We start from the raw sequence: 57,671 nt of genomic DNA, 5'->3' as shown, positions 1-57,671 counted from the left end.
TAATTTGATTGTGTAAACTAGCTTTAGACATCTTTGGAAAGGCTGTAGCAACAAAGCTGCGTAAAGGTATTTGTTGTAATTCAGTTAGTTTTAAAGGGATACTATAAAGAGCCACTGTAGCACTTCCTAATGGACTTAGACTAATAATTAAAGTATCTACGCTTCGCAATAAATTAGTTCCTATAAGTGTAAATGTCGTGTATTTACCAAAATTTAATAAGGTCTTGTTGGTTTCTACACTTGCTTTATTAATGAGGATAATTCCATCCCAGCCCAGAATAAAACTGATAATTGATGTGATTGCATTTACTATAATTAGGCCTATAACTAATTGGTTTAGACTTAAATTTAATATTAAAAAATGTATTAGGATTATTAAAAAAAAACAACCGCTGTTTATGGCTTTAAGTGCCAAAATTTGCTTGTATTTTCTATCAGCCTGCAATACTACTAAAGCGATATTCCAGGGAAGATTTAAAAATGCCAGCAACGGATACCAGCTAAAAAATATAGTATATCCAGAATTTTGAATTGCCTCCGGAAATAATAATTTAAAAACAACTAAAATTAATGTAACTAAAATTGTAGCACCTAAGCTTATTAGTGCGTTAGAACCAATTAGTTTAACTCTCAATGAATCATCGGCTCCGGAAAGATAACGTATCAAACCGGTATTCGTTATACCAAATCTAAACATTTCTACAAATGAACCAGCTGCCATAAACAAAACCCATTCACCAAATACTTCTAAAGATAAACTTCTGGCAAGCAAAGCGAAACCACCAATGCCTAAAATAGCAATGACAATATTTCCTGATAAGGACAGGAAATTATCTTCGTTTACTATTTTTTTGAGTGTTTTCATCTGTTCTGTAGTTAATTAAATTTGGCTTTTAGAAAAAAATTGAAATTTGAACATTGCTTTTATTTTTTTTCTGAAAACACTTCTTGTTTTTGGCAGATCTCCTAAAACCGATTCGATTTCATTTAGATCAACACCATTCACGATTACATTAATTTTTGAAGCAGATGTGGCTAATAAATTACTTACAGCCAATTGATCTGCATCAGACCATACTCTGTTTGATCTGCATACAAGAATGCCTAAATCTGCATACGTTATCAATTCAGCCGGATAATTGTAATTAATAAGAGAAGGTAATTCTATAATTACAAAGTCCGGAGTATAATTTAATGTAATATTATTTTGCTCTAAAATGTCGGTATACTTTTTAGCATTATAGAACGAACTATTCATAGCGTATGAATGATATTCTGAATCATCAAGGTAATCAGAAACATCAGCCAAAAAAGGATTATTAAGATCTATGCGTGGATCTGGATAACCTAAAATTTTAGTAATAAATGAAAATTTTCTTTGTTGTTTAATAGGTTTTTGTTTTGTATCATAGTTTAGAAATACTATTTTCTTCCCTTCTTGCTTCAATGTTCTGGCAATATTACCTGCTAAAACGGTTTTCCCTTCCATCTTATGAGTACTGAACACGACTATCGTTTTTACTTTTTTCTCAGAGGTATGATAACCAAAGTATTGCAATATATTTTGAGTAATTATCTCAATTAGTCTTTTTTGGATGAAATCTAGATTTACACTTCCAGGATCTAATATTATTTTAGGCATCATACCTAACGATTTTAGTCCTAATTGCTTGCTTGCTCTTCCAGCATTCTTTATAGTATCATCAAAATACTCCATCAGCAAAATAATTCCCAGAGTTAAAATACCGCCTAAAAAAGCTGCACCAACAATGAGCAGTCCTCTTTTAGTTGGATTGGCCGATAAGGGATAAAAAGGAGGGTCAATAGATTTTATGTTAGAAGACATCTCATTGTCTTGTAGTTTTAGTTTAGCCAAATTTAATCCGTGTAGTAATTCTAAATACCCTTGTTCTGAAACTGAAATTTCCCGTTCTAATCTCTTTATAGTAGCACCTGCTGGTGCATAAGTAGCATATTGTTCTTGAAAATCCTTATTTTGTTTATCCATTACCTTTATTTTGGCCTTAAGGTTTTCAGACTCAACAACTGTATTCATCCAGTCTGGAAGTGTTTTTGTTAATGGGACACCATCAATAGTATTATTATGGCTGTATATTTCATCGACACTCTTTTTGATTTCATTATTTAAAGATTCTTTTTCTTTTTTTAAAGTATTGATATTAGATAAAATATTTTCACTTGCATTTGATTCTAAATTTGCTTCGTTGAGTGCAATTTGATAGTTAAGGTATCCTAGTAATTTCTTTTTTTCAAGAATCTTATTAGTTTCATTTTGAATGTAGTCTTGTACATTTAACTTTTCTTCAATTTTTTTAGTTGATGCCTCTGTGCCGGCTAGTTGAGCTTTTTTATTGTTATAATCAACCTCCATATCTTCTTTGACAACTGCTACAGCCTTACTTTGTTCATAATAGTTTATAATTTTGTTAGCCTTATTAAATTCAAGAAGTTTATCTTCAGCTAGTTTTAAATCATTATTTGCCATAGCAAGTTGCTGTTGAAAGTATTTAACTACAGCATCTGATCTGTTTTCTTTTATATTTTTATAATTTTTTATGCAAACTGCATTATAAATTTCAAGTGTTTGCTGACAAATACCGGGATCATCGACTGTATAAGTCATCTTTATCAAATCGCTGCTATTGATGCGAATAGCCTGGATACTTGATAAAGCTTTAATAGAGTAATGTTTGTCATTTTCATAATTAAGCAGCTCATAAATATAGTTATCGTTACTGCTTTTCATTAATTTCATTAATCGATTGACTGTCTTTTCGTAATTGTATCTATTAATTTCGGGTGGAATCGGACTATTAACGGCTAAACTATCCGTTTTAAAATTTTTATTATTGGCACCCTTTTCAATGTAATTATAAATCTCTTTTGGCACTTTTAATTTTAACTCATCAAACATTTTTTTTGAGATATACTTTGGATTAGCCTTAGGTAACATAAGATGTGTAGCTAATAATCGTACAGCTACTTCTTCTTGAGTCTCTCTTGAATTAATAATATTGATTAAATTGTCAAAAGCGGTATTAGTAGCGAAATAATTGAATGCTTTATCCATTTCAATTGAAGAACCTGTCGCGAGTCCCGTATAAAGAACCGTTTGAGATGTGTATTCAAAATTAGGTTTATTAGTAAGAATAAGGACTAATAAAGCAAGAGATAAAGGTACTATAATCAAAAGTACCAAGTGTCTTAATATTAGTCTTATGAAATCAATTATTTTCATCTATTTATCTTGAACTTTTTAAATTAAATACAAATCCTGCCATATCTTCAAGTAATTGTTTGGCAATGATAAATTCAGATTTTGCCATTTCATAATCAGCCTCTAAATTTGAAGTCATACCCGTTATCCTTACATATTCTGAAACCGGAACAACACCATTTCGAAATTCCTTCTCAACCATCTGCATATTAATTTTACCATCACTCAGGCTCTTGGACCTTATTAGAAGTAATTTTTGTTTTAGAATTAAATCCTGATATAGTTTTATAACCGTTTGTCTTATTTCATCTTCCTGAAATTCAGCCATATTTTTTGCTTCATCAACCTCAAATTTGGCCAATCTAATCTGGTTTTTTCTGTTTAGCATATCAAACACCGGAAACTTTACATAAAAACCTACGCTATAATTATATTGTCTTGAAAGTGTAGAAAAAGCAGTGTTAGAAATACCATCCTCACTATTTGAAAAATTATTTAAGGTACCATACCTGCCATCAGCCTGAAGTCCCATATTTCTTGTCCAATAGATACGCTCTGATTCTAATGTAGATTCTTTTACACCTATATGATTCTTTCTGAATTTAAGCATAGAGTTTCGTTTTAATACCGAATCGATAACCGTTTTCAGAGGAGGAAATTCAGATTCACTTTCATTCATTGAAAGATTATTAAATTCTATTGTTTGTGCTTTTGTAAAATTGAATGAAAATACTAATAAAGCAAAAGGGATAATTATTTTGAATTTCTTTTTCATATATACTATTTGGGAGCTAACCTTTTTTAAACTGAACCTTTTTGTAGCAAAGCAGGTATTGTTCTTAAAATGAGTTTTATATCATACCAAAAGGAATAATTATCTCCTTTAAAATGATCAGCATATTCATTATCAAGACGTATTCTTTCCTCTTCAGACATTTGTCCGCCTTTACCTCTTAATTCTACCTGCCATAAACCTGTAATCCCTGGAGGAGCCAGAAATCTTTTTGAAATTTCGTCTGCTGTTAATAACTCTGCTTCATAAACAGGCAGTGGTCTGTTACCTACAATAGACATATCACCTTTCAATACATTAATTAACTGTGGCAATTCGTCTATACTTGTATTTCTAATAAACTTGCCGACTTTAGTAACACGTGGATCATTGACAATTTTTACAAAAGTTGAATTATTTTTTGCGGCTTCCCGCTTTTGAACATTAAACCAGTAGTCACAAATGACGTGATTTTCTATATACATCAAAGGTGAACATGATTCTCCTGCAGGCAATTCGCTACATTTAGGACAAGGAATATTAAGAGGATTACTGGTAGCTATTGCTGATTCTTTTTTGTATTGATTTTTTTCCTGAGCTAATTTTTTCAAAAGCTCGTCTGAACCCGTACGCATTGATCTAAGCTTATAAAAGTCAAATGTCTTACGCCCTACTCTTTTTGATATGTAATATACTTTCCCTTTTGATTCTAATCGTATAGCAAGTATAATAAGTAGTAAAAATGGCGAAGCTAATAAAAGAACACTGGATGCTACAACAACATCAAAAATACGTTTAGACAAAGGCATTATGTAACTTTGCTCAGGGATTTTTTGTGCTATTTTTGCTTTCGAATGATTTTTATGGAGACAAAGAAATTCAACTCTGCTTAAAATATCGTCTGGTTCTGTCACAGAAGTCACATAAAAGTCATCAATTTGTTTTCCAAATGCTAATTTATAAATATCAACATTAAATTCCTTCGATAAAAGTATAAACGGGATATTGTCAAATTCTTTTTTTTTTCTGATCCAATCGAAAAGATATACGCCATTATTCCCTGGCAAATTATAATCACAAATAATGATATCGGGGTGATTTTGAGTGTTCAGGTAATTGGTAGCCTTAACACTATTTTCTAAAGTAATTATTGACCATTTATCTTTTTCCTCTATAATATCAAAATAGGAAGGAAAATTTCCAATGTATAAAATATTAAAGCTTAGCTTCATACGATGAGGTCTTTAAAATTAAATTTTCAGGCTTTGAAATCTTTACCACTCTATGGCATAATGAATTGGATACAGGTTTTTTTTGACTAATTCGTCAAGCTCTTCAGGGTTAAAAGGCTTTGTTAAATAATCCTGAGCACCTAATTTATAGCATTTTATACGTTCCTTACTTTCCGATTTTCCTGAGAGCATAATGCAGGGAGTGTGCTTCGTAAATCCACGCTGGCGAAGTTTTGTTAAAAATTCATAGCCATCCATATTTGGCATTTGAATATCGCTAATAATTAAATCCGGAATACTGCTGTCTAACCATATCAGGGCATCCAGACCATTATTAATTGTAACTACCTCATAATTCCTAGAAAGGAAGTTCTCTAATAAAAGACAAATACTTACTTCATCATCTACTACTAAAATTTTCTTTTTCATAATTTTTGCTTTTAAGTATTTTTAAACTATTTTATTAGTATTGTAAGATTTAAACAACTGTTTTAAAATAATCGATTGTTTTTATCAGTCCCTCATCCAAATTTATCCTGGGTGACCAGTCTAGTTCATTTTTTGCCAACGAAATATCTGGTTGACGCTGCATGGGATCATCAGATGGCAATGGCTTATAAATAATTTCCGATCTGGAACCTGTTAGTTCTATTATTTTTTTAGCTAGTTCAAGAATGGTAAATTCATTTGGGTTCCCAACATTTACAGGCCCTATGAAACTATCTTTTGAATTCATTAGCCTTATCATACCTTCTACTAAGTCATCAATAAATTGAAAACTTCGGGTTTGATTACCCTGCCCATATACTGTTATATCTTGATTTTGCAAAGCCTGAACAATAAAATTAGAAACTACACGTCCGTCATTTGGATGCATTCGCGGACCATATGTATTGAAAATCCTAATGATTTTAATTTTGACATTATTCTGTTTGTGATAGTTTAAAAACAAGGTTTCTGCTGAACGTTTTCCTTCATCATAGCAGGCACGCTCCCCTATAGGATTAACATGTCCCCAATAAGACTCAGGTTGTGGATGAACTAAGGGATCACCATACACTTCACTGGTAGATGCCTGCAATATTTTAGCGTTTACACGTTTAGCAAGCCCTAGCATATTAATAGCTCCCATTACTGATGTCTTCATTGTTTTGATCGCATTGTACTGATAATGAATCGGGGAAGCCGGACATGCTAAATTATAAATTTCATCTGTTTCTATAAAGAAGGGAGACGTAACGTCATGACGGATTAATTCAAAATAAGGATTATCTATCAAGTGTATAATGTTTTGTTTTTGCCCGGTAAAAAAATTATCTAAACAATACACTTCATTTCCTTCATTTAATAAACGATCACAAAGATGAGATCCTACAAAACCAGCACCGCCAGTTATAAGAATTTTTTTTCGAGACATAGTTTAGGAATTTAATTTTACAGCATTTTTTACAGTATCTATGCCTATACAGAAATAATCAAAACCATTCTCTCTAATTTCATCTCTGTCATATATATTACGACCGTCAAAAATGACAGGTGTATTGAGCAATTTGTGAACAATTTTAAGATTCGGGAATTTAAACTCCGGCCATTCAGTAAGTATGGCTAAACAATCTGCGTCAATTAACGTTTCGTATTGATCCCCACAATAAGAAATAGTGTCTCCAAAATGATGTTTAGCTTCATTAATCGCAATTGGATCATAAGCTTTTACTGTTGCTCCAGCTTTTAAAAGTTTTTTTACTATACTCAATGATGGTGCCTCACGCATATCATCAGTTTGAGGTTTAAAGGATAGTCCCCACAATGCAATGGTTTTACCTTTAACATCCCCTTTAAAATAATTCATTATTTTATTAAAAAGTACTAGCTTTTGGTCTTTGTTGACCTCTTCAACAGCTTTCAGTACCCGTAGATCATAATTGTATTCACTGGCTGTTTTTATTAAAGCCTGCACATCTTTTGGAAAGCAGGAACCACCATATCCAATTCCTGCGTATAAAAATTTTTGTCCTATACGAGAATCTGCCCCGATACCTTTTCTAACTTTATTTATATCTGCACCCACAATTTCACAAAGATTTGCAATATCATTAATAAAACTAATTTTCGTAGCAAGCATTGAATTTGCTGCATATTTTGTCATTTCTGCAGAAACAATGTCCATAAAAATTACGGGATGACCATTAAGTGTAAATGGCTTGTATAAACTCTTCAATAAATCTTCGGCTCTTTCACTTTCTATTCCAACAACAATCCGATCTGGTTTTAAAAAATCGTCAATTGCTGCTCCTTCTTTCAAAAACTCCGGATTTGATGCTACATCAAACTTTATATCAACATTTCTTTTATCTAACTCCTCTTGTAATGCTTGTTTTACTTTTGCAGAAGTACCTACGGGCACAGTACTTTTTGTAACCACTAATAAATAACCGTTAATGTGCTTGCCACATTCTCTAGCAACGGCAAGAACATATTTTAAATCTGCACTACCATCCTCATCAGGAGGTGTACCCACAGAAATAAATAAAACTTCTGCATGTTGTAAGGCTTCTGCTAAATCAGTTGTAAAACTTAATCGGCCCTTTTTCATGTTCCTTGCAATCATATCTTCCAGACCTGGTTCATAAATAGGTATAATACCTTTATTAAGGTTGTCTATTTTATTTTGGTCAATGTCAACACACGAAACATCAATACCTACCTCAGAAAAACACGCTCCAGTTACAAGTCCAACATAGCCGCTTCCCACAATTACGATTTTCATAATATTCAAAGTTTATAGTTTATTAGATTTTCAAAACCAATTATTGTATGTGAATTGCATTAAGGAAATGAAACTTTCACTTTTTATTGGAATAAACACGTTGTAATAAAATCTCAATCCTTCTTTTCTCAAATATAATAAAAAAAATATTACATTATTACATATAAGTCCTAAAAAATCAATGATATATAGTTCGTGTTTTTACAATAATGATGTTTTAAAAAAGATCTTTTTGTATTAAAAAAGTTACGTAATATCTATTAATGCAATTTTATTAGCATGCGCATTGCAAATCTTAATTTATAACTTAACTATTGCTATTGTAAATAACTCTTAGTCGATATCGAAGTATTTGTAAAATCCTGTAAAAAAATCCAGATTAATGAATACCTCGTACTAGATTTAGAACATAAAGCTTTTTTACACCATTTGTTATAAGAAATTAAAGTAATTTTATTATAAAATATTAAATGAATAAAAGAAGTAAAGATAAGTGAGATGAGATTTTAAATATCTTACTAGGCCGGACTAATGACTGTCTCAGATTTTATCAAAGAATACTGTCATGGTGGTTAATATCTCATTGAAACTATGATGTAGAGCAGCATTTCCCTCACCTAAGTTTATCTCATGCTCTGATGCCAATTCATAACTTTTCTCAAGACCCAGCAAACTAATTTTATGTTTAATTTTATGAACATTATTTGCCGCTAAATTGAAGTTTGCATTAGAAATATTATTAAGATATGACTCCCTCTCATCTGGAAACTCCATTTTTAAAACTCTAAATATTCTTTCTTCAAAAACTTTATCACCTCCCGAAAGCTGTGAAATATAACTGAAATTTGGCTTCTCCATAATTTATACTTTCGTTGGAAATAAATATTCAAAATTATTTTCGCATAATTTCAGACTTATAAGAATTTTGTATGACATAAATCATCCTTTTATATGCGTTTTTATCTTACTGTTTATTATAAATATTGGAACTATTTCTAAAGCCAGGTTCGTTTTTATACCAGTTTTTATAATCCCCACCATTACTTAAAACCCAATTTATAAATTTTAAGTAAGAGGCATCTATTTTTGATTTTTCAATTGGATATTCAAAACGATTTGAAAAATTAAGAGCCCATGGTAAATTATCTTTTGTTTTGTAATATTTCCCTATTGCTGACTGAGTGTTATCTGAATAAGTACCAAAATAGGATTTTTCGACCAAATCTGTTGGGTCATAATTTGGCAAATGAACCTCTTTACCTCTTTCTTTATTCACAATAATAAATGGGTTGAAGGGTGCCATTCCAAATAAACTCGCATCAATAGGATTCACCAAATCAACAGTAATTTCTATAGGTTGAGAAGCAACAAATGGCTCGCTGGGATTAGTGTTGCCAGAACCTTGTTTCCATGCATTGTCAAAAACTATAATAGTAGCATTTTTTTGGCCAGATTCAGTTCCGTTACTGTTTGTTTTAATGTATCCTTCTGTATATTTTGTTCCAGTAACTGATGCAATTTGGGGAGGAGTTACTCCTGGAATGGAAAAACCAAAGCCATTTTGAAGACTCGCACCGATGGCTCTGACTGTAAATGTTGCTTTTAAACGAACTACCTTATTTTGAGCATTTGTAATTCTATTAAAATTATAATCAATCACTAAATCATTAAAATCATAATCTCCTTTTGATGGCCATAAATCTTCAAAAGCAAGTGTCCCGTTCGTACTACTGTTGGGATAATAATTATTAAAAGCTAGTTTTGAATCATTTGGATAGTCATCTGAACTATCTATTATGCCATCTTTATCAGTATCAATTCGTTCAGCATTTATTTTTTGAACATCCATTTTTTCAACATTTTGTATTGGATTTGCAGTAGCATAGAAAACAGCATCATTAAAGTCATTATCTCCACCCGGACGAATTAAATCTTCAAAACCAATTACGAACAAACTTCTTTTATCATCATAAAGCATGACCGTATGCTGTCGGTTTTTGATATCTGACTCTGGATTTAACTCTAAATTAGAATACAATAAGCCTAATCCTTCTGTTGATTGTCTGGTTTTATCATCCCATCCATTTCGCATCAGCATCCAGCCTATTACGGTATTTTTTTCAAAAGTCCCAAGAGAAACTTTATCACCTGAATACAGCCCGCCTCCTGAACCGGCGAAAGAGGCATTAGGAAAAATCACAAAACATTCTTTGATATCTGCAGGTTTTTGAGGCGGAAAATCCCTGTCATAGGTATAATATGCCAATACATTTTTATACCCAGCTCCTTCAGAAACGAAAGTGATCCATACTTCAGCCTTATCTAAAATCACCAGGTTATGTTGATTATTTCCTAAAAGATACTCTGGATGATAGGTAGGTACAGGCATATTTTCAGGTAATGCATTGTTGACATCTGTTAGGAAATCTTTGTTTATTATATCAGGTTTAGCCAACAAATTACCTGGAACCCCATTATTATTATAAGTGCCTATATAATTAATTTTGACATTAGCATTCAGTTTACTGTGAAGTTTTTTTTCTAGTTCTGAATAAAACGGGGAGGCACTATATTTTTGACTTTTTTGTGTATCTCTTGTTCCTCCAAATGTAAAATTTACCGTTCCATTTTCTATTGGTACTTTTGTTTCAGGGACAAAACCAATAAAATCGGTTTTTAGAACAACTTCTGTCATATCTGCCTCGAATGTATAATCTACTACAAATTCTCCTTGTTGATTAGTTATTCCATTGATAATTTCTTTACCGTTTTCTTCTTCAAAATTGGTCCAAACGCTTACTTTAACGTCAGGGACAGCATTTCCTTGATTATCTTTGGTTCGAATGGTTATTTTGGCATCTTTTGTATTCTTCCAGTTAAATGCTGAGGAAGCTTTTAAATTGTCAATCGTAATATTGTCAGGATCCGTAGGAATTTCGGCAGGATCTTTACTGCAAGAATTTAGAAAAAGAATTCCTGCAATTATTATTAATGAGTAGCTTATCTTAGAAGCATCTTTAATGGAGAAACAGATATTTTTCATAAATTTTACTTTTTAAGAAACATTATTAATCAGAATAAAGTATTGAAAGCATAACTATATTAAAATGCAAAAAATGTATTCAGGCAAATATGAAATTATTTAAATAATCACTCCTAAATTTAAGTTTAAAAAAATAAAATAAAAACACGTATAAATACCTGATTTATAAAAATGACTAGTCCTAAAATAGGTTGACTATTTTAGGACTAGTCATTTAACTTTTTCCCATTTTTTATGGAATTTTTTATGTTTACCTAAGTTTTGGCAGAGTCGTTAATATTGAGCGTAAAGAAAAATGTACTTCCATGACCCAAATCACTTTCTACCCATATCTCACCGTTATAATACTGGATGATTTTTTTTACAATAGAAAGCCCTATTCCTGATGAATTCCCAGAACTATCCAGTTTTGTAAAAACATTAAAGATCTTATCGAAATAGGCTTTGTCTATTCCCATCCCATTATCTCTTACATAAAACTCGTGTAAATTGTCTTTGTTTATTTTATATCCAATTTCAATAAATCCTTTCTCTTTATCGTTATATTTGATACTATTATTAATTAAGTTTTCAAAAAGCTGTTCAAATCTATAATAATTACCGTATAGTTTAGGAAGGTCATTCTGCAGTTTTATTTCATAATGATCAGGAACTAAAGTTGTTCTGATAATTTCATCCAAAAGTACGTTAAAGTCAACAATTCTATTTTCAGATTGCAGTTTATCAATCGATGAGTAGTCTAAAATCCCTTTTATTAGCAGATCCATTTTTTCTACATTAAGTAAAATAAGATTTAATGAATTTAAATTATCACTAGTAAGTCTGTCTTTATTATCAGTAATAAACCATTCTATGAGTGTATTTATACTTCTTAAAGGAGCTTTTAGATCATGAGATACTGCATGTGCATAATCATTTAACTCCTGATTTTGTAATTCAAGGTTTTTGAGGAGTTTTTCACGCTGCTTGTTAATTTTAATTATTTCTTCAGATTGTAGTTTAATATACTCAGTAGCACTGATTTTTTTAGATTCAGACGAATCATTATTTACATCAAGATTCATTGAGCTTAAAATGAACTCAAGATTATTATTGACTTCTTTCAGATTACGCGCTTCTTCCCTCAATTTTTCATTGGCTTCGAACAACTCCTCTGAACTAAATTTCATTGCTCTTTGAAGCAACGTAATTTGCTCATCAAAATTTATATATGAATTGTTCACTGCATTTAAGAAACTCTCAAATCCATCAGGAACAGCACCTCCCAGGTGTTTTGTTATTTGTCTTTTTAATAAAGAATTCAGGTTCATTATTCGCTAAGAAGTGTTAAAGTCATTGTTTGATTATGTAATTGACATTTGGTACTTGCAAAAAAAGGTGCTATTTCTCCATAAGAATAAAAACCGGTTAAAACCGTTTGAGTATCTAAAACTGATTTTACCTCTTCAATTTCTTCTTCAACACGTTGATCCATTATAAGTTTGCGCCCAACACAACTGATAAGAATTGCCAAGCTTGGTTTTGTAACCCTGTTTTTCATAGCATACTGCGCTGCTAAACTTGCACCTTCAACGATACCATCTACTGATGCCATCATGAGCTGTACCTTTGAGTTAAGCGGTACATCTCCAGCCAGGATCATGGATTGATTGTCATTGTCAATATTAAGTATTGTCCTTACCAACGCATCTTCTTTTCCTGGAGGTGTAACATTTAGTGGATATAAAAGGGAGGATTGCGGTAGTTCACTGGCCTTTTCTCCTAAATATTTTTTATATAGTTCTAATGCGGGCTGCCCATCTATCTCGTACAAAATATTTCCCTCAGAACGTGTAATTATTCTTTCCGGACCAAATGGCTGCCATCCTCCATAACTGGCAAAACTAATTTCTAATGTTTCTCCATAAAAACCAATTAATACAACTTCTCCCTCTCTTGGATTTTCATTATAAGACGCAAGGGTTTTTTCAAATTTTGCATCATCACCGCACATACCTCCTGTTATTGATAAGTTTGAATCGATAGCGTCTTCCAGTCCATTTATTAATGAACTCCCATTAATGAAGCTTCCCTCAGATAGTACAAAAAGATGTTTTAAGTTTTCTTTTGGCATACTTGAGTACAAACTTTTCCCCAGAGCAGCACCATCTTTATTATAGTCTAGAATATTACCGGTTTTAATTACGAAACTACTTCTTTCAAATTCTATAGCTGTTACTGTCGCAGCATCATTGTGCACATTAATATCGGCAATTTCACCAGCTGTAGAGCCGTAAACTATATGTTCATAAGGGAATTCTCTTTTAATATCCTTTAAAAACTGTTCGTCTTCAAGCAGCAATCTGTTTGCAAATACCAATACTAGTGGATCCTTCAGGGTAATTTTATCTGTAAGATAATTCCATCCAATATCATCTCTTTTAAAAGCTTGCACTATTTTCATAATTTTATTTCTTTAGCTGTATATAAAATGTGGTACCATAACCTAACTTACTTTCTATCCAAATTTTACCTTTGTAATAATTAACTATTTTTTTTACTATGGATAATCCCAGACCTGTAGATCTTTCGCTATTTGTGAGTGATTGAAATGTTTTAAAAATCTTTTCAAAATGTTCTTCAGCAATACCAGGACCATTATCTTTTACCGAAAAAATATAATGTAATTCATGTTCTTCTACATTTACCTGAATTATGCCTTCAGGTTTATCGTTGTAAATGATTGCATTTCCTATTAAATTTTGAAAAAGTTGATGTATTCTGAACTTATCTGCATTAATGACTGGCATATGATCAGACACTTGTATCATTATGTTTTGAGGGATATCAATTGTATCTACAATATTTTCTATCACTTCTAAAATATTAACAGGTTCAAAAATTTGAGTATTTTCGTTATTTATTTTAGAATATGTTAGTATTCCCTGTATGAGCCGGTCCATTTTTTCGATTTTACCTTCTATCAGTTTCAGGTACTGCATCGATTGTTCTCCTAACTTAGCTTCATTGTCTTCTTTTATCCAGTAAATTAAAGAGTTAATACTTCTTAAAGGTGATTTAAGATCGTGCGATACAATTTGAGCGTATTCTTCAAGATCATTATTACTTTTCTCTAAACTTGCTAAAAGCTGTTCCTTTTGTTCTTCAAGTATTTTACGTTCTGTAATATCCTCTTCAATGGCAAAAAAACGAGAAATTTCTCCCCATTTATTATACAATGCCTGTCCCTGGATTTTTACCCAGTATTTTTTTCCTGTTTTTGAATAATTAATAATTTCAGAGCTAAATGGTTCTCCTTTTTTTATTTGTTGACTTAAATATGCAACTGTTTCAGAATTACTTTCTGGACCTTGAAGTAATTTACCCGGTTTCAAACCTTTAATTTCTTCTGCATTATATCCTGAAATAGCAGTAAAGCTAGAATTAACCCATTCTATTTTTCCTTCTTTATCGCAAATTATAACGGCATTGATATTTTTTTCTGCAATTAATGACAACAGAATTAATTGCTCGTCTTTCTTTTTGTCTTCTGTAATATCCTCAATTATAGCAAAATAATGTAGTATTTTGCCGTTTTCATTATAAACAGGCTGTCCTTTTGTGCGAGTCCAAAAATAAGATCCGTCTTTACGTCCATGGGTAATTTCTACATCAAATGATTCGCCAGTCATAAAAAGATTGACCATTTTTTTTATAGCCTCTTTATCTGTATTAAAAGTTTTACCAACTTGAATAGGAGATTTCCCTAAAATATCCTCCTTTGTAAATCCTGTGATTTTATGATATGCTTCATTACACCAAAATATTTTTGCATCAGAATCGGTAAAAACTATAGCATTTTTGTTAGCGCTTGCGACTAATGAAAGTCGGTTTAGTTCCTCCCTGTCCCTATTAATCTCTTCTCTTTGCCGGTCATTAATTTGAAGTAATTCATTAAGTTCACGATTCTTTACTTCCTGATTTTTTAGTATTTGCAATAAGTCAAGCTGCGGGTCATAATTAGCGAAGTCAGAAAGGGTCAGATTGTTCTTTTTTATCTCTTCAACCGATGTTAACCAGGGTGAACCGATAAATAAAAAATGATTATCTACAATAATAAACTGTCCTCTAATGAGGGATTTATTATCTCCTATACATTCTAAAATTACTAGTTGATTTAGGTTTTCAGATATTGTTTGTGTATCTATCTTTTCCAAAAAAGGTCTTTTGGATGCGAAATAATCCGAAACTTTTGTTTGTTGTTTTATGGAAGGTAAAACTTTTTTCAAACTTTTTCCATAAGAAGAAATACGCATTTGCTGATCAAACAAAATGTAAAAAGGGAAAATTTCATTAAACCTTTCATGAGTAAAATTAATTGAATCCATACACCTTACCAGCTTATTTTAAAGACATCCTCAAATTTGTTTGACTGTCTGGATACAACATGTTCAACTACTACACTGCTTTCAAATGCTTTCACTAGTCCATTAAGATACCCTTGAATATACTCTTTCATTCCGGTTGTACTGGTGTAATAGTGCAACATTAAAATAGTATCGTTTACTACAGTTATTTTAAATTCAGGAGGAGTTAGTTTTGGGTATATTAACAACATCCGGTTATGAAAGTTAGGTAAATTTAGTAAATAATCTTTTAAGTTTTTATCTCTTGACTCCAATATTAACAGATATTTCTCACGATTTTTCTTTACAACGTATTCTCCCAACTGCAAAAGAATTTTATCTACAGGTACATTGGTGTTTCTTGATAATATTTGTGCTAATTGAAGCGTTTTTGCATCATTATAAGGCTGATCGATTGTTTTATTATCCATAGCAAATGAACTTTGAGACAGAATAAAGTTCCATGTCTCTAGCGCAAAATTATCTTTTACATATTGTTCAAAAGCCTTATAAATTATTCCGTACATTATGCTTTTATTGAGATATCAACTCGTTTATAGTCCAGTATTCAATCATTTTTTTTATTTTATCTGCATACTCCTCATATTTTAATGGCTTGAGCAGGTAGCCGGCTATACCTATTCTGTAAAATTCTAAAACGTCTTTATGGTTGTTAGAAGTAGTTAACACTATGGCAGGGATGTATCTTAAAACATCATCAGCTTTAAGAATACCTAAAAATTCTAGTCCATTTATTTTTGGCATATTAAGATCTAATACAATTATATCCGGGATGATGACCTTGTTTTTGAGTATTTCAAGTGCTTCTTCACCGTTGTTGGCTTCTATTATCTTGTGGACTTGATGCAGGTTGGCTAAAACTCTATTAAATTTCATAACCTCAATAGCATCGTCTTCTATTAGTAATATATTTAATGGCTTTGACATGTCGTTTTTTATTAAATTAGTAATCAAATTTAGTTATAGCTTTATTTTACTTTGCATATATATCGGTAAATTGCTCAAAACTGTAGTCGAATGGTATTAATTTATCGTTAAAAGGTAATAAAAAAGAGTTTTTTACTTATTAATGAAAGATTATACTTTCAAAAAGGATAATGCAGATAATCTAAAAAGTGACATTTCTACATTATTGCCAAAATACACTAGTATTCCTAAAACATTTTATCTGGCTTATCAGGTCTGCCACCTTCACTTCATTTTTAATAAAATATAGTTAACGAGCAAAACAAGCACTATATTATACTTATCAACGATTTAAAAAGGTTGTTTATCTACAGTAAGTCGCTAGTCGTCTAATAGTTAAAGTGAAAAACAAAAAAGTAACCGACATTTGTGATGTAATAATTGTATTACTCCAACAATAAAATTATCATCCAAAACAATTTTAATCTAATTTAAAAGCTCCTCGCCACAAGGAGCTTTGTTTATTGTTTTTTGCAAATGAAATCCTGTTCTTGATTTTAACAGACACCAGATCACTTACAAACACTCAATTATGCCTGTCAACGATTTTCAAATACCATTGGTCTACACTAAAAATCTAATCATCTAAATAGTTAAAGAAAAGTCTGAAAACTAATCGACATTTGTAATGAAATAATTACATCATCCCCCAAAGATAAAATTATCCAAAACAATTTTAGTTCATTTAAAAGCTCCTCGCCCCAGGGAGCTTTTTTTATTGTTTTTTGCAAATGAAATCCTGTTCTTGATTTTAACAGAAACCAGATCACTTACAAACACTCAATTATGCTTGTCAACGATTTTCAAATACCATTGGTCTACACTAAAAAGCTAATCATCTAATAGTTAAAGAAAAGTCTGAAAACTAATCGAAATTTGTAACGTAATAATTACATCGTCCCCCAAAGATAAAATTATTATCCAAAACAATTTTAGTTCATTTAAAAGCTCCTCGCCCCAGGGAGCTTTTTTTATTGTTTTTTGCAAATGAAATCCTGTTCTTGATTTTAACAGAAACCAGATCACTTACAAACACTCAATTATGCTTGTCAACGATTTTCAAATACCATTGGTCTACACTAAAAAGCTAATCATCTAATAGTTAAAGAAAAGTCTGAAAACTAATCGAAATTTGTAACGTAATAATTACATCGTTCCCCAAAGATAAAATTATTATCCAAAACAATTTTAGTTCATTTAAAAGCTCCTCGCCCCAGGGAGCTTTTTTTATTGTTTTTTGCAAATGAAATCCTGTTCTTGATTTTAACAGAAACCAGATCACTTACAAACACTCAATTATGCTTGTCAACGATTTTCAAATACCATTGGTCTACACTAAAAAGCTAATCATCTAATAGTTAAAGAAAAGTCTGAAAACTAATCGAAATTTGTAACGTAATAATTACATCGTTCCCCAAAGATAAAATTATTATCCAAAACAATTTTAGTTCATTTAAAAGCTCCTCGCCCCAGGGAGCTTTTTTTATTGTTTTTTGCAAATGAAATCCTGTTCTTGATTTTAACAGAAACCAGATCACTTACAAACACTCAATTATGCTTGTCAACGATTTTCAAATACCATTGGTCTACACTAAAAAGCTAATCATCTAATAGTTAAAGAAAAGTCTGAAAACTAATCGAAATTTGTAACGTAATAATTACATCGTTCCCCAAAGATAAAATTATTATCCAAAACAATTTTAGTTCATTTAAAAGCTCCTCGCCCCAGGGAGCTTTTTTATTGTTTTTTGCAAATGAAATCCTGTTCTTGATTTTAACAAAAACCAGATCACTTACAAACACTCAATTATGCTTGTCAACGATTTTCAAATACCATTGGTCTACACTAAAAAGCTAATCATCTAATAGTTAAAGAAAAGTCTGAAAACTAATCGAAATTTGTAACGTAATAATTACATCGTTCCCCAAAGATAAAATTATTATCCAAAATAATTTTAGTTCATTTAAAAGCTCCTCGCCCCAGGGAGCTTTTTTTATTGTTTTTTGCAAATGAAATCCTGTTCTTGATTTTAACAGAAACCAGATCACTTACAAACACTCAATTATGCTTGTCAACGATTTTCAAATACCATTGGTCTACACTAAAAAGCTAATCATCTAATAGTTAAAGAAAAGTCTGAAAACTAATCGACATTTGTAACGTAATAATTACATCGTTCCCCAAAGATAAAATTATTATCCAAAACAATTTTAGTTCATTTAAAAGCTCCTCGCCCCAGGGAGCTTTTTTATTGTTTTTTGCAAATGAAATCCTGTTCTTGATTTTAACAGAAACCAGATCACTTACAAACACTCAATTATGCTTGTCAACGATTTTCAAATACCATTGGTCTACACTAAAAAGCTAATCATCTAATAGTTAAAGAAAAGTCTGAAAACTAATCGAAATTTGTAACGTAATAATTACATCGTTCCCCAAAGATAAAATTATTATCCAAAACAATTTTAGTTCATTTAAAAGCTCCTCGCCCCAGGGAGCTTTAAATATTTCTTATTACGAAATCATTAAATGTAATTAAATTCTGTTAAAAAAAAGCTGTTGAAAATTCTTTATTTGACCTTGATTATTAATAATCCAACTAGCAAGTATTAATAAACCTATTAGAAAAGATTTATAAAAAAGTTCTATAAATATTTATAAAAACAGATTTAAACGAAGATCAACTAATAATAAGTTATTCGAAAAATTACTTAATCGTATAATTCAAAAAAAAACTACTATCTAAATCAATTAAAAATGAAAAATTCGAACTTAAAAATATTAATAGCAGAGGACGACGTATTAACAACAAAAATTTTGGAGTACATCTTAGAAAAAGATGGATACGAGGTAACATCATGTCCAAATGGTATAATTGCAATAGAAAAAATTGCGGAATTTTTACCTAATCTGATTATTACAGATATAATTCTGCCTTTGCGTTCAGGATTAGAAATTATTGACTACTCAAAAGAAAATTTTGAACACATTCCAATAATCGTACTTTCTTGTTTAGGTGAAGAAGAAGGAGTCTTATTAGAAGCCTTCAATTTAGGAGCCGATGATTTTGTATATAAACCATTTAATCCAAATGAGTTATTACTTAGAATAAAACGTTTAATTACAGGCCCAAAAAACCAGTAACTAACTCATGCTTTAAATACTCTGATCCTTAATATAATACCAATTAAGGCTCTTATTTTTGCATCTTAATTTCAAACCTAACAGAAATTAAACGTAAAAAACGCTCAAATTATGTTCCCTGTCGATTTTATCCTACTTTAAAGACAAATTTAACTTTACAGGATGTGAAAATTAGTAATAAAATTTAGTATTTTTGATAATAAAAATATTGTATTCCACGAATATCCAAATATTTATATTAATCGATTATATAAAAATTTTTTTTGTATGCACAAACCTGAAATTCCTGATAATGAAAACCTTCGTTTAAAGTCCTTAAAAGATTATAATATATTAGATACAATATCCGAAGAAGAATACGATGCCCTGACGAAAATAGCAGCTGAAATTTGTGGTACTCCCATCGCATTAGTGAGTTTAATAGATGACAACCGACAATGGTTTAAATCACACCATGGCTTAGATGCAACTCAAACACCAAGGGATTTTTCTTTTTGTGCACATGCCATCAATGCACCAAATGAATTATTTATTATTCCGGATGCGACTAAAGACGAAAGGTTTTTTGATAACCCGTTAACAACTAATGAGCCCAATGTAGTATTTTATGCCGGAGCTCCTTTAAACACCAAGGACGGTTATACTTTAGGAACTCTTTGTGTGATTGACACAAAACCGAGAGAAGACCTTTCAGAGGGACAAAAAGAATCTTTAAAAGCTCTGGGAAATCAAGTTATAGCGCAACTTGAACTTCGAAAAAAGAATAGATTTTTGGAAGAATTAAACAGTGAAATAAGTAGAAAAAATGTACAGTTAAGTCAATTTGCCCATCGTCTTACGCATGATTTAAAAGTTCCGATTAGTGGTATAAATTCACTAATAACTTTCATAAAAGAAGATTACAAAACACTCATTGCTAATACTGAACTCGAAAAGTGGATTGATTTAATCTATTCCCGAAATGAATATATGGACTTTCTAATTAATGGAATTTTAGAATATACTAAAGTTACTAATGATGAAATTCATTTTGAAGATTTCAATGTAAAAAATGTAGTTAAATATATACTTGGCAACGGTATTTTACACACTCCAATTCATATAAATTACATTAATTGTGATGTCACTATAAGACATTCTAAAATAGGTTTTGTACAAATTATTCAAAATCTTTTATCGAATACAATAAAACATACAGATAAAAAAGAATGCAGTGTTTGGTTGACATTTACAGAAAACGAAACCAGCTATTCTTTTATATATGAGGACGATGGTCCAGGTATACCACAAGAATATTGGGAAAAAGTTTTTGAATTGTTTGAAACTGTAAATTCAAAATCTACTAAGAATTCCGGTATTGGTTTAGCCACAATTAGAGCAATATTAGACCGAACAAAGGGGAGTGTTTTTCTTAAAAGCAGAGAAAATAATGAAGAAGGCGCTTGTTTTTGTTTTGTTTTACCAAAAGAACATCTGATTTAATTTTAGTATTTGTTTCAATCTCACTTACCTTATTTTCGATCATAAAATTTGCTGGAACAACTTAATCATAGCTGAAATTAAGATTTTTTACTTAGTTCGACAACTTGATCCGTTTGGCATGTTGAGAGTTTATAAAATTTTAATTTTAAAAATTATATTTTTGTACTAAATTCATCTTTAAAATAGCTGAAAATTTAAATCTTAAATGCAATTTTTACATTATAAAAAAACTTCTTTTTAAAGCCAGCTAATTGAAAAGCGATGATTACTTACTAATTTTTACAAAGATAATTTACTAAGTATTTTTCTATAAAACGCAGTAAGATTAAATGTAGAGAATATCAAATCTTGAAAAAAAATTACTACTTTTACTAAGAGTCTAATAACAATGCTTATCTATGCAATGATTTTAAATTTGTATTATATAAGAAACTGTTTTTTTAAGATCACAATAGGAAGTAATTAAAGAATAATCACATTTTCTTAATCCTTAAAGCTAATGGAACAGCCAAATCTTAATTATATAAATAATCTTTCGGGAAATGATATGGCTTTTAAGCAACTAATTATTAGCACCCTAAAAAAGGAACTCCCACTGGAAATAGATGAATATTATAATAAAATTGAAAATGATTGTTTTATAGCTACTGCAGAAATTATACATAAGATAAAACATAAAATCATCATCATGGGAATGGAAAAAAGTTATTATCTTGCTGAAGAGTTTGAAATTAGCTTAAAAAAAGAATCGGTAGATTTTAAAGAAGCATTAAAAGTAGAGTTTGATAAAATACTTTCTACAATGCAAGATTTTGTTGATTCATTATAACTTTAACTCAATGAATTGTATTTTAATAGATGATGAAGCATTGGCAAGGACAATTATACGCCAGATGATTACAAACCATCGTGCTCTAAATTTTATAGATGAATTTCAAAATGCAATGGAAGCTTTAAAGTTTCTTAATCAAACTACTATTCCAATTGACATTATTTTTTTAGACATTCATATGCCAGGATTTACAGGTTTTGACTTTATTCAGACCATTAAAAATCCTCCTTTAGTTATTTTAATAACATCTGACAGAAATTTTGCTATCGAAGCTTTTGAATATAAATGTATTGTCGATTATTTAGTAAAGCCAATTACTGAAGAACGCTTTTTAAAAGCTATTAATAAATTAGAAGTCAAAAAACTGGCACTGCCTTCTTCTGAAATCTCAGATACTAATTTAGTTCAGCCTATTAATAATACTACTGATTTTTATGTAAATATTGAGCGAAGGCTTATAAAAATAAATATTGCATCTATAAATTTGATTGAAGCTAAAGGAGATTATATTCTCATAAAAACCGAGGATAAAAATTATACTGTACATTCTACTTTAAAAAAAATAGAAGATAAGCTTCCAGTATCTTCTTTTTTAAAAGTACATCGGACTTATATAATTAATATAAAAAAAATAATTGATATTGAAGATAACAGTGTTTTAATTGCAAAAGATGTAATCCCGGTCAGTAGATCAAATAGGCCAGAACTTATGAAGCGTCTTAATATGCTTTAAAACTTATTGATTTTAAATAGTTTAAGAGATGACCGCAGTAATGTAAATGCATTGTCGCTTCAAAAAAATGTAATTCCTACATATAGAAATTCTCAATTCGACTATCTTATAGTTCGCTGAATTCATACAAAAGCTTAAAATATCAGAAACATCAGTTCGCAATTATCCTTTTTCGAATAAAAGACATTGTTATTTGTTTTTGTTTTCTTTACTAGTAACTTTTGTGTTTTACAGGAAAAAATAACGTTACAAAAAACAACCCTGTATTTTTTCATAAGAGATTTTTTTGACTAGAAAATCGATAATAAAAGCTTTAAAAAACCCGGATAAGAATTCTTTAACTGCTGCTTAACAGTTATTATTTTATGGATAATCTGTGCAAATCTTCCCTCGACATAGCTTCCTTTAATTACATAATCAAAAGCACCGTATTTTAAGGCATTGATAGCTGTATTAATGTCTTCCTGACTGGAAATCATAATCACATATATATTTGGATTGAATCGTTTGATTTTTCTCAGTATTTCAAATCCACTACTGTCTTCCATACTATAGTCCATAAAAATAATATCCGGATTTTGATGTAAATTATTTATACAATCATTACTGTTCGAATAATGAGTGATATCACTGTAGTTCATGTTGATGAGATATTGATTGTATAAATTGGCACAAAAAAAATCATCATCGACAAGAAAAAATTTAAATTGAGTTTTATCTTCCATGTTATCTTAATTTTATAGATAACATTATAGCTAAAGTTAAGCCAAATTTAAAAATCGACTATAAATCAACAACTTATAAAATAGCGGCGTAATTATATTTTCCTTTTTATGGAAAATTTTCCATAAAAAGGAAAATATAATTTTAAATTTCTTCCTGCAATTGTTCGACAACAATCATCAAGGTATTTTTTATCTGATAAAACAAATCGCTTATCATTTTTTGATCACTTGCTTCTTTACTAATCTTTTCTAAAATTTTAATTTCTTCAACAATACTTAAAATTCCCATTGCTTCAACACTCGGTCTAATTTTGTGAATCATCTGGCTCAAAACTAAAAAATCACCAGACGATAGTGCTGATTGGGCATTTGGGATGAACTCTTCTATCTGACCTATAAAAATGCTAATCATTTTCAAAGTAAACTCAGAATTTCCTCTGCTAATGGATTCTAAAGTTTTTAAATCATAAAGTTTTTCATCTATCTGCGCAGCAGCATCATTTTGGATATCGTCCTGCCTGCGGGTATATTTTGCTATGATCTCAATAAGATTAAACTCTTCAAAAGGCTTGGTAATGTAATCATTCATACCTGCATTTTTACACTTTTCAACTTCACTTTTAAAGGCATTAGCAGTAAGCGCAATTATTGGAGTCTGCAGTTTAAGTTCCTGTCTGATTTTAACCGTAGCTTCTATGCCATCCATTTCAGGCATCTGCATATCCATCAATATAATATCGAAATTCTTATCCTTTAAAATTTCAACAGCCTCAATGCCATTTACAGCTTCAGTAATCGTACAGTTAAAGTAATTTAGTGAATTGATAACGACCATTCTGTTAAGTATATTATCTTCCACTAATAAAACATTAATTCCTGAAATATCTATATCAATTTCCTGTTGAACTTTTTTAATATTACTAAAGTTTCCTTTTTCCAAATCAATTACAAAACTTACCGTTGTTCCTTTATCTTTTTCACTCATTACATTAATCTTACCGTTCATTAACTCAATCAGTTCTTTGGTTATAGCCATACCTAATCCGGTACCACCAAATTTTCGTGTTATGGCTTTGTCTTCCTGCGAAAACTTGTTAAATATTTTTTCCGCAAAACTTTGTTCCATTCCAATTCCGGTATCTATTACAGAAATTTCCAGTCTTTGAAAAATTTTACTATCATTTAGCACTTCGCATTTCAGTAATATCTTGCCTTTACTCGTAAATTTTAAAGCATTTCCTATCAGATTGAATAATATTTGCTCCAGCCTTAAAATATCACCTTTAAATACCTCATTAACGTCTTTAGAAATTTGTTTAATTAACTTTAAACCTTTTTTCTTTGCTATTGGTTCGAGTACTGTAATTACATTCGTGATAACTTTCTCAAAAACAAAATCTTCAATCTCCAGTGACATTTCACCAGCTTCTATTTTTGATATATCTAATATGTTATTTATAATAGATAATAAATGTTTAGAAGCTACTGCACTGTTTTCTACATATTTTTTCTGTAAATCGGTTAATGGCTGCCTTTCTAACTCTCTTAAAAAACCAATTATTCCGTTTAATGGAGTTCTGATTTCATGGCTCATGTTGGCTAAAAAAGCTTCTTTAGCCTTTGAGGCCTGCTCTGCTTTTATCTTTTCATTTTCAAGCTCAATTTCCATTTTTTTTTGTTCAGTAATATCCAAATGAATTCCAATTGACCCTACAAGTTTCCCTTTATCATCATAATTAGGAGCTCCTCCTATTGCCCACCATCGAAGCTCACCTCTTTTATTTTTAACCGGCATTTGATAAACATCAGATATTCCTATCTCTCTTAATTTATTTTTTGAGTTTAATTTCTCTATGTTCTCGCCAAAAACAAATGTTTTAGAAGGATTCAAACCGATTAGCTCATCGATTTCAAATCCGGATATATTAGCAAAGCTTTGATTGGCATATTGAATGATATCATTATTATCAACTTCTATAAGCCCCAGATTCATATTGGCGATAATATTTCTGTACTTCTCTTCCTGCGCTTTTAATTTAATTTCTGTTTTTTTTCTTTCAGAGATATCCTGCATGAAAGAACAAAAGAAAACTTCCCCATTTTGTTCTAATGGTATTATAGAGATTTCTATAGGAAATTCACGTCCGAGGTTATTTACTGCCGGAAGTTCTATCTGCTTATTCAAAACAGGTCCCCTTCCTGTTTCTACATAATACTTTAAGCCGTTAGTATGCCCTTCGCTGTGACGTTTTGGAATTATAGTATCGTTTAACAATTTTCCTAAAACCTCTTCTTTTTTCCATCCGAAAATATTCTCGGCCTGATTGTTCCAAAAAGTTATTTTTCCTGTAATATCAATAGTAACAATAGCATTGAGCGAGGAATTCATTATAATACGGTTACGCTCTTCACTTTGTTTTAATAAATTTTTACTTTTTATTTTTTGTGTTACGTCTGTAGATTTCCAAAGATGTCCAATACATTCATTTTCGACTATTATTGGTATATAATCTCTTTCAAAAAAGCGGTTATCTATAGTTTCAAGTATCTCTCCGGTTACAATTTCTTTACGAAATAAGATTTGATCAATTCTCTTTTTATAAGCATTCCCATCTTTAAATACTAACTGGGCATCACTTATATAATCTCCGGGTCTTTTGCCAATCATTTCTTCTGGTACGGCATTTATATTACGCATATCACATAAATGCTGATTTACAAACAAAATCGTATCGTTGTTATCTACAACTAAAATCCCAGATTGTATGTTCTCTAATAATGTCTTTAAAAATTGTACGGTTTCAAATAATTTTTTTTCAGTTTCTTTTCTTTTAGCAATTTGGTCACTCAAATATTTTGAAATAAAAAGAAAATCATTTTTTTCACTTTCCTTTATCGATCCATACCCAAGATCCAGATCATTGAGGTTTTCATATAAGTTTAAAATAGACTGTTGTTTTAACTCATATTCTTTTTTTAAATTCTGATGTACTTCGTAATATTCTTTTTCACTTTCTTTAAAAGAATGATCCATTAAATCCTTGTCTCTTTCAAAAGACAGATAAGAATCATTAACCATCTTGATAAAAGACTGAAAAGATGGATCAGCCTGCAGATCAGGAGGTATATTTTTATTAATTTGTCTTTGCAAAAGCTTATGAAGATCCATAACTAGTTCATTTCATTAATACAGGTAATTGTCATTGTCTGATTATGGAGAATACACTCTCCAAATGGTTTTAATGGAGAAATTTCTCCATAAGAGTAAAACCCGGAAATTGTTGTATTATTGCCAAAAATTTCAGAAACAGCCTCGACTTCTTCGTCAATTCTTGATCCAAGAATTAACTTTCGGCCAACACAACTAATTAAAATAGCTAATTTAGGATTAAAACTTTTGACCTCTAAACAGGATAATGCTGCCTCACTTGCAGCATCTACTAACCTGTCAAAATTAGCTTTCATAAAACGAACCTTACTTCCCTTAGGTATATCTCCGGCAAAGGTCATTGTCTGATGTGTTTCGTCTATTGATAAAATAGTTCTTACAATAGGTTCATCAATACCATCTGTTTTAATTGAAAGTGGAAAAAGCAATGCTGAGCCCGGTAATTCTTCAGCATACTTGCCTAAATAATTTTTGTACAAGTCCAAAACATTTTTTCCATCGATTTCATACAAAACATTGCTTTCTGATTTTGTTACTAATCTCTCGAGTCCAAAACTTTCCCAACCTCCTAATGAACCATGTGAGACCAATAATTTTTCTCCATAAAAACCAATTGCTGCAATTTTTCCCTGTTCAGGAGTTTTGTTCAGTCCTACTAACGTTTTTTCAAATTTTGCTGCATCTCCCGCAAGTCCCCCAACGATCAAAACTTCTTCATCCTTAACAGAGTTCATTCCGTTTACTAACTCGCTCCCATTCACTTTTCCTCCATCAGATAATATAAGAACCAATTTTAAATGATCCTGATTAAATTTCTTTATCAAAGAAGAACCTGCCTGAAAACTATTCTCAAAATCAGCTATATCTACTTCGCAAGTTTTAATTTTAGTCGAAGAAAATTTAATTGCAGTTAAACTTATGGTATTATCCAGAACCTCATTTTCATATATTTCACCAGCTGAAGAGCATAAAACCAATTGTGAAGAAGGAAATTTATCTTTTAACTGATTGAAAATTTTCTCATCAGCTAATAATTTTCTCGAACCAAAACCTAAAACCAGCTCAGCATCAGCAAAATTTAAGTTGTCATTATTCAATTCTCTTACAAAAGAATTATTTTCAAATAAAATGGTCGCTGTTTTCATTTTTATCCCTTTTTAGTTTGACTATTCTGAATTAATTTATAGATTGTAGATTTCCCAATGTCTAATTGTCGGGCAGTTTTTAATACATCGTCATTGTTCTTTTTTAAGTAATGAAGTATAATTTCCGAAGTAAACTCTTTCAGTGTTTTATTTTCTGACAGGAAAAAATCAGTTTCATTTATACTGTTAAGGATTAGATCTTCCGCAGTAATTTCGTTATTCTCACACATTACGCAGGCTAAATCAATAACGGATTTAAGTTCTCTGATATTTCCCGGGAATTTATGTTTAAGTAATTTATCTTTTGCGTCTTTTGAAATACTAATAGTTTTCAGTTTATTCTCTTTTACAAAAAGATCAACAAAGTGTTTTGATAAAAGTAGAACATCGTGACCCCGTTCTCTGAGAGGAGGCAATTCAATAGGAAGACCAATAATTCTGTAATAAAGATCCTCTCTGAAATTTCCTTTTTTTACTTCTTCTTTTAAATCTTTATGAGTCGCTATTATTAACCTCGCATTGAATTTAATAACCGATTTACCGCCAAGTCTTGTAACCTCCCTCTCCTGAAGTACTCTAAGAAGTTTACTCTGAAGATTTAAATCAAGTTCGGCTATTTCATCCAGAAAAATTGTCCCTCCGTCTGCCTGCTCAAATTTACCTGTTACCCGTTGGTCAGCTCCGGTAAAGGCTCCTTTTTCATGTCCGAAAAACTCACTTTCAATTAGCTCTTTTGGAATAGCAGCCATATTTAAGGCTACAAATGGCTTGTTTTTTCGTTCAGAATTATAATGAATTGCTTTTGCTACAACTTCTTTACCTGTACCAGTTTCTCCAGTAATTGAAACATTAATATTAGTATTTAAAGATTTATTTATTTTATTAAAAACGGCCTTTATAACATTGCTTTGGCCCACTATGGTATTCTCAAAACTAAATTTTCGTTCCAGTTTTTCTTTTAAGTCTTCCACTTCTTCGATAAGACTTAAATTCTCTCGTATTTTTATAATCGAATTCCAGAGTAATTCTTTTGTATGGGCATTTTTTACGATGTAATCTTTTGCACCAGATTTTAAAAAATCAACTGCTACTTCAATCTCTTCCTGACCACTAATTATAATTGTTGGGATTTTATTATTTACCTGCTGTATTTTCTTAAGTAATACATCACCTGACGTATCTGGTAATCCAAAGTCTAAACAAATTATATTAGGGTATAGATACAAATTATCCATACACTCTTTACCTGTTTTAAACAAAAATACTTCGAAATCAGGATTTAATTTAAGATGATATCTTAACGTTTCTCCAAAAAATGGATCATCTTCAACTAAAAAAATTTTAAAAGATTTCATTGATAAATTCTTAAACCATAACTTAAACTAAGCTACAAAAAAAATCCTACATAAGAGATATAGGCTGAAAGTAAAAATATTCGATAGCCCTTCAATATGTAGATTTTACAAACCATGATGATCTAACATTTTAGGGTTCAATTTTTCACAAGAAATCTTTAGCCTGTTTGAAATAAACAGTGTAAAGTGGCTTTATTAAATATTAAATCGAAGATGGACGATGGTTCGAAGTGCGGTTAAGAATTTAGATAATGCTTTTCTATTGTTTAGGTGTAACTCTTAATATCCAATATTAACAACTCAAAAATAATTTTAAACCATTGCGGAGCTACCCATACATATTTTTTATTTCCGACATAACAAAGGTACTTTGGGTACTCCCAATGCTTTCAACTGATCCCAATTTATTAAAAACAAAATCCTGATAATGCTTCATATCTTTGGCATAAACTTTCATTAAAAAATCGTAATCTCCTGATATATTGTAACATTCTACAATTTCTTCTATTTTCATAATATCACTAACAAACTGATTACCAATATTTCGATCGTGCTGTTTAAGTTTGATATTACAGAAAACGATGAATCCCCTATTTAGTTTTTCTGCATCCAGCAGGGCTATATATTTCTTAATATAACCGTTGTTTTCCAATCTTTTAATTCGCTCAAAAACTGGTGATGCCGAAAGATTTACCATCTTTGCCAATTCTTTTACCGTGTATTTAGAATTATCGTGAAGTATATTTAGTAACTTAAGATCAATATCGTCTATCTGCTCCATAGAATATTTTACTTAAAAAAGGTTAAATTAATTTATAAAAAAGAATAATAATCTTCAAATATAGTAAAAAGGAATACAAATACCTTATTTTAAATTAATAGAAGATTTAATGATCTTCAAAAATTACTTTTGCAGTATAAAAATCTAAAAAATTAAAGGTAAATTGAAGAAGTTATTAGAAGTATTAAGTAAAGCAGGTTTCGATGGTTTCCTGCTAATGATAGGTACCATGATTCTGCTGGCCTATTTTCTGCCGAAGCCTGGCATGATCAAAGAGCCTGTTTCGCTGGAGGAGATTGCCAATGCAGGTGTGTCGCTGATTTTCTTGTTTTATGGTTTGCGACTGAGTGTTGAGAAACTAAAAGCCGGCCTTGCCAACTGGAAAATGCATATTATTGTACAGTTGACAACTTTTTTGCTTTTTCCACTCATTGTTTTGGCATTTCGTCCCTTATTCGTAAGCGCCGGTTTCGAACTGCTTTGGCTGGGTGTATTTTTTCTGGCAGCTTTACCATCCACAGTTTCCTCTTCCGTGGTCATGGTCTCTATTGCAAAAGGAAACATTCCCGCAGCCATTTTCAATGCGAGCATTTCCAGTTTGATCGGAGTAGTTGTTACGCCACTCTGGGTTGGGCTGTTCATAGCTTCTGCAACAGGCAATTTTGATGTGACTGATATTGTCATAAAATTGCTTCTTCAAGTTTTGTTGCCTGTGATTATTGGAATCAGCCTCAACTCTCGTTTTGGAGCCATTGCTGAAAAATATAAGAAACAGCTGAAATATTTCGATCAGGCAGTCATCCTTACTATCATCTACACGTCTTTTTGTAAGTCATTCTCCGAACATCTTTTCGAAGACTTCACTGCTCTTGAACTTGTGGGACTCGCAACAGGGATGATGGTTTTGTTTTTTGCCGTATTTCTTTGTGTGGGATTACTCAGTCGCTTGCTTAGTTTTTCAGATGAAGATCGTATTACTGTCTTGTTTTGTGGATCTAAAAAGTCATTGGTACATGGTACCGTTATGTCAAAAGTACTCTTTCAGCACAGTACCATCACCGGCATCGTATTGTTGCCCCTCATGATTTACCATGCCTTGCAATTGATTGCTGCCAGCATCATCGCTCAGAGTATGGCTCGAAGAAAAGAAGTATAATTATTATTTTTGCCTGTGTATTTGAAACTTAATCAGAAATGTGTTTAAGAAAAAAGCTGGGGCGGAGTCTCTTAATTTATTTGTTGATCCGTAGAGTTTAGATAGCAACTCTACGGATAAAGCAAGACCCAAATTTCAAATTATATTGGGCTAAATAGCAAATTCTTTGCGGATAATTTCTGCTCCTGCACTTAAAGCGCTTAACTTACCTCTAGCTACTTTTCGAGCTAACGGAGCCATACCACAATTTGTAGAAGGGTAAAGATTTTCAATATTTACAAACTCCAGCGCTTTGCGTAGTGTAGCAGCTACTTCTTCTGGGGTTTCTATAGTATTGGTTGCTACATCAATTGCACCGACCATTACTTTTTTACCGCGAACAAGCTCCATTAAATCAAAAGGGACACGTGAGTTATGACATTCTAATGACACAATATCAATAGTAGACTTTTGAATTTTAGGAAAAATCTCTTCGTATTGGCGCCACTCTGAACCTAATGTTTTTTTCCAATCTGTATTGGCTTGTATTCCATAACCGTAACAAATATGTACTGCCGTTTCGCAATTTAAGCCTTCAATGGCCTTTTCTAAAACTGCCATTCCCCAATCGTTTACTTCATTAAAGAATACATTAAATGCAGGTTCATCAAACTGGATAATATCTACCCCTGCATCTTGAAGTTCTCTCGCTTCTTCATTGAGCACTTTTGCAAATTCCCATGCCAATTTTTCCCGGCTTTTATAATGGTCATCATATAAGGTATCTACCATTGTCATCGGGCCAGGCAATGCCCATTTTATAGGTTTGTTAGTCTGTTTGCGTAAAAATTTAGCATCCTCAACAAAAACTGCTTTTTGACGTGCAACTTCATCTACAACAACAGGAACACTCGCATCATAACGGTCACGAATTTTTACAATTTTACGATTTTCAAAATCTACACCACTTAAATGCTCGATAAAAGTAGTTACAAAATGCTGGCGAGTTTGCTCACCATCACAAATTATATCAAGCCCAGCCAATTGTTGTTCATGTAAAGAAATGCGCAAAGCATCTTGTTTCCCTTCAAGCAACTGATCTCCTTCTAATTTCCAGGGTGACCAAAGTTTTTCAGGTGGTGCAAGCCAGGCAGGTTTGGGTAAACTTCCAACAATTGAAGTGGGCAATAATAATTTCTTCATAATAGAATAATTTTAATGTGTTGTTGTATTAATTTAAAGAACAAAATTGGCTGACCACTGTTCTAATATATTTTTATGAGGTTTAATGAAATACTCTTCTGCAAATTTACCTTGCTCAATAGCCAACTCTGTACGCTCTTCTCTGTTGTACACAATTTTTGTTAAAGAATGGTCTTGGTTTTTCAAACTAGGCTTATAGCACTGTCCTGCAACAGCATTAGCATTATATATTTCAGGTCTGTAAATTTTTTGAAACGTTTCCATTGTACTAATGGTACTGATTAATTCAAGGTTTGTATAATCAGTTAATAAGTCGCCAAAGAAATAAAACGTCAAAGGGGCAACGCTGTTAGGAGGCATAAAATAACGAGCCTGCAAGCCCATTTTTTTGAAATATTCTTCTGTTAAGGAAGAATCGTTTGGTTGGTATTCAAAACCTAATATCGGATGATGGTTTCCTGTGCGATGATACGTTTTACTATCTGATACACTCAAACATATAACGGGTGGTTTGATAAAGTTTTTTTTGTAAGCTTCTGAATTTACAAAATGCTTAAATATATTGCCGTGTAATTCACCAAAATTATCAGGAATACTAAAGTTGTTTTTATTCTTGTTATGCTCTAAAAGCAATACACTAAAATCATAATCACGTACGTATGAAGAAAAATTATTTCCCACAATACCTTCAATGCGTTTACCTGTTTTGTGATCGATAATATACGTTTTTAAAACCTCAATCGTTGGGAATGTTTTACCACTATCATCAATGTCTATATAAACAGAAACAATTTCTAATTCAACCGAATAACGATCGTTATTAGGATTATCCCAGTTCGCCAAGGTATTAAAACGATTGTTAATCATATTAATAGTGTTACGTAAGTTTTCCTCTCGACTTGCTCCTCTTGCCAAATTTGCAAAATTGGTTGTTGTACGTGTACTCTCGGATGGAATATAGTTTTCGTTAAAATAAATACTCTCTAATGTGAATCTAAAATCACTGCTGATTGTATTATACTTATTTTCAGCATGTTGCTTTTTATTTATTCTTAAATCTTCTACTGTATTCGTTTTCATTTGATGATAATATTTAGTTTTTTTGCCTTGCAAATCTCAAAATAAAAGATGAATTATTTTTACAAATGCTTTAAATCAGTTAAATATTCTTTTTTATATCATATTAATAGATAATTAATCCTTTTTAGGATGTATTGATAAAAAAAACAGATAATTATTCTTTAGAGAGATGAGATACGATTCATTTTTAGTTGCCTAGAGTACTAAAAAAGGTGTTGCTTCTAAATTGCTACAGAAACCTAAAACGAATCATTATCTCAATAATTAGCTTTTCTACTCATGCTTTTTATGCTGCAAATATTCCAGCGCAAAAGATGCCAACATACGGAGTATATTTTTCGTAAAATCGATTTAAAATTTCAATGTAAAAATTGTGGTAGCCGGATTAGTCTTCGATCAGGAACGGTAAGGGAAAACTCTAATTTACCATTCCAATATTGGATGCTTTGCATTGAATTAATGACGCTATCCAAAAAATAGTTTTTCAGCATTAGAAATGCAGCGCATACCGTACTATAAACGTTATCAATCAATTGGGTTAATGATGCAGAATAAATAGCAAACTTGATGATAAATATAATAAAGAAGTTCAGAAATTCAGTAGAAAAAACAGCTTCAGTGATCTCCGATATTTACATCTGTACAATTTCTTTCTGGTTTATTTTAAATGAAGCATAAATAAACAAGTTGCCAAAAGATGGCGACAAAATTAAAATAGAAAGTACATATGATGAATAACCTTTTCAAGTGCTTGCTCAAATATTTTGCTGAGAAAAGTACGCGCTTATACTCGTTAAAAAAACTAATAAGTTATATTTTAAAGAAATATCATTTTATCAGCCAATTTCTGCCCTAAAAGATTTTATTATAAGACATATGATTTGTTTTTGAAGCATATTGGTGCTAAATTTGCGACTATGACAAAATTAATCAACCTCAATATATTCAAGCGTTTTTTTAGTTCCTCTTCCTCTGGAGGAATACTCCTACTCCTTTGTGTTGCAGCATCACTTACCATTGCTAATACAGAATGGTCGGAGCCTTTCAAAGAACTGCTCGGGATGAAACTCGGGAAGAATTTTGGCCCCATCGATTTACGCTATCCGCTATCAATCTGGATTAATGATGGACTTATGGCTATTTTTTTTCTGCTTGTCGGATTGGAGATTAAAAGAGAAATAGTAGAGGGAGAACTATCTTCCTTCCGTCATGCATCGCTTCCTGTCCTGGCTGCACTTGGCGGTGTGGCTGTTCCAGCACTTCTATATGCGGGTTTTAATGGAAATAATCCGCAGACCGCTATAGGATGGGGCATACCGATGGCAACAGACATCGCATTTGCTCTGGGTATTATTTCTATTTTGGGAGACAGGGTGCCTGCGGGATTAAAAATATTTCTTGCTGCACTTGCCATCGTAGATGATTTGATCGCCATATTGGTAATTGCTATTTTCTATTCCAATGAAATTCATCTCATTTATCTGGGATATGCAAGTTGCATTATGGCTTTTCTGATTGTAATGAACAGGATAGGAGTCAAAAACATATGGTTTTATATCATTCCCGGAACAGTCATGTGGTACCTGATTCACCACTCAGGCATTCACGCCACCATTGCGGGGGTGTTAACAGCTCTAACGCTGCCAACCAACGAAGATGATACCGAATCACCTCTTGAAAAACTCGAACATGTCCTGACGATACCGGTAAACTTCATCATAATGCCAATATTTGCCATTGCTAATACTAACATCACTTTTGAAAGTGGCATGGTTGGTGGGCTGTTGGGAAGTCTTGGACTTGGTATAGTAATAGGACTCTTTCTAGGCAAGCCTGCCGGAATATTGATCATGTCCTGGCTGGCGGTAAAACTTAAAATTTCTGAACTTCCGCCAGAAACCCGATGGCCTCATGTACTTGGACTCGGCATATTGGGCGGTATTGGCTTTACAATGTCTATTTTCATTGCCTTGCTTTCCTTTAAAGATCCCCTGCTTCAGACTGAAGCTAAATTCGCAGTGCTTACCGCATCTGTCCTAGCTGGAATTACGGGGTATATCTTACTATATATTTATAGCATAAAACAAACCAAAAAGCATTAATTCGCTTCTCCTGTATAAGATGGTAAATTATTTTTTTTCTTAAATTCATAAACAGATTTTATTGACTAATAAAGTCTCTTTTTTTTGCATACCGGCAATTCTTGGAAACACAATTTATAACTGGCTTACCGCATTAACCATTATATTGCTGCTCTTTACACTGATCAGGATTTTCCGGATCTTTATCTTCAGGCGGCTGAAGACATGGGCATCGCTTACTTCTACTTTCTGGGATGAATTCGCTCTTGCCGTGATTGAGAAGAACATCCTGCCGCTGCTGTATATCAGTACGGTATATTTTTCCCTGCGGTACCTCCAACTCAGTGAGAGATTGTGAGGCACTATCCAAAAAAATATTGAAATTTGTCCTGTTCCTGTTACTAATCGGTACAAAAGAGAAATACCATCTTTTGTTCCTTTTTTTGTTTTTTTGTTCCGTAAATTAGTAATAGTTAGCTATATTTTTCCAGCTTATTGATAACCGCTTTCTCTGCAGGATTAAAGCAGAATTGTATTAGTACTTTTGTCAATCCCAAAATAATAAAAATATTTAAGGGTAAATTTTTATAACATTCTTATCTAATCAGATTGCTAAAAATAAAACGGCACCAACTTTTTCAATTGACGCCATTTTATTTGAATTTTTAAAGAATCATTTTGCTCTTTGGATATGCAAGATTCAGAGTTTATCATTGTTATTCATCGTTATTCATAGCAGACATCAATAAAGTGTAAGCATTTTTTACAACGATTTTTGAAGAATTATTCAACTCATTTGAAGTAACCTGACAGAAACCTTCATTTTTGACTCCTGACTTTACTTTCATCATCTTAAACTGATTATTTCCAAGATCTGTAAAAATATAAAACTTACCTTCCCAGCGTACTACAGCATCCTCTGGAACGGTTAAAGTTTTTTTGTTTTCCACTTCAACTTCGGCATTGATAAACAAACCAGGTAAAAGTGCCGGATTATAAGCGTTTACTTTGCAGATAATTTCTGCAGCACGGTCACCATTTAAACTTTGATTTATAAAAGCAATCTTAGCAGGATATTTCTTTGTATCGGAATTATTAGTAAATGCCATTACCCTCTGACCAACTGACAAAGAAGTAACATCTTTTTCGAATGCATTTAAAGTCAGGATAATATCTTTTTTATCGATCAATTCAAAAAGCATATCTGTTGGATTTACATATTTTCCAATATTTACATTTACTTTTGAAACCAATCCGTTTATAGGTGAAATTACTTTTATGGTTTTGCTAATATTTTTTACGTTTAATGTTTTAGCATTAATTCCTAGCAAATTCAATTTTTGTTCCAGAGAAGACATTTTAATGTGTTGTGTTCTCATTTCGGTTGTAATCTGTTCCAAAATTTTATCACTGCCGGCTTTACTTGCATTAAGCTCTTTTTGTCTTTTGTATTCATTTTGAGCCAATTCAAACTTTTCTTTAGCCATCAGATAATCCTGCTGCAATTCAATAAACTGCATATCTTCTAAGACTGCTAGAATTTGCCCTTTTTGTACATTCATACCGGCAATTAAATTGGTGCTTTTTACATAGCCGCCTAATGGAATGCTGATACTAATCACACTCTTAGGTGGAAGTGTTACCGTACCTTGAAGCTTTAAAACCTCTTTGATGTTCTGAAGTGTCGGATTTCCAGATTGTAAACCAGCATTTTTAACCTGTGTGCTGGTTAGTTTTATGATGTTAATGCTTTTAACTTCAGCATTTTTGTTTTCTTCGTTTTGCTTCTTTCCGCAAGAAAACAGTACTAATGCGCCTGCAAACGCTGCTATATATTTTTTCATTTTAAATATTATTAAGATTCTGCAATGTAATTACTGCTTTATTATAGGCATTCAATGCGTCCAGATACTCACTTTTGATTGTAATCGCCTGATTCAAGACTATAACCCATTGCAGATAATCAATCTCTCCATTGTAGAACTGACTGCTGGAAGCTTCGATAATCGTCTGAGCGTTTTTCAATCCCTCTTTTTCATAATACTCTAAACTTTCCTGATATTTTTTCACTTCTCGGTCAGCATTTTCAATTGTGGTTTTTACCTCAATTTTTGCAGCTTCTGAAAGCACTTCATAACTTTCATATTCGGCTTTAGCGGCGCGTTTGCGTTCAGACTGACTTGTAAAAAAAATCGGAATTGAAAGACCAGCGCTTACATAATTAAATCTCTGTTGACTATCATAGTAAATCTCCTGACCTGAAGTAGTAGTTTGAGTTCCGATAATACTCAAATTATTATACCCTAAAGTAATTTCAGGAAGCAGTTTGGCACTTTCTGTTTTCCATCTCCATTTAGCAGATTCAGATTCGTATTGCGAACGCTGTATAATAGGAAGGTTTTCTGTTTTTAAATTTTCAACCAAAGACTGATTTAAAACCGCTTTTAGTTTTTCTTTCTTCGGAGCATGATTGACTTTATCCTGCAACACCGAATTAAACAGATTTAAGGCGATTTCTACATCTCGATTTATTATTGCCAATTGATTGCTATAAAATTGTCGAGCAGACTGCGATGCACTTTTTTCTAAAACATTGGCCTCACCTGCTGTAAATCTCAAATCTGATTTCTTTTCCATAATTCGGTAAATCGAGTCGGCATAAACTAAAAGTTCTCTTTTACTCTGAAGCCATAAATAGTCGTAATAAATATTTCTGACTTTGGTTTTGATCTCCTGCAAAGTTAGTTGAACCTCTGTTTTAGCCTTATTAAAATCTGCCTGAAGTGCTTTTTTCTGATTACTGTAAACCGTAGGAAAAGCAAAAGTCTGACTAATTCCAAATCGGGTATCTTTCTGAGCGCTGTTAAACTGACCATAATCAACATCTATTTGGGTCTGAGGCAGATTGTAACCTGTTTTTTGCAAATGGCTCTTAGACTGTTCGTTTAATTTAGCCGATTTAATAGTTCTGTTATTCTGAATGGCAATTGAAATTGATTCGTTAAGCGAAATTGGTAATTCCTGTGCATTTGCCTTATTACTAATAAAAAGAATAGTCAGTAAAAGAGTTAGGTTATTCATTTGTTTTTTTTTAGAAAATACTTTAGTGTGATACGTCATCAAAAAAATAGCAGGTAGTACAAAAAGCGTTAAAAGCGTAGCCGTCACCAACCCGCCGATTACTACAGTTGCCAGCGGACGCTGTACTTCTGCTCCTGCCCCGTTACTCAATGCCATTGGAAGAAATCCTAATGAGGCAACTGCTGCAGTCATTACAACTGGACGCAATCTATTTTTGGTTCCTAAAATGATCAAATCCAAAGGATTAGTAATTTCACCAAGTTTTTGAATTCTATTAAATTCGGATATCAATACGATTCCGTTTAATACAGCTACACCAAAAAGTGCAATAAACCCAACTCCTGCTGAAATACTAAAAGACATGTCTCGCAAGAATAAGGCAAATACACCACCGATTGCGGATAACGGAATGGCTGTAAAAATAATAATACCTTCTTTAAATGATCTAAAAGCAAAATAAAGCAGGGCGAAAATCATCAATAAAGCGGCAGGAAGGGCAACACCAAGTCTCGCTTTTGCCTGTTGTAAATTCTCAAAAGCACCGCCATACGTAATATAATAGCCCGGATCAAATTTAATCTGCTGCTTTACTTTCTGCTGTAATTCTTCCACAATGGACTGCACGTCTCTACCGCGGACATTAAACCCAACAATGATTCTGCGTTTTGCATTTTCTCTTTGAATTTGGTTTGGACCTTCTACTTCCTCCACTTTTGCCACTTGATAAAGCGGAATCTGCATTCCTGAAGGTGTCGCAATCAGTAGGTTTCGAACATCTTCGATGCCCTTTCTTCCATTGTCTTCTACACGAACGACCATATCAAATCGTTTTTCTCCTTCATAAATACTTCCTGCGATGGCTCCTGCAAAAGCAGCGTTAATAGTTGCATTTACATCGGCAACTCGCAAACCATATTTAGCCATTTCTGTCCAATTGTAATCAATTACGATTTGAGGCATTCCGGTTACTTTTTCTACATATAAATCGGCTGCTCCTTCAACGGTTTTACTGATATCTCCTAGTTTTTCTGCATATTGAGAAAGTTTCTGAAGATCTTCTCCGTAAATTTTACAAACCAAATCTTGTTTGGCTCCTGTCATTAATTCGTTAAAGCGCATTTGAACAGGGAACTGAAAACCAGTGGTAACACCAGGCGCAATTCGTTTTACCGTTTTCGTCATTTTGTCGGCTAATTCAGGAAACGAAGAAGCACTAGTCCATTCGGATTTGTCTTTTAAAACAATAATCATATCCCCGCCTTCAATTGGCATGGGATCTGTTGGAATTTCCGCACTACCAATTCTGGAAACCACTTGCTGTACTTCTGGATAGTCTTTTTTAAGTTCCTTCGAAATTTTTTCGATAGTTTCAGTAGTTTTAGAAAGATTCGTTCCTAAAAGCAGACGGGTTTCTACTGCAAAATCTCCTTCTTCTAACTGCGGGATAAACTCTCCTCCCATTCTTCCGAACAATAACAGCGCCATTCCAAACAGTACAAAGGCAGCAATTACAATTCCTTTTCTAATAATTAAAGCTTTCTTTAACCAGCCTTCATAAGCATTTTCCAATCTTTCCATGATATGATCAGAAAGATTCTTTTTAGGGCTGATTTTTTTACTTAAAAACAAAGCACTTACCATTGGCACATAAGTAAGCGACAAAATAAAAGCTCCAAGAATAGCAAAAGCAACAGTTTGCGCCATTGGCTTAAACATTTTGCCTTCTATTCCTTGCAAAGAAAGAATGGGTAGATATACGATTAAAATGATAATCTGGCCAAATACAGCGGCATTCATCATACGTGCAGCTGATCCGGTTACTTCTTTATCCATTTCTTCCTGAGAAATATCTGAAACAGATTGGTATTTTTTTGAACTGTGAAGATGATGCAGAATCGCTTCTACAATAATTACGGCTCCATCGACTATTAATCCGAAATCTAATGCTCCCAGACTCATTAAATTACCACTTACACCAAAAGTATTCATCATAATAATGGCAAAAAGCATCGCTAACGGAATAACAGAGGCCACAATAAATCCTGCTCTAAGATTTCCGAGGAATAAAACCAAAATCAAAACTACTATTATAGCACCTTCAATTAAGTTTTTTTCTACAGTTCCAATAGCGTTATCTACCATTTTAGTTCTATCCAGAAAAGGTTCAATCTTTAAACCTTCCGGAAGGATTTTTTCGATTTCGGCAATTTTATCTTTAACGTTAACAATAACATTATTGGCGTTTTCTCCTTTTAACATCATCACGATTCCACCGACAGATTCTCCATATTCGTCTGTAGTCAATGCACCATAGCGGATTGCCGAAGAAATTTTGACATCAGCAACATCTTTCACTAAAATAGGAAGTCCACCTCGTGTACTTTTAATGACAATGTTTTCAATATCTTGAATACTTTTAGCTAAACCTGTACTTCTAATATAAGATACGGTTGGTCCTTTCTCAATATAAGCTCCTCCAGTATTTTCGTTACTGTTGTTTAAAGCGGTAAAAACTTCGCTTATCGTTAAGTTTTGTGCTTTAAGCCTGGCTGGATTTACTCCAATTTCATATTGTTTTAATTTCCCTCCAAAAGTCGAAACATCAGCAATTCCTGCAGTTCCCAAAAGTTGTCTTCGAATAGTCCAGTCCTGAATGGTTCTTAAATCTTCCAGAGAATATTTCTCTTCGTAACCAGGTTTTGGTTTTAAAACATATTGATAGATTTCTCCTAGACCAGTCGTGACTGGAGCCATTTCGGGTCTATTGGCATTTCGGTCAATTTCTACCTGCTGGAGTCTTTCTGTAATCTGCTGTCTTGCCCAATACACATCAGCATCGTCTTCAAAAACAACACTTACCAGTGAGAGTCCGAAACGAGAAATACTTCGGCTTTCTTTAAGATGCGGAATATTGTTAATGGCTTGCTCGATCGGAAAAGTGATGAGCCTTTCTACGTCTTCAGCTCCCAGAGATGGAGCTGTCGTAATAATTTGTACCTGATTATTTGTGATGTCCGGTACGGCATCAATAGGTAATTGGGTAACCTCATACACACCGTAGATAATCCACAGCAATGTAAAGATTCCAATTGCCAGTTTGTTCTTAACTGAGAACTGAATTACTTTATTAAGCATAATGTATTAATTTAAAAAATAATAAATGAGCAACTTGAAACAGTACGTCTCAGCCACTTGAATAAAAATTTTAAAAAAAAATTATGCTACCGGAGGTCGGAATAAAGAAAGCAGGTTAGGATCTGAATGAAGATTAGATCTGTAAGTTGGTATTTTTAATTGTGGTAATTCTAAATTGAAAGGTGCTGGAAGTAAATCTTTATCATCTAAAATGAAAACAAAATGAAATGAACTGTTGCTAATTGTTTTAAATGGTAATTGCATATCGCGGTCTCCGTCATTGTCTTTTAAATCTTCTCCCCAATAATGCATGGACAGGAAATCCATAAAGCTTAAATCCATTAATTGTTTGTGCTCTTCAAAATGCTGAATTAATACAGGCAGTTTATAAAACTGTTGTATAAAACTGCTGTTTGAAGCAATAAGAAGAATAAATATGTAAACGATTGTTTTTCGCACGGTACAAATTTAACTTAATTTCTATAATTACTCACTACCATAAGTCTGAATAAGCATAGAAAAGCAGGAAAAAAAGGTAAGTACCTTTTTTTCAATTAGTTCGTTTTTTTAATTGCTTCTACACTGAGTTTTTAAAAATTTAAAATAAAGTATCAAAAAATAAGACAATCGGTTGTTTTTAAAACATATTTATTCCTAAATTAGCAGTAAAAACCTACTTAATAAGAAGGTTGTTTTTACTAACTATTAAAACCATAACTTATGAAAAAATTTCGAAAATTACTTTTTCTATTTTTACTGTTCATTCCTCTAATGGAATTATTTGCATGGCCGGGAATGCCATTACCTCCTCTGCATGTTGAAGGCAAAAATTTAAAGGATCCATGCGGAAAAAATGTTTTACTTCATGGTGTTGCTATAACGCCCAGTCCCTGGTTTAATGGTTGTTCTTATAACCAATGCCGATGGGACAATTATAATGTCCAGGGCTGTCTAACTTATAATAATGCTGTTATGGATGCACTCACAAACACAAATAACGGATGGAAATTAAATTATATAAGACTTCATATTGATCCCTACTGGACAAATACACCTGGCTGTTCTGCAGGCGAAAATAATATCTCATGTTTTAACTATAATAGACTGGTGACTTATGTAGACCAAGTTATAATCCCGCTGATTAATCATGCCAGAACCAGAGGTCTCTATGTGGTACTTCGTCCCCCGGGAGTATGTCCTAATCGAATTGCTTTTGGAGACAACTACCATAATTACTTAAGAACTGTATGGCAGTATTTATCAAACCATCCAAATTTAAAAAATGTAGATAATGTTATGTTTGAATTAGCCAATGAGCCCATAGAAATATTGGGAACAAATGGGAATTGGGGAGCCACTGGTGATGAGCATTTTACCGCTTTACATAATTTCTTTCAGGATATAGTAAATAAAATTAGAGCCAATGGTGCTAATAATGTTTGCTGGATACCAGGAACAGGATATCAGTCTCATTACCAAGGATATCCAAATCATTTGATAACGGGAGGTAATATAGGTTATGCTGTTCATGTTTATCCAGGGTATTGGGGGGCAAATGCAGAAAACGCAACCAGCTTTAATAATGCCTGGAATGCAAATGTACAACCGATTGCTAATGTAGCACCTATTATGATAACCGAAACAGATTGGTCGCCTTCTGGTGATGAAACATGGGGTACGGGAACAACAAGCGGTTTTGGTCTTAATTTGAAAGGCAGGATCGATGCTACAGGAAATTGTAGTTGGAATTTACTTGCTCCTGAAGGACTTATAACAAACGCAGATCCATACAATGTTACAACCGCTTTCAATAATAGTTGGGAATCTTGTGCTGCACCAGTTAAGCAATGGTTCTCTGAATATGCAAACAATAATATACCTTCACAAAGCTGTAATACACTAATAAATAATGCTGTTTATGAGATTGAATTTAAAACAAACTCAAATAAAGTTCTGGATCTTAAATATGGAACTAATGCAAATGGTACTGTAATTCGTCCTTGGGATAAATCAGGAGCAACAGCGCAACAATGGATTGCTATTGATGCCGGTAATGGCTATTGGCGTTTTAAATCAAACGCAAGTTCGACAGGGCGTGTAATAGATCTCGAGAGTGCAGACGCAACGAATGGAAAATCGATAAGACTTTGGGATAATTACAGTAATGATGCTCAAAAATGGCTGGTAACCGATGTTGGCAATGGCTATTATAGTATAAAATCCCCCGTTAATACATCAAAAGGCTGGGATGTATCCAATTGTACTATGGACGGTACAGTAAATCTCCAGCTTTGGGAATATTACGGTACTTCATGTCAATTATTTAAGTTCAATAAAGTAGGCACTACGGCAAAAAGTGCAATTGAGAAAAGTACCCCAGCAGATAATATAGAAATTGACACTCATGTTAAAATATATCCTAATCCAGCAACTGGAGGAGAATTTAACATCTATTTATCTTCGCAATCAGACGAAAATTATTCTTTAGCACTATACTCAGTTAGTGGCGAGCAATTATACGAAACAAAAAATCTAAAATCTAATACCAATCAACTCATTAGAACGAAACTTCACAAAGGTTTATACTTTGTGACGATATATCAAAATTCCGGTACAACTACTAAAAAAATATTAATTGAATAATTTATTTAAAAAGAAAGATAATTCTTGTAATTAATAGTGTAGTCATTTGAAATTTTAGATAATAAAATTTGTTTTAAGTATAAATTTAAGAGGCTGTCCGAAAAACTAAGGACAGCCTTTTTGTTTCTTTTTTTAAAATTTATCGCCAACCTAATTCTGGTGCAATGTACTCTAAAATTGATGACAAAATATGTACATTATACTCGACACCTAGAGTATTTGGAATAGTAAGAAGGATGGTATCAGCCTCCTGAATAGCTTCATCATGAGACAGTTCTGCTATTAATTTGTCCGGCTCCGCAGCATAACTTTTTCCGAAAATAGCTCTTTTATCACGCTCAATATAACCAAAACTATCAGCTCCTTTTCCTTGGGAACCAAAATAATACTTGTCCTGATCATTCATCAAGGCAAAAATCGAACGACTTACCGAAATTCTTGGTTCACGTTGATGTCCGGCTTTTTTCCAGGCATCTTTATACAATCGTATTTGTTCCGCTTGCTGAATATGAAAAGGTTTGCCATTTTCGTCGTACTTAAGCGTAGAACTTTGCAAATGCATGCCGTTTTCGGCAGCCCAAACAGCGGTTGCGTTAGATGCGGCACCCCACCAGATTCTTTCTCTCAATCCTTCTGAATGTGGTTCTATACGTAATAATCCCGGTGGATTTGGAAACATTGGATATGGATTTGGCTCTGCAAATCCTTTTCCTTTAAGCCCTTCTAAAAATTGCAGTGCTTTTTGGCGTCCCATGTCTGCATCTGTTTCATTTTCATTAGGTTCATAGCCAAAATAACGCCAACCGTCTATAACCTGCTCTGGTGATCCTCTGCTTATCCCCAATTGTAAACGCCCTCCCGCTATTAAATCGGCAGCACCCGCATCCTCCAGCATGTACAACGGATTTTCATACCTCATATCGATTACGCCTGTTCCTATTTCGATTTTATTCGTTTTGGCACCAATAGCAGAAAGTAAAGGAAAAGGTGAGGCTAACTGTTGCGCAAAATGATGTACCCGAAAATAAGCTCCGTCTATACCTAATTCTTCTGCTGCTACAGCTAAATCGATTGATTGTAGAAGTGTATCTCCTGCTGTACGAGATCCGTAGGATGGATTATTTGACCAATGTCCAAATGATAAAAATCCTATACTCTTCATAATGTCTTAATTTTTTTTATTCCAGATATAAGCATCAAAACTAGTAATTAATGTGATGCGAAATTTTGAGTATTTACTGGAAAATTTTGTTGCTCTTTTATATCTTTAATATTTAGAGTGATTTGCTTTTAAATACCATTAGCTTTTCTCTTGTCATGTCATTTATTGTATACGATATTCCTCCCATTCCAAGACCAGAAGCATCTCTTCCGCCAAAAGGCATCCAATCGACTCTAAAAGCGGTATTGTCGTTTATCATGACAGCTGTAGCATTTAGTTTTTTTGTTATGTCTAATGCAGCGTCAATATTTTTTGTAAAAACAGCGGCCTGAAAATGAACGTCTAATGCATTTGCTTTTCTTATGGCCTCTTCCCTACTTGTGAAAGGATATATACAGACCACAGGGCCGAAAATTTCGTATTTAGACACTTTAGAATCCTCTGACGGATTAAATAAAACTGTTGGTTGAAATGTTGTGTCAGAAATACGTTTTCCACCCGTTATTAATTTAGCTCCTTCTTCAATTGCTTCGTTAACCCATTCCTCGACACGATTAACTTCATTGGGTGTTATTAGCGAACCTACATCTGTATTTTCTTCAAACGGATTTCCAACAATTAATTTTTGCGTTGCCTCAGAAAACTGATCAACAAAATGGTTCACAATTTCCTGGTTTACATAAATCTTCTGAACTGAAACACAGACCTGACCTGCGTGATAAAAGCCTCCTTTTACTAAATCCGGAATCATGTCAGTAAAATCAGCATCACTTTCTACAATTACCGGAGCGGCTCCACCATGCTCTAATGCTGCACGCGTTCCCGGAGACAATTTGCTTTTTAAAGACCAGCCAACTTTTGCAGAACCAATAAAAGTCAGGAAATTGACTCTCGTGTCTGTAACTAATAATTCTGCAGTTTCATTGTCACATAAAATTACTTGCAGCCATCCATCTGGTAAACCGGCTTCTTTTAAAATACCGGCTAAAGCAAGACCAGACAAGGGTGTGCTGCTTGCGGGTTTAAATATGACCGGGCAACCTGCTGCAAAAGCAGTAACAATTTGATGTACAGCTAAATTTAATGGATGATTGAATGCGCTGACAGCTGCCACAACTCCAATAGGTTCTTTTGATGTAAAAGCAATTCTGTTAACAGAAGCTTCTGTAAGTGCCATCGGAATTTGTTCTCCTTTAATATGAGCTATATGTTCCGCTGCTAATTTCACCCCTTTTATAGCTCTCAGTATTTCTGCTTTTGAGTCTTTATAAGGTTTTCCTCCTTCACTGATCGCAATATGAATTAGTTCCTCACTTCTGTCCTTCATTATTGAAGCTGCTTTTTCTAATATTTCAATTCTTTTAAAAGCCGGAATCCAATTTTGCTGATCATTAAATAGATTATAAGCAGTGACCAATATTTTTTCGATGTTGGCTTTATCAATTAAAGGTAATTCCTTTATAAGACTTTGATCGTATGGGAATATTATTTTTATGGTATTTTTCATAACTGTTTTTTACTGTGTAAATCTAAAAACCGTGCTTTTGCTATCTAAAAATTATTACAACAGGGTTTGTTCTTTAAATTTAGTCAAATTGGGAATAAAAACAATCCTTTTTCTCATTTAAAATCCTCCTGTTTCAGTTCTGAATTATTATCCCAGGCTCAATTTGCGAATTCTGAAGTAAGTCCGCTTTTGAGCAAAATATATCAAAGAGTCCGTACGAAAAGTAAGAACAGCCTTTTTTTATTAGTTAAGTTTTGTTCATTAAAAAGTTCTGTATAATTTCTGTTGATTTTGTTTTGTCTAATTTAAAGTCTTTGTTAAATCAGTTTTTAACAAATAATCCAAATCATATACAGGACGTCCAATATCAAATGGGATAGGTCTTTTACTGAATTGTTGAAAATAAAGCAAGCAGCCATCTTTCCATATTTGGGCATCTCTACATTGACGACGTAGTTTACTTTGAACTTCATAAAATCGCTGTTCGTCAATATAAGGCTGTACTTTGTCCCATATTTTTTGAAATTGACGCACTTCATTTAAACCTTTATCATAAGTGTAGCATAACTCATCCCAAAGCATACGTCCATTTTTCATTTTATAATCCCAAGGCAAATGATGGAACCATAATAAATAGATTTCAGGACAACTTTCTACATTCTCAAACTGACTTTTCAATGGCTCATGATATTGATTTACTGCGCCTGAACCTTTTGTAGTTCGATCGAAACCAATACCAAAACTATCTGCTTTATGATAATAGGCAGCAGTCCAATCGGTGCGAATACCTTTAGGACCAAACCATGGGCCAGGACCATAATGAGTATTATTCAAACCTGCAAAAATATGGTGAAGTCCCAGTGGCATTGAATAACGTACAACTGCTTCATAACTATCCAGCATGAGTTTTTTTATTGGAACTAAAAAATTTGTTTGCCAATCTGTTGGATTAGTATTCATTTCTTCTGTAGGAGAAAAAGTTAACTTCAGCCATTCATCAGCCATTTTTTCACTTGTAATTTGATTATTCCATGCCATTCGACCAAATGCATACCAATTGGACTGTGCAAAATGATGACCACACCAATTAGCATCTAAACCAATATTGGCTACACCTGCAATTGCTGTATATTTTTGAGAAAAAATACTTCCATCAGTTGTACGGGCAACAGTACTTCCCACACCTTCCTGATGAGTATCACTTTTCAGGAACTCTTCCCACATTTTTGCCAAATAGACTAATTGTTCTGAATGCCCAAGATATTCCTGAGTTATTTGTAATTCGGGCATTACAGATGTTTTTTTCATTGCTCCAAAGAGCGGATTGAATGGTTCGCGTGGCTGAAAATCAACAGGTCCATTTTTTACCTGAATAATGACATTGTCACGAAACTGACCATCAAGAGGTATAAACTCATTATATGCCTGACCAGCACGATCCTTACTATTAACTGCATATACAAAAGCACGCCACATAATAATACCTCCGTAAGGTTTAACTGCATCGGCAAGCATATTAGCTCCATCGGAATGTGTACGTCCATAATCTTGAGGACCTGGTTCACCTTCACTATTGGCTTTAATTAAAAAACCTCCAAAATCGGGTATCATTTTATAAATTTCTTTTGTCTTATCTTTCCACCATTTTATCACTTCTGGGTTTAAGGGATCAGAAGTTTTTAAACCACCTATTAATGTTGGTGAAGAAAATTTAACTGAAAGATAGGTCTTCATGCCATAAGGGTGTAAAACTTCAGCGATTACCTTTACTTTTTCCAGACATTGACTTGTAAGCATTAACTTTGAAGAGTTAACATTATTTAATACCGTTCCATTAATTCCAATAGAAGCATTAGCACGTGCATATTCTTTCCAAAGTGCTTTATCCTTATCGGTTACTGCATAACCTTTTTCCATATCATGCCAAAATATGGAATTACCAGCATAACCGCGTTCAATAGATCCGTCCAGATTATCCCAATGGTTTAAAATTCTGCGTTCGTAAGATGGATTATTTATTCCAGTATCTATAGTTTGTCCTGTTTGCTGACGACGTAAAAGTTCATACGCACCATACAAAATACCTAATTCTGTATTGGCTTGAATCTCATTTTCAGACAGTTTGAAACCGTCACCTTTAATTCCTTTGTGCTTTTTTATTGTTAAAACAAGTTTAGCATTATTTTTTCCTTGCCAAGCTTGCTGCAATTCCTGTTTAGCTATAGCTATGGTCGAAGATTTATGAACACTAATAACATTTACCACTCCGGTACTTTTTGCCCTTAACCAAAGATGATGACCGTCTTCGGCATGAAGATGTAAAGTTGTGAATAGTAAGATTAAAAAGGCAACTGTTTTTTTCATTTCTAATTTAATGTTGAAAATTGAATTCATTTATATATCTCTTAAAAAAAAAATGAATTATTTCAAAAAGACACTCTCAGTAGGACCAAGGTGCGATTGCTTCACTCCTCCTGTATCTAAAACAATTTTTTGAACCACTACTCCCGGATCAATCATCCATACTTTTAATTTGTGAGCTCCCGGATTTGGAATTTTCAGTGTTGCTTTACATTGTCTGGCCTGTTTTACCACTGTTTTTGCCCAAGCTGGATTTGACCAGTGTACTTTAAACTTATCAGGAACATTGGTAATGTAAGTTGGTGCTTCATCATCAAATGACACGGCAATTTTGATATCCCTGTCAGGCATATAGTTTAATAAAGGTGAAGTTATCAATGTAATTTCTACACTATCTTTTGAAAATAAATACACAGGATATTCCATAAACGGTGCATCTTTTCCAGGAACAGCAGCTGCGGCATTTGCTGGAGCTGTGGCTCTCATTCCTGATAAAGTTAAACCATAATCTTCCACTTTAATCCATTTGCGAACTCCATTCTCTTTGTTTGTTGTAAAATGCTCTGCTTCAATAGAAATAAGTCCTCCACTCTCAATAAAACCTTTTATTTTATCTTTATTTTCAACAGGATTAAAAGCATTTACATGTATTACAACTTCATTTCCTGCACCCGTAATTTTTACAATACCATCAGAGCTACCTTTTGGTAATTGTTGCTCATTTAACTCAAACCAAACGCGTTTATCTGCAACGTTGATTGTTCCTTTTGCATCGCTTATCTTAAGCCATGGCACATCGGAAGTTATGGTATAATCAAAAGCTTTATTCCCTTTATTGAAAATTTCGACATAATGTTTTTGATTATTAAAAATATCAAATTGAGGTAATGAAATTTTTGAATTAGAATCTGACCCAATCAATTCATTACCTTCTGGAGCAATTCCCATTAAAGCCTCGTCAGGAATTTGAATTTCATCAAGTTTGACAGCGTTCAAACTATTTTTTCTTGGCGGCATCCAATCAGTGTAACCAAGATGCGTCTGATCCATAAAATGATTCCACTTCCCATCAGCATATATATGATTGTAATGCGACATCAAAGTAGTATCAGCCTCAAATAATTTTCTTGTTCGTAAAGCCATTTCATTCGTACTCGAACGTTTTTGGCTGGCATACAATTGATTTTTTGCAGCTGAAAAATACAACTCATTAACTATAGCACATGCTTTAACAGGAAATAATACAATCTGATAAAATGCATCACGCTTTTCTTGCGGTAACTTATCATAGATTGCTTCTGCTCGTTCTCTGATTGCATTATAATCAGCAACAACGGTTTCAAATTCGTTATAATGGATTAGACTATAAGTAGATGCATTTAAAGATTCTGGTTTGCAACGACCATTAAACTTTCCGTATTTTGAAAGAATATCGGCAATTTCTGCACCATATTCTTCTCCAAATTCTCTTGTAGCCCAAAGTTGTGTAAATTCATTTATATTAGAATTGTTCCAACGATTGGTATTCCAACCCAGACTCATAAAATACTCCATTGGTAATTCGTATCCTTTGAAATGACCTACGTTTACTACCCAAATTTTATCAGCTCCATACTCTTTGGCAAGTGACATTTGATCCCATATTTTCGGAAGAGGATTAGTATTTATCCATTCGTAACTTCTTGGATCACCATGATAATCAAAATGATAATAAACCCCTGCACCTCCACTGCGCTTACGTTCCGCTTCGTTTGGTAATCTTCGAATATTTCCCCAGTTGTCATCTGCCCAAAGCAATGTAATATTGTCCGGAACTCTTAAACCGTTATTATAATATTCCATTATTTCTTTATAAAGACACCAAGCTTGAGGCACTTCGCTGATATCTTTATCCATTTCCTCACTGATAATTGTTTGCTGGTTTCTGACAATTTTTTCTACCATCGCAATATTATCTTTCATTTCCCCTTTCATTTCAGAGTCATTAGCGCCACGAAGTCCCATAGTTACAATGCTTTCGTAGTCTTTATTTCTTCTTATTCCTTTTCTCCAAAAACTTTCAAGAGTATCAGGATGTTTTGAATAATCCCAATGTCCAAGAGTTCTAATATAACGACGATCCCATTCTTGCTGCGAACGTACCATTGGTTCCTGATGAGACGTTCCCATAACAATACCATATTCATTAGCAAGACGTGGATTTTCAGGATCATCCTCATTAAAAGCATTGCTCCACATTGCAGGCCATAAATAGTTAGCCTTTATTCGAAGTAATAATTCAAAAACGGTTGCGTAAAACTCACGACCATAATTCACCACATTTTTTCCCACAGGTGGATTTTGGCTAGGTTTAGCCATACCGTATTTTTCTTTGATCCAACCTGTAAGTGCAGGAGCTTCATCATTAATAAAAACCCCTCTATATTTTACACTTGGTCCTTCAATATTTCGAATTGGTTTTACATACAGCTTATCTTTATGATCTGCAGGAACATCTGCCCAAAAATGCCACGGAGAAACCCCTATTTGCTCCGACACATCATAAATCCCGTAAATAGTTCCTCTTTTATCACTACCTACTATGACAAATGCTTTGTCGACACCTTTAAAAGGTTTGTCAATTACCTGAATAAGAAAATTTTCCCACTTTCCCTGAATACTTTTTACATCCAGTTTTCCTTTTTTTACCAATTGATCGATAACAGGACTTTTTCCTAATGTCCCGACAATTACAATCTCTTTTTGACTTGGCAACTTATCATAAACTATAGATGGCTCTGCATTAGTTACCTTACCAATATCAGCTTTCAAATCTTTTAATGCCCTAATTACTCCCACATAATCGCTTGAATTAATACATAGTGGTGATGATTTTCCTGCTGCGGATAATGTAAAATTTTCCTTCGCTTTAATAGTTGACACATAACTTTTACCTCCAATCGCCCATAAAAAAGAAGGTATAATCAGTAACAAGAAAGAATGATATTTTTTCATTTTTTTTATAAAGGTTTGTTTTTTTAAATTTATTTTGAGTTGTGTAAAACTGGTGGTGCTCCAAAGTAACTTGGATACTTGTTATCAGGATTTACCACTATTTTTTCAACTACTATTTCGGGATCAATCATAATTATTTTCAAAGTATGAATTCCTGGTTCTTTTACCTCCACTTCAAAATCCAGCCAACGCATATTATCAAAAATCTCATTTTTACGGAATTGACCTGCACCAATCAGCGCAATATTTTTATTGATTACCGGATACGGTTTTAAAACGGACGATCTGGCTAAAACTTCAGGGGTATATTCTTTGAATTCATCGTAAAATCCTTTTCTAGCATCCAATAGCTGAGGCGTTTGATTATTCAATGCCACAGCAATTCTCAACCCTCGTTGAGGATGAACATCCTGAGTAGGTAAGATTCCTAAACAAACCGTTGTTTTACCCGTTTTGGACAGCAATACTTTGTACTCCAATGTTGCTCCATCCTCAGCTGTAGTACTTGGAGCTGTTACAGGAACTATTCCCATATTTGCTTTGCCTTTTCCTAAATCCGGAAGGACAATCCATTGTGCATTTTTTCCAGGCTTATTGTTATTAAATTGATAGGCTGGTATCGTAAATTCACCCGTAAAATTCCCAAAAAATGATTCTCTTAATTTTGGCATAGCTGCTTTTAGAGCTCTAACCGATACGGGAATAATTTCATTCCCTTTTTTAATTTCTACGATACCATTTGATGTTCCATCAGGCATTTTTTTCCAATCGACATCAACCATTATTCGAACTTCTTTCTCTATTTTTCCTTTAGTACTACTTAATTTAATCCAAGGCTGATTTGCCTTTGCTTCAAATTCAAAAGATCCTGTACCACGATTGAATATCTCTATATAATAAGATTGCTTTTTAAGCTTATCAAAGACCGGAAGCTGTGGCTTTTCAGCATTTCCTGGCCATGCCGCCTCTGAACCTTCGATAGCAATTCCCATTGTAGGTTCGGTAAGTGGTGTCACTTCTTTTAATTCAGGTAGTTTATTTTCTTTTGGCATTTGCCAACTGGTATAACCAATATGAATGTCTGACATCATATTTTTCCACTTCCCGTTTGACATCTCACCATTATAATAATCGCTCAATTTTTTATCCAGTGCAAAAAGATTCCTTGCTCGCTGTGCATAATCGTTAGCACTCACCCTTCCTTGTGCAGCATAAAGTTGATTTTTGCCCACTGAAAGATACATTTCTGCAACACCAGCCGAAGCTTTAGTTGGATAAAGTACAAGTTGATAATAAGCGTCTTTTAGTTCCGGGGCAATTTTAGTTTCCAATGCTTCCGCTTTTGCTGTAACGTCTTTCCAAAGTTGGAGCATTCGATCGGCTTCATTATGATTTACATAACTAAAAATTTGCGGTGTTTGCACTTCGGCTTTTCTTAACAAATTGTATTTGGAATATTTAGAAACAATATCTGCGATTTCTTCGGCATGTTCCTTTCCAAAAATGCTTTTAGCCCAGTTAACCGTATAATCGAATGTTTTGTTTGCAGGATAAGCATCCGGATTCCAGGCAAAATGCATAATGAAGTCAATAGGAAGTTCTTTCGGTTTCAAATCGCCCACATTAACAATCCAGATACGGTCAAGACCGCTTTGATAAGCCAGATTAAATTGTTCCTGAAGCTTAGGAATAGTTGTCGTATTAACCCATCTGTCGTTATTAGGTCCACCATTCATATCTATGTGATAATATAAACCGCTTCCGCCTTTTCTGTTTTTTTCTTTTGGCGGAGCAATACGTCTTATGTAGCCCCAATTGTTATCACAAAACAATAGCGTAATATCATCAGGAACATTAAACCCTGCATCATAATAGCGCTGTACTTCGGTAAAAATAGCCCATAGTTGCGGATGATTAGCAGGATCGTCATTATAGACTTTTTGAATGATGTCTCGTTGACTTTTTATTACATTCTCTAAGGTTTTAATATTATCAAGATCATTTCCTTTTCCCATAGCCACATCACCATCACCACGCATACTCATCGTAATCAGGTTTTCATAATTCTTATTTCGATTAAGACCTTCAAACCAAAATTTTTCAAGATTTTTACTATTGCTAACAAAGTCCCAAGGTCCTATTTCCTGCTTACGTTTCGAATATTCTTTTTGGGAACGCATCATTGGCTCGTGATGCGAAGTTCCCATTACAATACCGTATTCGTCAGCTAAAGCCGGACTCATTGGATCATCTTCATTAAAAGCACTACTCCACATAGCCGGCCACAGATAATTGGCTTTCAAACGCAAAAGCAATTCAAACATATTGACATACATTTTGGAATTGATTCCTCCAAATTTAGCGGTAGCCCAACCGCCGAAAGAAGGCCATTCATCATTAATGAAAATTCCACGGTACTTCACTTTTGGAGATTGCTGAACATATCGCCCAGATTTGACATATAATTGGTTACTTTTTTTAGCGGGAACATCAGCCCAAAAATACCAAGGAGAAACCCCAATTTTTTCAGAAATATCATAGATTCCATAAATGGTTCCACGTTTGTCACTTCCGGCTACGATCAAATTACCATCGACCGTTTGAATAACAAAAGATTCCCACTGCCCTTTTATACCTGAAACGTCAATTTTTTTATCGGCGATTAATTGGTCAATTAATTTGCTTTTTCCAATGGTTCCAATTAAAATTACTCCTTTTGAAGGATAACTTAATTTTTCAAAAATCTCCGGTTTAACTCCTGAAACTTTTCGCACATCATCAGCTAAATCATTAGCGGCACGAATAATCCCTTTCCAATCAGAACCATCGATATAGATGGATGCTGATTTTCCATTAGCAACAATAGAAAATGCATTTTTTGAGGTTTTATGTTCAATATATTGTGGAGGTGTCTTGTAATCAGTTTTATCAGTTGCATTGACGGGGTTTGATGCAAGCATAAAATTTCCTATAACAAGAAAAATAATCTTTAATTTATTTATGATATTCATGACAATTGATAAGGTTTTAATTTTAATGTCTATTATGAAATAGAGTCTTTTAGAAACTAATACAGACAACAAAATAATATCTTTTTAATACTGAAATCATTTGAAAAGTGATGCAAATAAAAGGTTATAGTCGTTAATTCGCTTTTATAAATATCTGTCATTTGAGCAGTAAAACTCATATTCGTTTGTTAGCTTATTAACAAATATAAATAAAATTACACAAAAAACAACCGGTTGCTTTTATTTGAATTAAGTAATGCAATTTTATAGTAAAAATACTCCAGGATTCGTTTTATCTAAGTTGGGAAAATTTGATAGTTATTATTATGGTTTAGATGATTTAAACTCAATACACAAAAAACTAAGGTTTCATTTCATAAAAATAGTTGCAATAATATAGACAATCCTTTTCTAACTTATTTTTTCGTCATCTTTTTTAGAAAACATTAAGAAGTGATTATTTCACAAATTAGTATATTTGGCTATCCATTTTAAGATTTCCAAACAAAAAAACAATTTTAGTTTTCGAATTAAACAATGAAAAATATAAAGTTCACTTATATGGTTTGCTTATTTCTGCTCCTCTTTATTGGGTGTACAGAATCGGCTACTATATATCAAGCTGAACAAAATAGTAATGATAACCTTTGTGAGCGTACTATTGCTGATATTCCACAGCTTTTATCTTCCGATTTACTCAATAAAGAAATTCATATTCATTATGCGGTAAAGAAGAAAATTAAATTTCGCGCCACTACCTCAGAATACACCACTTTAAGGCCTCCATATTACAGCAATCTGATAAAATTCAGAAATTATAAGAAAAGCCTAATTTATGGCATTGCATCTATTTATCAAATCCAGCGCCATACTTATCTCCATCTCTATCAATTATTCTAGTTCATAGAATAAGGTTTACATTTTTATAAATACAATTTAATTGACCTCTCTTTTTGTGTCTGTAGCAGGATCTAAAGAGCAAATTTTTTTGTTTATAAAACTGTACTATACAATCCGAAACGGCTCAAGCTATATTCGGAGCATTTCCATTTTTTCTAAAACCAATTATAACTACCCTGTAGCAATCTATAGGGTAGAAAATCTATTTATATCGTAAAAAAATAATCATGAACACCAAAAACAATTCATTTTTCATCCTAATATTATCGCTTTTTGTTCTGGTCTCGTGCGGAGATAAAGCCAAAAAAAACTCAGACAAAATAAAAACACTTCCGGTCTATAAAATCACCTTAAAAGACACAATAGTTTCGAGCAAATTTGTTGCCGATGTACAGGCAAAAAATAATGTAGAAATTCATGCCCGTATTCCGGGTTTACTGGACAAAGTGTACGTAAGTGAAGGTCAAAAAGTAAAAAAAGGACAAATTCTTTTTAAAATTAGCGATCTGGAACTTCAGATTCAGCTTTTGAAGGCTGAAGCTGTTTATAAAAGCACAAAAGCCGATTTAAGAATCGCAACCGTTGAACTGGAGCAGGCTCAGACCCTTTTCAATAAAAAAGTAATTGCTGATAAAGAACTGGAATTATCTAAGGCAAAATATGAAGCAGCTTCTGCGAAAGTGGCACATGCTGCAGCAGAAAAAAAAGCGATTACACAGCAGATCAGTTTTACTACAATCTGCGCCCCTTTTAACGGAACGATTGATCGTATTCCGCTTAAAGAAGGAAGTTTAGTTGAAAACGGTTCTTTATTAACCACGGTTTCTCAATTAGATGATGTTTACGCTTACTTCTCCATCCCGGAAAATACTTATTTCCAAATGATGGAAGACAAAACCTTAAATACACACGGTGATATCAAACTGGTATTGCCAAATGGAATGGTTTACGGTCAAAAAGGAGAATTAAGAACGGCCGATGGAGAAATAGACAGACAGACTGGTTCTATTCAATACAAAGCAAAATTTCACAATCCGCAGGGATTTATCAAACACGGAACTTCCGGAAAACTGATCATATCAGAACCCAAAACCAATGCAATTTTAATTCCGCAGAAAGCAGTTTTTTCTATTCAGGACAAACAATACGTTTTCCGCGTGAACAAAGATGGAGTAGTTAAAATGACAAATGTTACAATTGAAACCACTCTTGATGATGTGTACATCTTAAACGATGGATTAAAAAGTGACGACCTGATTGTACAGGAAGGTACGCAATCATTAAGAGACGGCGATAAAATCAACATAAAACAAATGTAGGTTATCGATCTGTAAAACAGTTATTTAATTATTTATCTAAAAATTTTAAAATGATAGAGTTATTTATCAGAAGGAAAATATTGTCATTAATTATCTCTGTTATGATAGTCCTTCTGGGATTGCTGGCGTTGTTTCAGCTTCCCATTACCCAATTCCCGGATATTGTACCACCATCTGTAACCGTTACAGCAAAATACACAGGAGCAAACGCAGAAGTTTCCGCCAATGCTGTCGCCCTTCCGCTCGAAAGAGCCATAAATGGAGTTCC

General features: G+C 32.9%; 39 protein-coding genes and 1 pseudogene (2 of these 40 cut by a window edge). 11 read left to right on the top strand and 29 right to left on the bottom strand.

Annotation, left to right across the window (positions count from 1 at the left end):
* The 14 genes from ACNC7R_RS11435 to ACNC7R_RS11370 all read right to left on the bottom strand — a co-directional run.
* On the bottom strand, positions 1-865 hold the 5' portion of the coding sequence (locus ACNC7R_RS11435; RefSeq protein WP_417941218.1) for a lipopolysaccharide biosynthesis protein. The gene continues 521 nt to the left of window position 1, outside the view; only the first 865 of its 1,386 coding nucleotides appear in the window; it begins with the start codon at positions 863-865; its stop codon lies off the left edge, out of view.
* 15 nt (positions 866-880) lie between these two features.
* A complete protein-coding gene (locus ACNC7R_RS11430) occupies positions 881-3,259 on the bottom strand; it encodes an exopolysaccharide transport family protein (RefSeq protein WP_417941217.1) in 2,379 nt (792 codons plus the stop codon).
* 4 nt (positions 3,260-3,263) lie between these two features.
* Entirely contained in the window at positions 3,264-4,013 is a 750-nt protein-coding gene (locus tag ACNC7R_RS11425) for a TolC family protein (protein WP_417941216.1), read from the bottom strand.
* A gap of 26 nt (positions 4,014-4,039) precedes the next feature.
* Positions 4,040-5,242: a sugar transferase gene (locus tag ACNC7R_RS11420; RefSeq protein WP_417941215.1), complete on the bottom strand. Its 1,203-nt coding sequence runs from the start codon at positions 5,240-5,242 to the stop codon at positions 4,040-4,042.
* A gap of 42 nt (positions 5,243-5,284) precedes the next feature.
* Complete coding sequence (locus tag ACNC7R_RS11415; protein WP_417941214.1) at positions 5,285-5,671, bottom strand: response regulator; 387 nt, start codon at positions 5,669-5,671, stop codon at positions 5,285-5,287.
* 49 nt (positions 5,672-5,720) lie between these two features.
* The gene (locus ACNC7R_RS11410; RefSeq protein WP_417941213.1) at positions 5,721-6,659 is read right to left on the bottom strand and encodes a UDP-glucuronic acid decarboxylase family protein; all 939 of its coding nucleotides are present in this window, start codon (positions 6,657-6,659) and stop codon (positions 5,721-5,723) included.
* Between the two features lie 3 nt (positions 6,660-6,662).
* On the bottom strand, positions 6,663-8,009 hold the full coding sequence (locus tag ACNC7R_RS11405) for a UDP-glucose dehydrogenase family protein (RefSeq protein ID WP_417941212.1): 1,347 nt from the start codon (positions 8,007-8,009) through the stop codon (positions 6,663-6,665).
* A 540-nt stretch (positions 8,010-8,549) separates the two neighbouring features.
* The gene (locus ACNC7R_RS11400) at positions 8,550-8,867 is read right to left on the bottom strand and encodes an Hpt domain-containing protein (protein ID WP_417941211.1); all 318 of its coding nucleotides are present in this window, start codon (positions 8,865-8,867) and stop codon (positions 8,550-8,552) included.
* 106 nt (positions 8,868-8,973) lie between these two features.
* Positions 8,974-11,052, bottom strand: a complete 2,079-nt coding sequence (locus tag ACNC7R_RS11395; RefSeq protein WP_417941210.1) for an LruC domain-containing protein — start codon at positions 11,050-11,052, stop codon at positions 8,974-8,976.
* A gap of 254 nt (positions 11,053-11,306) precedes the next feature.
* Positions 11,307-12,362, bottom strand: a complete 1,056-nt coding sequence (locus tag ACNC7R_RS11390) for a sensor histidine kinase (protein ID WP_417941209.1) — start codon at positions 12,360-12,362, stop codon at positions 11,307-11,309.
* On the bottom strand, positions 12,362-13,495 hold the full coding sequence (locus tag ACNC7R_RS11385; RefSeq protein WP_417941208.1) for an FIST signal transduction protein: 1,134 nt from the start codon (positions 13,493-13,495) through the stop codon (positions 12,362-12,364). The genes ACNC7R_RS11390 and ACNC7R_RS11385 overlap by 1 nt, the downstream gene beginning before the upstream one ends.
* A 4-nt stretch (positions 13,496-13,499) precedes the next feature.
* Entirely contained in the window at positions 13,500-15,419 is a 1,920-nt protein-coding gene (locus ACNC7R_RS11380) for a PAS domain S-box protein (protein ID WP_417941207.1), read from the bottom strand.
* A gap of 5 nt (positions 15,420-15,424) precedes the next feature.
* Positions 15,425-15,964 (bottom strand): heme NO-binding domain-containing protein, encoded by a 540-nt coding sequence (locus ACNC7R_RS11375; protein ID WP_417941206.1) that lies wholly within the window; start codon positions 15,962-15,964, stop codon positions 15,425-15,427.
* Positions 15,965-15,971: 7 nt separating this feature from the next.
* Entirely contained in the window at positions 15,972-16,385 is a 414-nt protein-coding gene (locus ACNC7R_RS11370; protein WP_417941205.1) for a response regulator, read from the bottom strand.
* 2,797 nt (positions 16,386-19,182) lie between these two features.
* On the opposite strand from ACNC7R_RS11370, the gene ACNC7R_RS11365 reads away from it, so the two are divergent.
* From ACNC7R_RS11365 to ACNC7R_RS11350, 4 genes are all read left to right on the top strand, one after another.
* On the top strand, positions 19,183-19,569 hold the full coding sequence (locus ACNC7R_RS11365; RefSeq protein WP_417941204.1) for a response regulator transcription factor: 387 nt from the start codon (positions 19,183-19,185) through the stop codon (positions 19,567-19,569).
* A gap of 267 nt (positions 19,570-19,836) precedes the next feature.
* Complete coding sequence (locus ACNC7R_RS11360; RefSeq protein WP_417941203.1) at positions 19,837-21,051, top strand: sensor histidine kinase; 1,215 nt, start codon at positions 19,837-19,839, stop codon at positions 21,049-21,051.
* Positions 21,052-21,550: 499 nt separating this feature from the next.
* Positions 21,551-21,880 (top strand): Hpt domain-containing protein, encoded by a 330-nt coding sequence (locus ACNC7R_RS11355; protein WP_417941202.1) that lies wholly within the window; start codon positions 21,551-21,553, stop codon positions 21,878-21,880.
* A gap of 10 nt (positions 21,881-21,890) precedes the next feature.
* Positions 21,891-22,616 (top strand): LytR/AlgR family response regulator transcription factor, encoded by a 726-nt coding sequence (locus ACNC7R_RS11350; protein ID WP_417941201.1) that lies wholly within the window; start codon positions 21,891-21,893, stop codon positions 22,614-22,616.
* 290 nt (positions 22,617-22,906) lie between these two features.
* On the opposite strand, the gene ACNC7R_RS11345 is transcribed toward ACNC7R_RS11350, so the two are convergent.
* From ACNC7R_RS11345 to ACNC7R_RS11325, 5 genes are all read right to left on the bottom strand, one after another.
* On the bottom strand, positions 22,907-23,341 hold the full coding sequence (locus tag ACNC7R_RS11345; protein ID WP_417941200.1) for a response regulator: 435 nt from the start codon (positions 23,339-23,341) through the stop codon (positions 22,907-22,909).
* A 142-nt stretch (positions 23,342-23,483) separates the two neighbouring features.
* Positions 23,484-26,510 (bottom strand): PAS domain S-box protein, encoded by a 3,027-nt coding sequence (locus ACNC7R_RS11340; protein WP_417941199.1) that lies wholly within the window; start codon positions 26,508-26,510, stop codon positions 23,484-23,486.
* A 2-nt stretch (positions 26,511-26,512) separates the two neighbouring features.
* On the bottom strand, positions 26,513-27,655 hold the full coding sequence (locus ACNC7R_RS11335) for an FIST signal transduction protein (RefSeq protein ID WP_417941198.1): 1,143 nt from the start codon (positions 27,653-27,655) through the stop codon (positions 26,513-26,515).
* 2 nt (positions 27,656-27,657) lie between these two features.
* Positions 27,658-29,010, bottom strand: a complete 1,353-nt coding sequence (locus tag ACNC7R_RS11330; RefSeq protein ID WP_417941197.1) for a sigma-54-dependent transcriptional regulator — start codon at positions 29,008-29,010, stop codon at positions 27,658-27,660.
* A 328-nt stretch (positions 29,011-29,338) separates the two neighbouring features.
* Entirely contained in the window at positions 29,339-29,791 is a 453-nt protein-coding gene (locus ACNC7R_RS11325; RefSeq protein ID WP_417941196.1) for an Lrp/AsnC family transcriptional regulator, read from the bottom strand.
* Positions 29,792-29,954: 163 nt separating this feature from the next.
* On the opposite strand from ACNC7R_RS11325, the gene ACNC7R_RS11320 reads away from it, so the two are divergent.
* A complete protein-coding gene (locus ACNC7R_RS11320; RefSeq protein WP_417941195.1) occupies positions 29,955-30,947 on the top strand; it encodes a bile acid:sodium symporter family protein in 993 nt (330 codons plus the stop codon).
* A gap of 150 nt (positions 30,948-31,097) precedes the next feature.
* On the opposite strand, the gene ACNC7R_RS11315 is transcribed toward ACNC7R_RS11320, so the two are convergent.
* Together ACNC7R_RS11315 and ACNC7R_RS11310 are read right to left on the bottom strand one after the other, a co-directional pair.
* The gene (locus ACNC7R_RS11315; protein WP_417941194.1) at positions 31,098-32,129 is read right to left on the bottom strand and encodes a methionine synthase; all 1,032 of its coding nucleotides are present in this window, start codon (positions 32,127-32,129) and stop codon (positions 31,098-31,100) included.
* 33 nt (positions 32,130-32,162) lie between these two features.
* Entirely contained in the window at positions 32,163-33,209 is a 1,047-nt protein-coding gene (locus tag ACNC7R_RS11310) for a DUF1852 domain-containing protein (protein WP_417941193.1), read from the bottom strand.
* Positions 33,210-33,518: 309 nt separating this feature from the next.
* Here ACNC7R_RS11310 and ACNC7R_RS11305 point away from each other — a divergent pair.
* Both ACNC7R_RS11305 and nhaA read left to right on the top strand, forming a co-directional pair.
* A pseudogene (locus ACNC7R_RS11305) lies at positions 33,519-33,756 on the top strand (IS1595 family transposase); the annotation flags it as partial.
* A 370-nt stretch (positions 33,757-34,126) separates the two neighbouring features.
* Entirely contained in the window at positions 34,127-35,311 is a 1,185-nt protein-coding gene (gene nhaA / locus ACNC7R_RS11300; protein WP_417941192.1) for a Na+/H+ antiporter NhaA, read from the top strand.
* Between the two features lie 695 nt (positions 35,312-36,006).
* Here nhaA and ACNC7R_RS11295 read toward each other — a convergent pair.
* The 3 genes from ACNC7R_RS11295 to ACNC7R_RS11285 all read right to left on the bottom strand — a co-directional run bounded on the left by ACNC7R_RS11295 (position 36,007) and on the right by ACNC7R_RS11285 (position 41,965).
* Positions 36,007-37,134: an efflux RND transporter periplasmic adaptor subunit gene (locus ACNC7R_RS11295; RefSeq protein ID WP_417941191.1), complete on the bottom strand. Its 1,128-nt coding sequence runs from the start codon at positions 37,132-37,134 to the stop codon at positions 36,007-36,009.
* 1 nt (position 37,135) lies between these two features.
* Positions 37,136-41,506 carry a CusA/CzcA family heavy metal efflux RND transporter gene (locus tag ACNC7R_RS11290; protein WP_417941190.1) on the bottom strand — a complete coding sequence of 1,457 codons (4,371 nt, stop codon included), beginning with the start codon at positions 41,504-41,506 and terminating at the stop codon, positions 37,136-37,138.
* An 81-nt stretch (positions 41,507-41,587) separates the two neighbouring features.
* Positions 41,588-41,965, bottom strand: coding sequence for a hypothetical protein (locus ACNC7R_RS11285; protein ID WP_417941189.1), 378 nt, complete (start codon positions 41,963-41,965; stop codon positions 41,588-41,590).
* 261 nt (positions 41,966-42,226) lie between these two features.
* On the opposite strand from ACNC7R_RS11285, the gene ACNC7R_RS11280 reads away from it, so the two are divergent.
* On the top strand, positions 42,227-44,149 hold the full coding sequence (locus ACNC7R_RS11280) for an RICIN domain-containing protein (protein WP_417941188.1): 1,923 nt from the start codon (positions 42,227-42,229) through the stop codon (positions 44,147-44,149).
* 139 nt (positions 44,150-44,288) lie between these two features.
* On the opposite strand, the gene ACNC7R_RS11275 is transcribed toward ACNC7R_RS11280, so the two are convergent.
* The 5 genes from ACNC7R_RS11275 to ACNC7R_RS11255 all read right to left on the bottom strand — a co-directional run bounded on the left by ACNC7R_RS11275 (position 44,289) and on the right by ACNC7R_RS11255 (position 55,184).
* A complete protein-coding gene (locus ACNC7R_RS11275; protein WP_417941187.1) occupies positions 44,289-45,311 on the bottom strand; it encodes an LLM class flavin-dependent oxidoreductase in 1,023 nt (340 codons plus the stop codon).
* A 112-nt stretch (positions 45,312-45,423) separates the two neighbouring features.
* Positions 45,424-46,818: an aldehyde dehydrogenase family protein gene (locus ACNC7R_RS11270; RefSeq protein WP_417941186.1), complete on the bottom strand. Its 1,395-nt coding sequence runs from the start codon at positions 46,816-46,818 to the stop codon at positions 45,424-45,426.
* A 300-nt stretch (positions 46,819-47,118) separates the two neighbouring features.
* On the bottom strand, positions 47,119-49,212 hold the full coding sequence (locus ACNC7R_RS11265) for an alpha-glucuronidase (RefSeq protein ID WP_417941185.1): 2,094 nt from the start codon (positions 49,210-49,212) through the stop codon (positions 47,119-47,121).
* Positions 49,213-49,239: 27 nt separating this feature from the next.
* Positions 49,240-52,173 (bottom strand): glycosyl hydrolase 115 family protein, encoded by a 2,934-nt coding sequence (locus tag ACNC7R_RS11260; RefSeq protein ID WP_417941184.1) that lies wholly within the window; start codon positions 52,171-52,173, stop codon positions 49,240-49,242.
* Between the two features lie 29 nt (positions 52,174-52,202).
* Positions 52,203-55,184 carry a glycosyl hydrolase 115 family protein gene (locus ACNC7R_RS11255; RefSeq protein WP_417941183.1) on the bottom strand — a complete coding sequence of 994 codons (2,982 nt, stop codon included), beginning with the start codon at positions 55,182-55,184 and terminating at the stop codon, positions 52,203-52,205.
* Between the two features lie 561 nt (positions 55,185-55,745).
* Here ACNC7R_RS11255 and ACNC7R_RS11250 point away from each other — a divergent pair.
* The 3 genes from ACNC7R_RS11250 to ACNC7R_RS11240 form a co-directional block, all read left to right on the top strand.
* Positions 55,746-56,084: a hypothetical protein gene (locus ACNC7R_RS11250; RefSeq protein ID WP_417941182.1), complete on the top strand. Its 339-nt coding sequence runs from the start codon at positions 55,746-55,748 to the stop codon at positions 56,082-56,084.
* A gap of 227 nt (positions 56,085-56,311) precedes the next feature.
* Positions 56,312-57,403, top strand: a complete 1,092-nt coding sequence (locus ACNC7R_RS11245; protein ID WP_417941181.1) for an efflux RND transporter periplasmic adaptor subunit — start codon at positions 56,312-56,314, stop codon at positions 57,401-57,403.
* A gap of 50 nt (positions 57,404-57,453) precedes the next feature.
* On the top strand, positions 57,454-57,671 hold the start of the coding sequence (locus tag ACNC7R_RS11240; protein WP_417941180.1) for an efflux RND transporter permease subunit. Its footprint extends 2,899 nt past the window's final position; 218 of the gene's 3,117 nt are visible here — the first part of the coding sequence; it begins with the start codon at positions 57,454-57,456; its stop codon lies off the right edge, out of view.

Origin of the sequence: Flavobacterium adiutor (assembly GCF_048282555.1) — a bacterium.
Taxonomy (GTDB): domain Bacteria; phylum Bacteroidota; class Bacteroidia; order Flavobacteriales; family Flavobacteriaceae; genus Flavobacterium.
The sequence above is the reverse complement of the archived record's forward strand: the minus strand, read 5'-3'. Positions and strand labels throughout refer to the sequence as shown.

Coding starts and splice junctions, on each gene's coding strand:
- ACNC7R_RS11430 (WP_417941217.1), bottom strand. CDS start 3,259: ATGAAAATAATTGATTTCATAAGACTAATATTAAGACACTTGGTACTT.
- ACNC7R_RS11425 (WP_417941216.1), bottom strand. CDS start 4,013: ATGAAAAAGAAATTCAAAATAATTATCCCTTTTGCTTTATTAGTATTT.
- ACNC7R_RS11420 (WP_417941215.1), bottom strand. CDS start 5,242: ATGAAGCTAAGCTTTAATATTTTATACATTGGAAATTTTCCTTCCTAT.
- ACNC7R_RS11415 (WP_417941214.1), bottom strand. CDS start 5,671: ATGAAAAAGAAAATTTTAGTAGTAGATGATGAAGTAAGTATTTGTCTT.
- ACNC7R_RS11410 (WP_417941213.1), bottom strand. CDS start 6,659: ATGTCTCGAAAAAAAATTCTTATAACTGGCGGTGCTGGTTTTGTAGGA.
- ACNC7R_RS11405 (WP_417941212.1), bottom strand. CDS start 8,009: ATGAAAATCGTAATTGTGGGAAGCGGCTATGTTGGACTTGTAACTGGA.
- ACNC7R_RS11400 (WP_417941211.1), bottom strand. CDS start 8,867: ATGGAGAAGCCAAATTTCAGTTATATTTCACAGCTTTCGGGAGGTGAT.
- ACNC7R_RS11395 (WP_417941210.1), bottom strand. CDS start 11,052: ATGAAAAATATCTGTTTCTCCATTAAAGATGCTTCTAAGATAAGCTAC.
- ACNC7R_RS11390 (WP_417941209.1), bottom strand. CDS start 12,362: ATGAACCTGAATTCTTTATTAAAAAGACAAATAACAAAACACCTGGGA.
- ACNC7R_RS11385 (WP_417941208.1), bottom strand. CDS start 13,495: ATGAAAATAGTGCAAGCTTTTAAAAGAGATGATATTGGATGGAATTAT.
- ACNC7R_RS11380 (WP_417941207.1), bottom strand. CDS start 15,419: ATGGATTCAATTAATTTTACTCATGAAAGGTTTAATGAAATTTTCCCT.
- ACNC7R_RS11375 (WP_417941206.1), bottom strand. CDS start 15,964: ATGTACGGAATAATTTATAAGGCTTTTGAACAATATGTAAAAGATAAT.
- ACNC7R_RS11370 (WP_417941205.1), bottom strand. CDS start 16,385: ATGTCAAAGCCATTAAATATATTACTAATAGAAGACGATGCTATTGAG.
- ACNC7R_RS11365 (WP_417941204.1), top strand. CDS start 19,183: ATGAAAAATTCGAACTTAAAAATATTAATAGCAGAGGACGACGTATTA.
- ACNC7R_RS11360 (WP_417941203.1), top strand. CDS start 19,837: ATGCACAAACCTGAAATTCCTGATAATGAAAACCTTCGTTTAAAGTCC.
- ACNC7R_RS11355 (WP_417941202.1), top strand. CDS start 21,551: ATGGAACAGCCAAATCTTAATTATATAAATAATCTTTCGGGAAATGAT.
- ACNC7R_RS11350 (WP_417941201.1), top strand. CDS start 21,891: ATGAATTGTATTTTAATAGATGATGAAGCATTGGCAAGGACAATTATA.
- ACNC7R_RS11345 (WP_417941200.1), bottom strand. CDS start 23,341: ATGGAAGATAAAACTCAATTTAAATTTTTTCTTGTCGATGATGATTTT.
- ACNC7R_RS11340 (WP_417941199.1), bottom strand. CDS start 26,510: ATGGATCTTCATAAGCTTTTGCAAAGACAAATTAATAAAAATATACCT.
- ACNC7R_RS11335 (WP_417941198.1), bottom strand. CDS start 27,655: ATGAAAACAGCGACCATTTTATTTGAAAATAATTCTTTTGTAAGAGAA.
- ACNC7R_RS11330 (WP_417941197.1), bottom strand. CDS start 29,010: ATGAAATCTTTTAAAATTTTTTTAGTTGAAGATGATCCATTTTTTGGA.
- ACNC7R_RS11325 (WP_417941196.1), bottom strand. CDS start 29,791: ATGGAGCAGATAGACGATATTGATCTTAAGTTACTAAATATACTTCAC.
- ACNC7R_RS11315 (WP_417941194.1), bottom strand. CDS start 32,129: ATGAAGAAATTATTATTGCCCACTTCAATTGTTGGAAGTTTACCCAAA.
- ACNC7R_RS11310 (WP_417941193.1), bottom strand. CDS start 33,209: ATGAAAACGAATACAGTAGAAGATTTAAGAATAAATAAAAAGCAACAT.
- nhaA (WP_417941192.1), top strand. CDS start 34,127: ATGACAAAATTAATCAACCTCAATATATTCAAGCGTTTTTTTAGTTCC.
- ACNC7R_RS11295 (WP_417941191.1), bottom strand. CDS start 37,134: ATGAAAAAATATATAGCAGCGTTTGCAGGCGCATTAGTACTGTTTTCT.
- ACNC7R_RS11290 (WP_417941190.1), bottom strand. CDS start 41,506: ATGCTTAATAAAGTAATTCAGTTCTCAGTTAAGAACAAACTGGCAATT.
- ACNC7R_RS11280 (WP_417941188.1), top strand. CDS start 42,227: ATGAAAAAATTTCGAAAATTACTTTTTCTATTTTTACTGTTCATTCCT.
- ACNC7R_RS11275 (WP_417941187.1), bottom strand. CDS start 45,311: ATGAAGAGTATAGGATTTTTATCATTTGGACATTGGTCAAATAATCCA.
- ACNC7R_RS11270 (WP_417941186.1), bottom strand. CDS start 46,818: ATGAAAAATACCATAAAAATAATATTCCCATACGATCAAAGTCTTATA.
- ACNC7R_RS11265 (WP_417941185.1), bottom strand. CDS start 49,212: ATGAATTCAATTTTCAACATTAAATTAGAAATGAAAAAAACAGTTGCC.
- ACNC7R_RS11260 (WP_417941184.1), bottom strand. CDS start 52,173: ATGAAAAAATATCATTCTTTCTTGTTACTGATTATACCTTCTTTTTTA.
- ACNC7R_RS11255 (WP_417941183.1), bottom strand. CDS start 55,184: ATGAATATCATAAATAAATTAAAGATTATTTTTCTTGTTATAGGAAAT.
- ACNC7R_RS11250 (WP_417941182.1), top strand. CDS start 55,746: ATGGTTTGCTTATTTCTGCTCCTCTTTATTGGGTGTACAGAATCGGCT.
- ACNC7R_RS11245 (WP_417941181.1), top strand. CDS start 56,312: ATGAACACCAAAAACAATTCATTTTTCATCCTAATATTATCGCTTTTT.